Raw genomic sequence first — 54,453 nt, 5'->3', positions numbered from 1 at the left:
GATCGCCTTTATCGCCGGAACCGTGGCCGCGCGGATGGAACGCAAATCCGCCAAAGGCACGCAATACGCATTTGTCAGCCTGTCCGACCCGACCGGCCTTTACGAAGTCACGCTGTTTTCCGACCTGCTGAACGCCAGCCGCGACATGCTGGAACCGGGGCAAAACGTCGTGTTGCAGGTCAAGGTCGAACCATCGGGCGATCAGGTCAAAATGCTGGCCAACACCGTGGGGCTGCTGGATGACGTGATCGCGGATGCGGGCGCGGGGCAGTTGTCGGTGGAATTGCAACATCACGACACAATTGCCCGCGTGGCCGAGGTTCTGACCCGGATCAAAGATCAGGTCATCGTCCCCGAACGCAGCAAAGGCCCCATCGTCCTGCGCCTGCAACAAGATGATATGGTTATCGAAATACAGGTTGCCGACGACGCGCCGCTGACCACCGCCGTGCGTCAGGCCCTGCGCGCCGTCCCCGGCGTTCTGGACGTGACCGAGGAATAGGGCTTGGTTTTTGTTCGCGCTTTGTGCTAATGCTGCGAAAAAAGGGGGCAGCATGAAGGTTCTGGGCATTGATCCCGGTTTGCGCAATATGGGCTGGGGGGTCATCGCTGTGGATGGTCCCCGGCTGCATCATATCGCGAATGGCGTGATCCATTCCGACAGCGCGCAGGATCTGGGCGCGCGGTTGTCGGCGCTGTTTCGCGGGCTGTGCGCGGTCATTGCGACCCACGCCCCGGATGCGGCGGCGGTTGAACAAACCTTTGTCAACAAAGACGCAACCGGCACGCTGAAACTGGGTCAGGCGCGCGGGATTGCGCTGTTAGCCCCGGCCGAGGCGGGAATCCCCGTCGGCGAATACGCCCCCAATGCGGTGAAAAAAACCGTTGTCGGCGTGGGTCATGCGGCCAAGGAACAGGTGCAACATATGGTGCGGCTGCAACTGGCCGGGGTGCGGTTTGACAGCGCGGATGCGGCGGATGCATTGGCGATTGCGATCTGCCACGCCCGCCATTTGCAGGGCCGCAATCTGCGGATTTCGGGGGCGGCATGATCGGACGCATCGCGGGGGTGATTCTGCACCGGGCCAATGACCATGTTCTGATCGACGTGCGCGGCGTGGGCTATATCGTGCATGTCAGCGAACGCACGGCGGCGGCGCTGCCCCCCGCCGGGCAGGCGGTCGCGTTATACACCGAACTGGCCGTGCGCGAAGATTTGCTGCAACTGTTCGGCTTTCCCACCATGCTGGAAAAGGAATGGCACCGGCTGTTGACCAGCGTTCAGGGCGTAGGGGCCAAGGTGTCGCTGGCGATTCTGGGAACGCTGGGGCCCGAGGGTCTGGGCCGCGCGATTGCGCTGGGCGATTGGTCCACGGTGCGCAAGGCAAACGGCGTCGGCCCCAAACTGGCGCAACGTATCGTGCTGGAATTGAAGGATAAAGCGCCGTCCGTGATGGCGATTGGCGGCGCGCTGACCGTTGATGCCGGGCTGATCGACACGGGCGACGCCCCCACGCCGATCCCGGTGAGCCCGGCCCGCGCGCCCGACAACAACGCCATGGCCGACGCCCTGTCGGCGCTGTCGAATCTGGGCTATGGTCCGTCACAGGCGGCGTCCGCCGTGGCGCAGGCGCAGGCCACGGAACCCGATGCCCCCACGCCCGCGTTAATCCGCGCGGCGCTGCGGTTGCTTGCGCCAAAGGATTAAGGGGGCGTTTATGGGAAATACGCGGGTTTTTGTGTTAATGGCGGGGATGACCGCGCTGTTAATGGGGCTGGGCGCGATGCTGGGCGGCTCGGGCGGCGCGATGATGGCGTTGCTGATCGCGGGCGGCATGAATTTTTATACCTGGTGGAACAGCGATAAAATGATGCTGAATCAACAGGGTGCGGTCGAGTTGTCACCTCAGCAGGGGGGCGATCTCTATGCGATGACCGCAGAGCTGGCGCAGCGCGCGAACCTGCCGATGCCAAAGCTGTATCTGCTGCCGACCGAACAGCCCAATGCCTTTGCCACCGGGCGCAACCCCGAAAACGCTGCCGTCGCGGTGACCCAAGGGTTAATGCGCGGCCTGAACCGCGACGAAATCGCCGGCGTGATTGCGCATGAACTGGCCCATATCAAACACCGCGACACGTTAACCATGACCGTGACGGCGACGATGGCCGGGGCGATTTCGATGATGGGCAATATGCTGATGTTTTCGGGCAGCCGCGACAATCGCGGCGGGGGGATCGGCGCGATTGTCGCGATGATTCTGGCACCGCTGGCCGCGACGATGGTGCAAATGGCGATCTCGCGCGCGCGGGAATACGAAGCCGACGCGACCGGCGCCGAAATTTGCGGGCAGCCTCTGGCGCTTGCATCGGCGCTGAACCGCATTTCGCAACTGGCGGGGCGGACGGTGAATGTCCCGGCGGAAAAAAACCCGGCATCGGCGGCGATGTTCATCATTAACCCGCTGCACGCGATGCGGGTGGATCGGCTGTTCACCACCCACCCCCCGACCGAAGAACGCATCGCGCGCCTGCGCGCCATGGCGGGCCGATGACGCCAGACCCCACCCTGCGCGGCGCGCCCCTGCCGGATGAGACCGAAGACCGCGCCCTGCGCCCGCAGGCCCTGACCGAATTTGTCGGTCAGGCCGAAGCGCGCGCCAATCTGCGCGTCTTTATCGAAAGCGCGAAACTGCGCGGCAAGGCCATGGATCACACGCTGTTCTTTGGCCCTCCGGGTCTGGGCAAAACCACGCTGGCGCAGATTATGGCGCGCGAATTGGGCGTGAATTTCCGCATGACATCCGGCCCCGTGCTGGCCCGCGCCGGTGATCTGGCCGCGATCCTGACCAATCTGGAATCGCGCGACGTGCTGTTCATCGACGAAATTCACCGCATGAACCCCGCCGTCGAAGAAGTCCTGTATCCCGCGATGGAGGATTTCGAACTGGATCTGGTCATCGGCGAAGGTCCGGCGGCGCGCACGGTTCGCATTGAATTGCAACCCTTTACGCTGGTGGGGGCGACGACTCGGCTGGGATTGCTGACCACGCCGCTGCGCGACCGGTTCGGCATCCCCACGCGGTTGGAATTTTACACCGTGGACGAATTGGACCTGATCGTTCAGCGCGGCGCGCGGATGATGGGCGTGCCTGCGGATCCGGGCGGCACCCGCGAAATCGCCGCCCGCGCGCGCGGCACCCCCCGAATTGCCGGGCGCCTGCTGCGCCGCGTGGTCGATTTTGCCCTGGTCGAAGGCGACGGCCACCTGACCCGCGATCTGGCCGATGCGGCGCTGACGCGGCTGGGCGTCGATGATCTGGGGCTGGACGGGGCCGACCGGCGCTATCTGACGCTGATGGCGGACCATTACGGCGGCGGGCCGGTGGGGGTGGAAACCCTGTCCGCCGCCCTGTCCGAAAGCCGCGATGCGATTGAAGAGGTGATCGAACCCTATCTGTTGCAACAGGGCCTGATCGCGCGCACCCCGCGCGGGCGGATGCTGGCCCCCCGCGCGTGGCGGCATCTTGGGCTGGAAGCGCCGCGCGTGGATCAGACCGGCTTGTTCGACGGCTAGGGGCGAATCACGGCACCCGCGACCATAGCGCCGACCGCAAAGTTGGAATGAGTATTTTTGCACAGAAGAAACCGGGCCGTGTCGCCTGAATTGGGGCGGGGCGGGTGTTTCTTCTGTGTCTAAATACTCAAATAGCAACCGCGCCGCGGGGTAGGGCGGCGCGGATTCAGGGCTGGCAGAGGCCCGAGGTTATTCGGCTTCGTCATATACCTGACGACGCGCCACATCGGTCAGTTCCGCCATTTTCGCGCGGATGGTGCGTTCGTCCGCGCGGCCGTCCAGATCGGCGGCGACTTTGCGGTAAACGTCTTCTTCGCCGGGTTCTTCGAAATCGGCGCTGACCACCGACAGGGCATAGGCGCGCGCGTCTTCGCCGGTTTTGCCCAGCAGTTCGGCCGCCCATTCGCCCAACAGGCGGTTGCGGCGGGCCTCTGCCTTAAAGCGCAGATCGGCGTCATGGGCGAATTTCGCTTCGTAGGCGCGTTCGCGATCGTCAAAGGTGGACATGGTGACCTCCGGTTTTTCGGTTGCTATGGATATGCCGAAAGCGCGGCCATGTCGCAACCCTTATTGCCCATCGGGGGCATTTCGCGATATGCCGCAACATCAGCGACATGCGAAAGGATTCCGGCCATGGCTCCGCGCCGCAAGAAAATCTACGAAGGCAAAGCAAAAATCCTGTATGAAGGCACCGAGCCGGGAACCCTGATCCAGTATTTCAAAGACGACGCGACCGCCTTTAACGCCCAGAAAAAAGCCACCATCGAAGGCAAGGGCGTGCTGAACAACCGCCTGTCGGAATATTTCATGACCGGGCTGACGAATATTGGCGTGCCGAACCATTTCATTCGCCGCATCAATATGCGCGAACAGCTGATCCGTCAGGTGGAAATCGTCCCGCTTGAGGTGATCGTGCGCAATTTCGCCGCCGGGTCGCTGTCCAAGCGTCTGGGGCTGGAAGAAGGCACCCTGTTGCCGCGTCCCATCGTTGAATACAGCTTCAAAAACGACGAACTGGGCGATCCGATGGTGTCCGAAGAATACATCATCGCATTCGGCTGGGCCACGCAGCAGGATCTGGACGATATTGTGTCGTTGGCGCTGCGGGTGAATGATTTCCTGTCGGGCGTGTTCTATGGCGTGGGGATCAAGCTGATTGATTTCAAAATCGAAATCGGTCGCGTTTGGGATAATGATTTCATGCGTCTGATCGTGGCCGATGAAATCAGCCCCGATTCCTGCCGGTTGTGGGATGTCAAAACCGGGCAGAAACTGGACAAAGACGTGTTCCGCCGGGATCTGGGCAATCTGACCGACGCCTATACCGAAGTTGCGCGCCGTCTGGGCCTGATGCCCGCCAACACCACCAGCCTGAAACCCACCGCGATTAACTAAGGATTTGCCATGAAAGCCCGTGTTACCATCATGCTGAAAGACGGCGTTCTGGACCCGCAGGGCGAGGCGATCCGCCACGCGCTGTCCGGTCTGGGTCATCAGGGCGTCACCGGCGTTCGTCAGGGCAAGCTGATCGAACTGGATCTGGCCGCCACCGACGCCGACGCCGCCCGGGCCGAGGTCGCGCGCATGTGCGAAGGTCTGCTGGCCAATACCGTGATCGAAAAATATTCGATCGAAATCGAATGATTTTGGCCGGGGCGCGACATTTTTCGCGCCCTGCCACACTTCACCCGTTGCAAATCTTGCGCGATTATCGCCCAATGCGCGGATGATGAACCAGAACGCGCATACCCCCGACACCCCGGTGATTCAGATCACCGGACTGCACAAATCCTATGGCCAGCTTGAGGTGTTAAAGGGCGTGTCCCTGACCGCCCCGCGCGGCCATGTCATCAGCCTGATCGGGTCGTCGGGATCGGGCAAATCCACGCTGCTGCGCTGCTGCAACCTGTTGGAACACAGCCAACAGGGTGAGATTTTGTTTGACGGCGAACCCGTTCGCTGGCGGGGGCAGGGGCTGGCGCGCGTTCCGGCCGACCGGGCGCAGGTCACGCGTCTGCGCACCAATTTGTCGATGGTGTTTCAACAGTTTAACCTGTGGGCGCATATGACCATCCTGCAAAACGTGATGGAGGCGCCCGTCACCGTCTTGGGTCAAAAACCGGCCGAGGTCGAACCCCGCGCCCGCGCCTTGCTGGCTAAGGTCGGGATCGGGGACAAGGCCGATGCGTGGCCCGCGCAATTGTCGGGCGGTCAGCAACAGCGCGCCGCGATTGCGCGCGCCTTGTGTATGCAGCCGCGCGCCCTGCTGTTTGACGAACCCACCAGTGCTTTGGACCCCGAATTGCAACAAGAGGTGGTCAAGGTCATCAAAGACCTTGCCGCCGAACACCGCACCATGATTCTGGTGACGCATGACATGCGGCTGGCCGCTGATGTCAGCGATCATGTGGTGTTCCTGCATCAGGGCGTGATCTGCGAGGAAGGCCCCCCGGATCAGTTGTTTGGGAATCCGCAAACCGACCGTTTGCGCCAATTCCTCAGCGCCACAATGGCCATATGAACCAACAGGAGAAATGACGATGAAAAAACTGACGCTTGCCGCTTGCGCCTTGGCGCTGACCGCCGGTTTGGGCCACGCGCAGACCGTGCGGATCGGGACCGAGGGTGCTTATCCTCCGTATAACTTTATCAATGATGCGACGGGTGAGGTTGACGGGTTCGAAATCGAGCTGGGCAACGAATTGTGCAAACGCGCCGAACTGGATTGCGTGTGGGTGCGCAATGATTGGGATTCGATCATCCCGAACCTGGTTTCCGGCAACTATGACGCGATCATGGCCGGCATGTCGATGACCGAAGAACGCAAACAGGTGATCCAGTTCAGCGACGGTTACACCCATCCCGCGCCGTCGGCCTATGTCGCGCTGTCGGCGGATGTGGACGTGGAAGGCGGCGTTGTCGCCGCGCAGATCAACACGATTCAGGCGGCCTATGTCGCGGAAACCGGCGCCACGCTGCTGGAATTTGCCAATCTGGATCAAAGCGTTGCCGCCGTCCGCAATGGCGAAGCCGACGCCCTGTTCGTGGATAAAGAACCGATCATCCCTTATGTCAACGAATCCAACGGTCAGCTGGTGTTCGTGGACGGCAAGGATGAGGTCGCCGTCGGCGACGGCATGGGCATCGGCCTGCGCCAGTCCGACACCGAACTGCGCGACAAATTCAACGCCGCCTTGGCCAGCATGAAGGCCGATGGCAGCCTGAATGCTCTGCTGACCAAATGGGTCGAAAACGCCCAGTTGTTTGACTAATCCAAACGCCGCCGTGGGGGTGCCTGCGGCGGCATTCAGGAACGCCGATGTTTTCATATTGCGCAAACCCATCCACGCTTGAGGGGCTGGCGTGGTTGTCATGTTATCTGACCACACCCACGCATTTTATGTTCTATGCCAGCTTTGGCACGGTTCTGCTGGTCCTGGCGATCACGGCCCCGGCGGCGTTGCTGTTGGGCTATGGCGGGGCCATGGCCAGCCGGTCGCGCTTTGCGCCGCTGCGGTGGTTGGGCTGGGTGTATACCTCGATGGTGCGGGGTGTGCCGGATATTATTTTCTTTCTGTTCGTGCCGATTGCACTGGATCAGGGGCTGGAATGGGTGCGCCATCAGGTCCTGTGCGACAGCAGCCAGCCCGTGCGGCAGGGCAACGAATTCGTTGTGTGCGCCGCCGCAAAGCTGCCGCTGAACAGCGCCGCGCCGTGGGTGCATGACCTTTACGGCATTGCCATGGCGATCATCGCCTTTGCGATTGTGTTCGGGGCATTCGCCGCGAATGTGCTGGCGGGCGCGATGAACGCCGTGCCGCGCGCGCAATTGGAAACCGCCGAAGCCTATGGCATGTCGCCGCGTCAGGTCACGCGCCGCGTGCTGGTGCCGCAGATGTGGACCTATGCCCTGCCGGGGCTGTCGAATCTGTGGATGATCCTGATCAAAGCCACGCCGCTGCTGTTCATTCTGGGCGTCGAAGATGTCGTGTTCTGGGCGCGTGAATTGGGCGGGTCGAAAACCAGTGCCTTTGCCTATCCGCACCCGGATTGGCGGCTGTATTATTTCCTTGGGCTGTTGGTGTTTTATCTGCTGATGACGGCGCTGTCGGAACGAGTGTTAACGCGCCTGACCCGCCGCCTGTCGCGCGGCCAAGCCACCATGGGCGGCGAGGCCCTGCGCCGCGAGGTTCCGGCATGAGCTGTTTGCAAACCATCAGTGATTACGGCCTGCGGTCGTTGGGCTATGGCGAACGCCTGTTGCCTCGGTCGGGTTATGACCTGTGCCAGCAATTCACCCTGATCGGGTCGGGGCTGATCTGGAACCTGTATTTCGCGATTCTGGCGCTGTCCTTTGGGTTTGTGCTGGCCAATGCTTTGGCACTGGCCAAGGCCAGCCCGCGCGCCGTTTTGCGCAAACCGGCGGAATGGTTCATCTTTGTGTTCCGGGGCAGCCCGTTGTTTATTCAGTTCTTTATCGCCTATGAACTGCTGGTGCTGTTGCCGCGCGCGGGCGTTGATGTGTTTGGCATGACCATCCAGACCAGCTGGCTGACGCGGGCATGGGCCGGGGCGCTGATCGTGCTGATCCTGAACACCGCCGCCTATTCCGCGCAGATTTTCTATGGCGCGCTGATGTCGGTGCCAAAGGGCGAGGTCGAGGCCGCCGACGCCTATGGCATGACCGGCTGGACCCGGTTCCGCCGCGTGCTGTGGCCCACCATGATGCGGCTGGCCTGGCCGTCCTATACCAACGAAGCGATCTTTCTGTTCCACGCCACGACGCTGGTGTTCTTTTCCGGCTTTCCGGCGTTTCAGCAACGCGGCGACGCGCTGTATTACGCCAGCTTTTTCGCGGATCGGACGTTTAACCCCTTTGTCGCCTATCCGATTGCGGCGTTTTACTTTATCATGGCAACGCTGCTGTTGATCGGGCTGTTTGGTCTGGTGAACCGGCGGCTGAACAGGCACCTGCCGGGCGCGGTGCGCCGCCTGCGCTATCGCCCGCAATTAATGAGATGACCCATGGACTGGCTGAGAGAACACCCCGAGGTGAAAACCATCCGCGTCGCCGCCGCTGACCTGAACGGGGTTGCGCGCGGGAAACGGGTTCCGGCCCGGTTTGCGGATAAGGTCATCAGCGAAGGCACGAAATTCCCCTATTCCGTGCTGAATCTGGACATCTGGGGCGAAGATATCGAAGACAGCCCGCTGGTGTTCGAATCCGGCGACCCGGACGGGATGCTGCTGCCGACGGAACGTGGTTTCCTGCCGATGCCGTGGCTGGACGCGCCGACGGGTCTGTTGCCGCTGTGGATGTTCCACCCGGACGGGCGGCCGTATGAAGGCGATCCGCGGCAGGCATTGGCGCGCGTGGTTGAACGCTATGACGCGGCGGGGCTGGTGCCGGTGGTGGCCACCGAACTGGAATTTTTCCTGATCGACGATTCGGGCCGTCAGTTGCGCGTCCCCCCCAGCCCGCGTTCCGGCAAACGCCGCACCGGGGGCGAGGTGTTAAGCCTCAAGGCATTAGACGCGTTCGACCAGTTTTTCACGACGCTGTATGACGCATGCGAAAGCATGGACATCCCCGCCGACACCGCCATATCCGAGGCCGGTCCCGGCCAGTTTGAAATCAACCTGATGCACCAAGCCGACCCGTTAAAGGCCGCTGATGATGCGTGGTTTTTCAAGATGTTGGTGAAAGGCATCGCCCGCAATTCCGGCTTTGCCGCCAGTTTTATGGCCAAACCCTATGACGCTTGGTCGGGCAACGGGATGCATATGCATTTTTCGGTGCTGACCAAGGACGGCACGAACATCTTTGACAATGGCGGCGACGAAGGGTCGGATATGCTGCGCCACGCGGTCGCCGGGTGCCTGCGCGCTATGCCGGGGTCCACGCTGTTGTTCGCGCCGCATGAAAACAGCTATGACCGGCTGGTGCCGAACGCCCATGCGCCGACGGGGATCGGCTGGGCCTATGAAAACCGCACCGGCGCGATCCGTATTCCGTCATCCGGTCCCAAAGCGCGGCGCATTGAACACCGCGTTGCGGGGGGCGACGTGAACCCCTATCTGACGGTCGCTGCGATTTTGGGCGCGGCGCTCAACGGGATCGAAGATCGGTTAGAGGCGCCGGAGCCGTTCAACGGCAACGCCTATGACCAGAACCTTGCGCAACTGCCCGCCACATGGGCCGAGGCGATCGACGCGTTCGACCAATGCCCTGAAATCCGCCGCATCCTGCCGCCGCATCTGGTCGATAATTTCGTCATGACCAAACGGCAGGAACTGCAATATATGGCCGAATTGTCCGACGAAGAAACCGTCGAACTGTATCTGGACACTGTCTGACCGCAATGCATACCATTGCATACAACGCTTTTCTTTTCGCTGGTCTTGCGGTATAAGACCGCCAGCGAATCCAAAAACCCAAGGGGAAACCATGTCAAAGATCAAGGTAGAAAACCCCGTCGTCGAGCTTGACGGCGATGAAATGACCCGGATCATCTGGGACTTTATCAAGCAGAAACTGATCCTGCCCTATCTGGATATTGACCTGAAATATTACGATCTGGGCATCGAAGAACGCGACCGCACCGACGACCAGATCACCATCGACGCCGCAAACGCGATCAAACAATACGGCGTGGGCGTGAAATGCGCGACCATCACCCCGGACGAAGCCCGCGTCGAAGAATTCGGCCTGAAAAAAATGTGGCGCTCGCCCAACGGGACGATCCGCAACATTCTGGGCGGCGTGATTTTCCGCGAACCGATCATTTGCAGCAACGTACCGCGTCTGGTTCCGGGCTGGACCCAGCCGATCATCGTGGGCCGTCACGCATTCGGCGACCAGTATAAAGCGACCGATTTCCGCTTCCCCGGCAAAGGCAAGCTGACGATTAAATTCGTGGGCGAAGATGGCGAAACCATCGAACACGAAGTGTTCCAGGCTCCGTCCGCCGGTGTGGCCATGGCCATGTATAACCTGGACGATTCGATCCGCGATTTCGCGCGTGCGTCGATGAATTACGGGTTGTCGCGCGGATATCCGGTGTATCTGTCCACGAAAAACACCATCCTCAAGGCCTATGACGGCCGCTTCAAAGACCTGTTCCAAGAGGTTTACGAACAGGAATTCGAAGACAAATTCAAAAAAGCCGGCATCCATTATGAACACCGCCTGATCGACGACATGGTCGCATCGGCGATGAAATGGTCGGGCGGCTATGTCTGGGCCTGCAAAAACTATGACGGCGACGTGCAGTCGGATACCGTCGCGCAGGGCTTTGGCTCGCTGGGTCTGATGACCAGCGTTCTGATGACGCCGGACGGGAAGGTCGTGGAATCCGAGGCCGCGCACGGCACCGTGACCCGCCACTATCGCGAACACCAGAAAGGCAACGCGACCTCGACCAACTCGATCGCGTCGATCTTTGCCTGGACCGGCGGTTTGAAGCACCGCGCGAAACTGGACAACAACGAACAGCTGCTGAACTTTGCCCAGACGCTGGAAAAGGTCACCGTGCAGGCGGTCGAAGATGGCCACATGACCAAGGATTTGGCGCTGCTGGTCGGCCCGGATCAGAAATGGCTGACCACCATGGGTTATCTGGAAAAAGTCGACGAATACCTGAACAAAGCACTGGCTTAATTGCCAAACAGGGCCGGGGGAAACCCCGGCCTTTTTCGTTTAATTGCTCGTTTTTGCCCGAATGATTTTTGTTGATCTTTACATCATTCAGTGGCTCAATCTTAACATGGGTAGATGTCTGTTAATATGTGCGGACCAAGCCCGTGGTTTTTGTTTTTGGGGTAAGTTTATGATTAAAAACATCGCGTTAGGCGCCGTTGCGGCGCTGTTCGTGGCCGGTTCTGCGCAGGCGGCGGTTGTGCGCATGGCTGAAACCAACTTTAAACCCGAATCGGGGCTGATCACGTTCAGCGAACATCTGATCAACACGGCGAACCCGGTCTATACGCCGGCGCAATATGGTGGCGGGGCTGCGGCACCCTATGTCAGCTTTGGTGGCTGGTTCTTGGGGCAGGCGCTCAGTACGCAGGCCCATATCGACTGCCCGGGCGCGGCGGCGACGGCCTGTGTCGTCGGCACGCCCACGGCGTCCTTGTCGCTGGACCCCAATGCACCCCAGACCTATATCGCCAGCGACGGCGCGAACCCGACATCGCCGGTATTGTCGGGACGTCCGATGTTTAATGGGCCGATTGCGGTGCTGTTTGATCGTGATATGGTCGCCGTCGGTTTTGATGGCGGGTATTTCAACGCGGTTGCCTCGACCGGGATCACTGCCTTTGCGCGCGACGGGTCGCGGCTTGGCACAATCGCCAATGAACGCATCGGGATCGAGTTTCTGGGCCTGGTCAGTCAGGATGGTTCGCCGTCGATTGCGGGCGTGTTCCTTGATCTGGTCGGGGCCGAACCCGCGGGCTTTGCCATCGACAATCTGCGCTTTGGCGTGGCCGGTCAGGTGGTCCTGCCGCCCGAGGTTGCGCAACCCGCCCCCGTTCCGCTGCCCGCCGCCGCGCCTATGCTGCTGGCCGCGTTAGGCGCAATCGGCCTGCTGCGCCGCCGCCGCACGACCTGACCCAACAAAAAGAACCGGGGGCAACCAGCCTGCCCACCAAATCAGGCCCGCCCCCGCCCTTTCATCTTGGCGAAAATATCCCGGGGGTCCGGGGGCTGGCCCCCGGCGCTCGCGGGACGCAGATCAGGCCCGATGATAGGGCGTTCCCGCCAAAATCGTCGCCGCGCGATACAGCTGTTCGGCCAGCATCACCCGCACCAGCATGTGCGGCCAGACCATGCGGCCAAAGCTGATCGACCAATCGGCGCGGTCACGCAGGGACGGATCCAGCCCATCCGCGCCGCCGATGACGAAACACACATCCCGCGCGCCGTCGCGCCAGCCCGCCAGACGCGTGGCGAAATCGGGCGACAGAGGCTGGTCGCCGCGTTCGTCCAGCGTCACGACAAACGCCCCGGCAGGGATGGCGCGGGTCAGCAGTTCGGCCTCGGCCACCATGCCCAGACCGCGCTTATCCTCGACCTCGGACACAGACACGGGCGGCAGGCCCAGCCCGCGCCCGGTTTTGGCGAAGCGATCCAGATAATCGCGGATCAGGTCGGATTCCGCGCCTTTGCGCAGCCGCCCGACGGCGGCGATGTCAATGCGCATCAGTCCTGCGGCGACGGCGAAGTATCCCGCAAACGCGACAACGCATCCGCTGGCAGCCACATTTTTTCCAATTGGTAAAATTCGCGCACTTCGGGGCGGAACACATGGACGATCACGTCGTCAGTGTCGATCAGAACCCAATCGCCTGCGTCTTTGCCTTCGATCCGGGGGGTGCGGCCGGCGGCCTCTTTCACGCGTTCGGCCATTTTTTCCGCAATGGATGCCACCTGGCGGGCGCTGCGGCCGCTGGCGATGATCATGTGATCGGCCATAGATGACCGGCCGCGCAGGTCGATCTGAACCACGTCTTCGGCTTTGTCATCATCAAGCGAGGCCAGCACAAGCGCCAGCATCTGATCGCTGGTCAGTTCGGCACCCGGCGCAGGCGCGGGCAGGGGGTCGTGCGACAGGGTTCCATCCTCCGGTCAGCGCGCCGATCATCCCCGGCGCAGGGTTCCATCTGAATATAGCAGGAATTGCCGTGATCTCAACGCATCGCGCGCGGGGTTTTGCGGTTGCGGCAATTTTGCGCAACTGACGCTTGACGGCGCGCGGGCGGGGCCTAATCTGGCGGCATGATGCGTTATTTTGACATTCACGACCGCGCCCGCCTGCCGCAGCGGTTTTATGGGGAAATGCTGGGCGTGACCGCGCGGGGGTAACGCCCGCCGCCGCCCTTGAATTTCCCATTTTCCTGAAAGAACCAGCCATGACCGCACGCACGCTTTACGATAAAATCTGGGATGCGCATGTCGTTGATCGTTCCGACGACGGCACCTGTTTGCTGTATATTGACCGCCATCTGGTCCACGAAGTCACCAGCCCCCAAGCGTTCGAGGGGCTGCGCATGACCGGCCGCCGCGTCCGCGCGCCCGAACGCACGATTGCGGTTCCCGATCACAACGTCCCCACCACGCTGGACCGGCAAGACGGCATCGACAACGAAGAATCGCGGATTCAGGTCGATGCTCTGGACAAAAACGCCCGCGAATTTGGCGTGCATTATTACCCGGTGAACGACATCCGGCAGGGCATCGTTCACATTGTCGGCCCGGAACAGGGCTGGACGCTGCCCGGCATGACGGTGGTCTGCGGCGACAGCCACACCGCCACGCATGGCGCGTTCGGCGCGCTTGCCCACGGCATTGGCACGTCCGAGGTCGAACATGTTCTGGCCACGCAAACCCTGATTCAGAAAAAATCCAAGAATATGAAGGTCGAGGTCACGGGCCGCCTGTCCCCCGGTGTCACGGCCAAAGACGTGGTTCTGGCCATTATCGCGGAAACCGGCACGGCGGGCGGAACCGGCTATGTCATTGAATATACGGGCGACGTGATCCGCGATCTGTCGATGGAAGGTCGCATGACCATCTGCAACATGGCGATCGAAGGGGGCGCGCGTGCCGGGCTGATTGCGCCCGATCAGACCACCTTTGATTATGTGCAGGGCCGCCCCCACGCCCCCAAAGGCGCGCAATGGGACGCGGCGCTGAACTGGTGGAAGACGCTGTTCAGCGATGACGACGCGCATTTCGATAAGGTCGTGACCCTGCGCGGCGAAGACATTGCGCCCACCGTCACATGGGGCACCAGCCCCGAAGACGCGCTGCCCATCACCGCCTCGGTCCCCGCGCCCGATGATTTCACCGGGGGCAAGGTGGACGCCGCGCGCCGCTCGCTGGATTATATGGGGCTGGAGGCGGGAACGCCGCTGACCGATATTGCGATTGACGCGGTGTTCATCGGATCTTGCACCAATGGCCGGATCGAGGATTTGCGCGCCGCCGCCGATGTCCTGCGCGGGCGCAAGCTGGCGCCGGGTGTGCGCGGGATGGTGGTGCCGGGGTCCGGCCTTGTCCGCGCGCAGGCCGAGGATGAAGGGCTGGATCAGATTTTTATCGAGGCCGGTCTGGAATGGCGGTTGGCGGGCTGTTCGATGTGTCTGGGCATGAACCCCGACCAGTTGACCCCCGGCGAACGCTGCGCCGCGACCAGCAACCGCAATTTCGAAGGCCGTCAGGGATACAAAGGCCGCACGCATCTGATGTCGCCCGCCATGGCCGCCGCCGCCGGGGTGGCTGGTCATCTGGTCGATGTGCGCGATCTGTGACGGAGCGGGGGCGGTTAGCGCCGCCTCCGACGCAACATAAACGCGGCGTTCAGCGCAATCAGCGCCGCGCCGATCAGTTCCAGCATCCGATAATGCGTGTCGGTCATCGCCGCGCCGATGCTGCCATCCATGCGGTGAAACGCCGTGGCCCGCGCCACAACGAACGCGGCCAGCATCAAGAGCCCGATCAGCGCCGCCGCGTTTTGCGCCAGATGGCGGCGAACGCTGATCCCCGCCCAGACGGCGCCCAAGACCACGCCCGCGCAAAGCACTGTAATCACAGCCGTTTGCACGGCGCGGCGATGTTCATACCACCCCTGCGCCCGCGCCATGCAGCGTCCCGTCGCCGTCAGCACGGTTTGCAAATCCAGTTGTTTGTTCACCGCCAGAACGGCCGTGACGACCGCAATCGCAATCCAAAACCCGCGCGTGGCGGGCCGTGGCCACATCCGCAGAACCGCAATCGCCAGCACGGCACAGCCCGCCAGCAGCGCGACCGTCACCCACGCCATCAGGTCAGGATCACCGCCCCCCGGCCGCCACACGCCGCCAATACAGGTTAACAAGCCCACCTTACGCGCTGTTTCGCCTTAGACCTTATCGGCGGTTTTGGTGTCGAAATCGCCCGCGTCATGGCGTTCATGCAATTGCCGCGACGGGTCGCCGGTGGTGTTGTTCACCATCAACCCGCGCTGCACCGCCGGACGCGCGGCAATATCGCGCTGCCACCGATGCAGGTTGTCATAGGCCCCCGCATCCAAAAACCGCGCCGCATCGCCGTAAATCTCGCCCGTAATCAGGCGGCCATACCACGGGAAACAGGCAATATCGGCAATCGAATAATCATCCCCCGCCATATACGCATGCCGTCCCAGATGCGTGTTTAACAGGTCCAGTTGCCGTTTGGTCTCCATCGTGAAGCGGTCAATTGCATATTCGATTTTCTCGGGCGCATAATGGTAAAAATGACCAAAGCCCCCGCCGACATACGGCCCCGATCCCATTTGCCAAAACAGCCAGTTGATTGCCTCGGTCGGGTTGGACGACAAAAACGCGTTATATTTCTGCGCCAGATACAGCAGGATCGACCCCGATTCGAACACGCGCTGCGGCGGGTTGACCGAATGATCCATCAGCGCGGGGATTTTGGAATTGGGGTTAATCGCGGTAAATCCGCTGCTGAATTGATCGCTGTCGCCAATTTTAATCAGCCAGGCGTCATATTCGGCACCGTGACCGGCGGCCAGCAATTCCTCTAACATAATCGTGACCTTTTGCCCGTTCGGCGTGGCCAGCGAATAAAGTTGCAGAGGATGCGTCCCGACCGGCACATCGCGGTCATACCGCGCGCCCGCCGTGGGGCGATTCATGCCGCCAAAGGGGCCAGCTTTGTTCGGATCCCAATTCCAAACCGGGGGCGGGGTATAGGTCATGTTCGGTCCTGTCTGTTGCCTGCCGCCAAGATGGGGGCGCAAGCGGGCAACATCAAGCTTGCTTTTGTTCCGCAAATGTTCCATTCTGGAGCTATGTTACCGCCCCGCGATCCCGACCAGCGATTAAAGGCCCGTGGGGCTGACACCCAGCCCGCGGGCCGGTTCGATACCCTGCACCGCATCCGCGAAGATGACGGCTGGACGCCCGACGACCCCACGCTGCTGCGGACCGAGGTCACGACCGAAACCCCGCGCAGCATCATCACGCGCAACACGTCGCCCGATATTGCGTTTGACCGGTCGATCAACCCCTATCGCGGGTGCGAACATGGCTGCATTTACTGCTATGCCCGGCCCAGTCACAGCTATCTGGGGCTGTCGCCGGGGCTGGATTTCGAAACGAAAATCACCGCGAAACCCGACGCCGCGCGGCTGTTGGAACGGGAATTGGCGCGGCCATCCTATCGCGCGGCGCCGATTGCACTGGGGACGAACACCGACCCCTATCAGCCGGTCGAATCACGTCTGGCGATTATGCCGGGCATCCTGCGGGTGCTGCGCGACTGGAATCATCCGGTCACGCTGGTCACGCGCGGGCAAACCGTGCTGCGCGATCTGGACCTGTGGGCGGAACTGGCCGCGCGCGATCTGACCGCCATTGGCATCAGCATCACCACGCTGAACCCAACCCTTGCGCGGGGGATGGAGCCGCGCGCCCCCACCCCCGCCACGCGCCTGCGGATGATCCGCGAATTGGCGCGGGCGGGCGTGCCGGTGCGGGTGATGGTCGCGCCGGTCATTCCGGTGCTGACCGAACCTGAAATTGAATCCATCCTGACGGCGGCGCGCGACGCGGGCGCGACCACGGCCAGCATGATCCCCCTGCGCCTGCCACATGAGGTCGCGCCGCTGTTTCGCGACTGGCTGGACCGGCACCATCCGGGCATGGCCGCGCATATCATGAACCGGGTGCAGGCGATGCGCGGCGGGCGCGACAATGACCCGCGTTTCGGCCACCGGATGCAGGGTCATGGCCCGGAATTTGACCTGACGCGGCAACGGTTCCGGCTGGCGCGCAAGCGGCTGGGCTATCATGACGGGATGCCCGCATTGGATTGCAGCCGGTTTGGTCCGCCGCCCCGCGCGGGCGATCAGATGACGCTGTTCTAAAACGAAAAAAGCCGCGCCAGTGTCCCGGCGCGGCTGAATGGTGATGGGCGGACGATCAGGCGTCGTCGCCTTCGTCGTCGGAACCGGCAGCGCCGATGTCGTCAAACAGTTCAGCGATTTCGAATTCAGCTTCGGCGTCGGCCTCGGCGGCCAGATCCTGAATCGATTTACCCTGTGCTTGCAGTTCGGCCTCTTCGGTCGAACGGGCGATGTTCAGGGTGATGGTTGCTTCGACCTCGGGGTGCAGAACGACGGTGACGTCGTGCATACCCAGTTCTTTGATCGGAGCGCCCAGAACCACCTGTTTGCGGTCCACGGTGAACCCACCTTGGGTTGCCACTTCGGACGCATCGCGCGGCGTGACCGAGCCATACAGCGCGCCGGCGTCGGACGCCGAACGGATGATGACAAAGACCTGACCGTTCAGCGATTCGGCAACCTTTTCCGCCTCGGCTTTGGTTTCCGCGTTGCGGGCCTCAAGCTGAACTTTCTGGTTTTCAAACGCTTTGATGTTGGCGTCGGATGCGCGCAGCGCCTTGCCTTGCGGCAGCAGGAAGTTACGGGCGTAACCTTCCTTGACGTTCACGACTTCGCCCATTTGGCCCAGCTTGGCCACACGTTCCAGCAGGATGACTTGCATGTTCAGGTCTCCTTACTTCACGACATAGGGCAGCAGCGCCAGGAAACGCGCGCGCTTGATGGCACGGGCCAGCTCGCGCTGTTTCTTGGCCGAAACGGCAGTGATGCGCGACGGCACGATTTTGCCGCGTTCGCTGATATAGCGTTGCAGCAGACGGGTGTCTTTGTAATCAATCGCCGGTGCATTTTCACCCGAGAACGGGCAAACTTTGCGGCGGCGGAAAAACGGTTTATTCGCCATATGTCAGATCCTTAACTCAGTTCCGCTCGCGGCGTTCACGACGCTCGCCACGGTCGCCGCGATCCCCGCGGTCACCGCGTTCGCCACGCTCTTCGCGTTTTTGCATCTGGACGGACGGGCCTTCCTGATGTTCGTCAACGCGCACGGTCATGACGCGCATCACGTCGTCATGCAGGCGGGCCAGGCGTTCCATTTCCTGCACGGCAGCCGACGGCGCGTCGGTGCGCAGGAATGCGTAATGCGCCTTGCGGTTTTTGTTGATCTTATAGGCAAGGGTGCGGACACCCCAGTATTCATGTTCAACGACTTTGCCGCCGTTATCGGCCAGCACGGTCGAGAAATGTTCGATCAGCCCTTCGGCCTGCGTGTTCGACAGGTCCTGACGGGCGATCAGCACATGCTCATACAAGGGCATGGCGATCCTTTCCATTTTCGGGCGCATTTCATCGACGGGCGATCCCTGCCGCACCCGTCACGAGAGGCTGCGCCAGTTAAAATCTGGGCGGAGGGATGCAGCCTTATACCGGCAATTGCTGCGATTGCAAGATGATTCGAGAGGTTGCACCGGACGGCGCAAGTGGGGGGCTAGCCCCCCAATCGTGCAAGCACGATTTCCCCCCAGGATATTTTTTGCCAAGATGAAAGGGCGACACTCTTTCATCTTGGTCCAAATATCCCGGGGGTCTGGGGGCTGGCCCCCAGCCGTTTACTTCGCGATGTAGGCGGGTTCCGGCAGCGGCGTGTCGGCCGTGCGCAGCGGCAGTTCCGGCACCACGATTTCCGGGTGTTCGCCGGTCAGCGTGTGCAGAAAGGCGGTGATGTCATCGACCTGTTCAGCGGTCAGTTCGGTGCCGATTTGCGACGATGACATGACCTGAACCGCCTCTTTCAGATCCCAGACGATGCCCGAATGGAAATAGGGGGCGGTCAGCGCGATATTGCGCAGGGGGGCGGCGCGAAACACATATTCATCGCCGGCGGTCTGGGTCACCTCGAACCGGCCTTTGTCGCCGTCGGGCAGGATTTCCGCGCCCGGTTTGGCCACAACGCCGAACGGGAAATAGCCTTCGCCGCCGACATTCACGCCCGCATGGCAAGCCACGCAACCCGTGTCGATAAACGCCGCCAGCCCGCGTTTTTCCTGTTCATTCATGGCGGTGTCATCGCCGTTCAGGAATTGGTCAAAGGCGCTGTTGGGGGTAATCAGGGTCGCTTCGAACGCTTCGACCGCGTGAGCGAAGTTGTCGAAGGTGATCGGGTCGTTATTGCCGGGGAAGGCGGCCTGGAACATATCGACGTAACCCGGCATGGACGCAATGGTTTTCACCAGATGGTCGGGATCGTTCGACATTTCCACGCTGGCCTGCACCGGGCCTTTGGCTTGTTCGGCCAGATCGGCGGCGCGGCCGTCCCAGAATTGCGCGATATTGAACACGGCGTTCAGCATGGTGGGCGCGTTGCGCGGCCCTTTTTGCCAGCCATGGCCCACCGACACCGACAGCCCGTCGCCGCCGCCCAGCCCCATATTGTGGCAGGTATGGCAGGAAATCAGTTGCGACCGCGACATGCGGGGATCAAAAAACAGCGCCTTGCCCAGTTCGACCAGCTCATCGGTCAGCGCGTAGGTGGTGCCGTCCGGTTTGGTGATTTCGGTCAGTTCGTCGGGGATCGGCTGAAACAGCGCCGCGGCGGATTCGCGCAGCGCGGCGGTGTCGGTGTCGGCCATGGCGGGGATGCCCGCCGCGCCTAACACCGCCAAGATGGCCAGAAAAGATGCTTTCATCTCTTGCTCCTGTGGCTGGATGGATCGCACGCTCGGGCGCAGTGTTAACCGCGCTGAACCACCCTGCAACTGATGCAGATCAAAATGCGCATATTAATTCGTGTTGAATTTGGTCTGTATATCAGCCACTTACCAGTGTCAGAACGTCATCCAGATCAGCGCCAGCGTGATCAGCGACACCACGATGGACGCAACCGCGATTTTATCCGTCTGTTTCATCCTGTTAACCATGATCAATCCTTGAGTGGGGGCCGCAGCCGACTTATATTGAAGGAGTGCCAGCCCCGCCACGAACGGGACTGGCCCTTCAGATCACCAATGGTGGATGATGTTGACAAGCAACGCAACCGCCACGATGACCTGAAGGATAAAGGCAAGGGTTTGGATCTTCATTGCCTTTCTCTCCTTCGGCTTTGGGGGCGGACCATCCGCCCCCTTCGCGTCTCTGGGCGTAACACCATCTGGTTAGGATCGGGTTAACGCGGGCGGCTTGACCTGCGGGCGTGGCTGCGGCACATGCCGACCATGTTACCGCTTGACCGTCTGACCCAGATCACCCAGCGTTTCGAGTTTCTCGAGGCGCAGTTAAACGCGGGCGCTGACCCGGCGCAGATCGCGCGGATCAGCCGCGAATATGCCGAATTGCGCCCGGTGGTGGCGGAAATCGCCCGCTGGCGGGACGCGCAGGACGAATTGGATCAGGCGCGTGCGATGCTGGTTGATCCCGAAATGCGCGAACTGGCGCAGGATGAACTGGAACGGCTTCACGCCGAATTGCCGGAATTGGAACAGCGGTTGCGGGTGGCGTTGCTGCCGCGCGACGCGGCGGATGGGCGGCCTGCGATTTTGGAAATCCGCCCCGGCACCGGCGGGGACGAAGCCGCGCTGTTTGCCGGGGATTTGCTGTCGATGTATCGCCGCCACGCCGAATCGCAGGGCTGGGCGTTTCAGATGCTGGACCTGTCCGAGACCGAACTGGGCGGCGTCAAAGAGGCCGTGGCCCGGATCGAAGGCGACGGCGTGTTCGCGCGGCTCAAATACGAATCGGGCGTTCACCGGGTGCAGCGCGTGCCGGAAACCGAATCCGGCGGGCGGATTCACACCAGTGCCGCCACCGTCGCCGTCCTCCCCGAGGCCGAGGATGTGGACATCGACATCCCCGCAACCGACATCCGCATTGATACCATGCGCGCATCGGGGGCGGGGGGGCAGCATGTCAACACCACCGATTCGGCGGTGCGGATCACCCACCTGCCGACCGGAATTGTCGTGACCAGTTCGGAAAAATCGCAGCATCAGAACCGCGCCAATGCCATGGCTGTTCTGCGCGCGCGTTTGTATGACGCGGAACGTCAGCGGGCGGATGCGGAACGGGCGGCGGATCGGAAATCTCAGGTCGGGTCGGGGGATCGCAGCGAACGGATTCGCACCTATAATTTTCCGCAGGGGCGGATGACGGATCACCGGATTAACCTGACGCTCTATGCACTGGATCGGGTGATGGCGGGGGATTTGGGCGAAATCATCGACGCGCTGACCGCCCATGATCAGGCCGCGCGGCTGGCGGCGCAGGAATGAATGTGGCGCAGGCCCGCGCTTGGGCCACCGACCGGCTGACCGAGGCAAAGATTGACGGCGCGGCCCGCGACGCTGACCGCATCATCGCGGGGGTGCTGGGGGTGGAACCGGGGCGCCTGCGCGTGATGGAGCGCGACCTGACCGACGCCGAAATCGCCCTCCTGCATGACGGCATCGTCGCCCGCGCGGCGCGTCAGCCGGTGGCGCAGATCGTGGGATACCGTGATTTCTGGGCGCATCGGTTTCGGGTGACGCGCGACACACTGGACCCTCGGCCCGATACGGAAACGCTGGTCGCCGCTGCCTTGGACCTGCCATGGTGCAGCGTATTGGATATGGGGACGGGGACCGGCGCGATTGTCATTTCGCTGCTGGCCGAACGTCCCGGCGCGCGCGGGATGGCGACCGATATATCGGACGCCGCGCTGATGGTGGCGCAGGACAACGCCGCCCGCATCGGGGTAAGCGTCGATTTTCGCCGCGCCGATTGGTATGACGGCATCGACGGGCGCTTTGATCTGATCGTGTCGAACCCGCCCTATATCGCGCAGGATGACATGGCGGGGCTGGCCCCCGATGTGCGCGACTGGGAACCGCACAGCGCGCTGACCGATGGCGCGGATGGGCTGACCTGTTACCGCATCATCGCTGCCGGTGCGCGGGCGCATCTGACGCCGGGCGGGCATGTTGCGGTCGAAATCGGCTATACCCAAGGCGCGGCGGTCGCGGCGCTGTTTCATGCGGCGGGCGCGGAGACGCGGATCATTCCCGACCTGAACGGGCATGATCGCGTCGTTTTGGCGCGTTTTCCGCGATAAAATGGTTGAAACCGGTGCAAAACCACGATCACGGCGCGATTCCCGCTTGCCAGCCCGTGCTGCGCGTGCTTAGTCACAGATGTGACGGGGGCGTAACGCAACCGCATGGGTCAGCCTGACATGACTTGGTATGGTTCGCGCCTTGGCGTGGCGACCGGGGTAAGGTGGGGCTGAACGGTCTGGCACGATTTTGCCGCCGTTAGCCGTCCGACAATGCGGCCCCTGATTAACGGGCCACACAACCTGACAGACAGATAATGAGATCATCGAAATCCCGTTCGCGTAACAAGTCGAACCGCCAGCGTTCCTTAGGTAATGTCGTCAACCGTGTGTTCGACAGCTCCGGCCCCGAAGGGAAGGTCCGCGGCACTCCGCAACAAATTATTGAAAAATATCTGACCCTTGCGCGGGATGCGCAATTGTCGAATGACCGCGTGGCGGAACAAAGCTTTTTGCAACATGCCGAACATTATACCCGCATGTTGGGCGAGGCGCAGCGCGAAAATGCCGAACGTCAGGCGCAGTTCAACCAGAACCGTCAGAATGACGACGGCCAGACCCGTGATGACGGCGAAGACGCCCAGCCCCGCGCGCAGGATGACCGCCGCGATGATCGGCGTGACGATCGCCGCGACGAACGCCGTCAGGATCGCCGCGACGACCGCCGTGACGACCGCCGCCCGCGCGACGAAGCGGACGCGGCCGAGGCCGCCCCGGCGGGTCAGGATGACACTCTGCCCGACGCGATCGGCGCGGCTGACGATTCCGGTCCCATCGACACGCCCGAGGATCGCCCCGCCCCCAAACGCGCCCGCACCCCGCGCGTGCCGTCCACCCGCACCCGGCGCAAGCCTGTTGATGCGGATGGCGCAGCCGAACCCACCACAAACGGCGAAACGGCCTGACGACCGACGGCGCCCGAGTGGTGGATGCGCGATGTGTGGAACCAATCACGCGCCGCGTCTGACCGGCGCTGTCTGTTCAGCCCTTCAGACGCATCGCATCGTCCGGGATGCCGGGGATCAGGCTGTTTGTGCGTTGAATCTCGATCACATCGCGGCCTTCGACATCATCCGCGGCCTCACGCATGGCCAGCCGGTCAGCCCAAGCCTGAACCTCGCCGCAGGGCAGGTATGACACCGCTCTATCATGTCCCTGTCGCGCGGGGCGTGTGATCACATATGGAACGGGCGCGGCGCTGCTAAAGTCCGCCGGGCGATTGTGTCCTGCCTGACGCGTTGGGTTTTGGATCGCCCTGCTTCGACGCCACAATCAGCCCCAAAACCACGCCCGGGCAACGCCATTACGGCGCGCGGGCCAAGGCGCGCTTAGTGGTGGATATGACAGAAACTGACGGAATTGCGGCCCTGATTTTTGGCGGCATAGAGCTGGCTGTCGGCGCGCATCATCGTCGCATTGTGATCGGCATTTTCCGACAGCATGGTCGCGCCGACGCTGATCGTCAGGCGGATTGGCCGGTCCGGGTCACCAAAAACATGCGCTGCGGATTCGGCCACCAGCCGTCCGGCAATGCTGGTCAATTCGGTGCATTTGGTATCGGCAACCAAAATCGCAAATTCATCGCCGCCCAGACGTGACAGATGATCCCGGCGGCGCAGGCGGGTTTTCAAAAACTCGCCAAATTGTTGCAGCACCCGGTCGCCCGTCGCATGGCCCATCTGGTCGTTGATGTCTTTGAATTTATCAATATCAATCAACAGCAGGCCGTTTTGCCCCCCGTCGTCACAGATCGACGCCAGACATCCCAGAAACGCCCGCCGGTTCAAAAGCCCCGTCAGGTCGTCATGATGCGCCTGATGGGTGATTTCATCACGCTGGCGCATCTGTTCGGTGACGTTGCGGGTGATCCAGATGACCACGCGCCGCCCCTCGACCAGATAGGGCAGAGCGGACACTTTGCCTTCGAAATTTTGCGGACCCTTGGGGCCGATGCTGGGGTCCAGACCGGCCATATCGGCCGAGTCCAGAACATATTCGACCACCAGCGGCGACAGATCGCCCTTGGCGGCGCGCGCCAATGCGGCCTGAATATGGGTCATGACAAAGTCGTGGAATTCAGGCGGTGCCACATCGCGCAGATAATGCCCGCGCAATTTATCCCCGTTCAGATAGATCTGGCCGTCAGCGGCACCCAGACAATCAACATATTTCCCGTCTTCGTTCAGAATAAAGATCGGGTCGGGCAACTGTGCGAAAGCGACCCGGAGCAGGTCAAGCCCTAGTCCATCACTCATTAAGCCCTCACACAAAAACACGCGACTTACTGTGCCGTGAGTGGGCAGGATACTTTGCGCCAGATCAAATTGCAGCAGATAAATTCCGCGCCAAGGCGCAATAATCTGATAATGGCACATCTTCCGCACGATTTGTTGGCGGAATTTGCGCGCTTTGTAATAAGTTTTCAATATCAGGGTGCAGACCGCGCAAACTGGCGCGCAGCATTTTGCGCCGCTGACCGAATGCGGCGGCGGTGATTCGCGACAAAACCGCCGGGTCGGCGGGGTAACGCGGCTCCGGCAGCGCGGTCAGATGCACGACCGCCGAATGAACCTTTGGGGCGGGGACGAACGCCTCGGGGGGCAGGGTCATGACGATGCGCGCATCGGCCCGCCATTGTGCGAGCAGCGCCAGCCGGCCATAGGCTTTGCTGCCCGGTTGCGCCACGATGCGTTCGGCGACCTCTTTCTGGAACATCAGGGTCAGGGATTGCCAAAAGGGCGGCCAGTCGCGCGGCGTCAGCCAGCGGATCAGCAATTCCGTGCCGACATTATAGGGCAGATTCGCGGCAATGCGGATCGGCGGCGTCAGATGCGCCAAGGGGTCGATGGTCAGCGCGTCGCCATTAATCACCGTCAGCCGCCCCGGATAGGCGTCCGCGATTTCCGCCAAGGCGGGCAGGGCGCGGGCGTCCTTTTCGATGGCCAGCACATGACGTGCGCCTTCGGCCAGCAGGCCACGGGTCAGACCGCCGGGGCCGGGGCCGATTTCCAGCACGTCGCAGCCGGTCATATCCCCCGCCTGCCGCGCGATTTTCGCCGTCAGGTTCAGGTCCAGCAGAAAGTTCTGGCCCAGTTGTTTTTTCGCGCGCAAATCATGGCGGGCGATCACGTCGCGCAGGGGCGGCAATTGGTCAATGGCGGTCATAATGGATAGCAGCCGGGGGTTTCACACCCCCGGACCCCCGTGGGATATTTTTGCACAGAAGATATGGGATATTTGGACACAGAAGATCATGCGCGTTGCGCCGCCATATCCCGCGCCAGTGTCAGCGCGGCAATGGTGGATGCGGGATCGGCGCGGCCTTGCCCCGCAATGTCAAAGGCCGTGCCATGATCGGGCGAGGTTCGGATAAAGGGCAGGCCCAGCGTCACGTTGACTCCGCCCGCAAAGTCCAGCGTTTTAATGGGGATCAGGGCCTGGTCGTGATAGGCGCAGATCGCCGCGTCGTATCGGGCGCGGGCGGGGGCGTGGAACATCGTATCGGCGGGCAGCGGGCCGGTCAGGTTCAGTCCTTGGGCGCGCAGGCGGGTGATCAGGGGCGCGATATGGTCGCGTTCCTGGGTTCCCATCGTTCCGCCTTCGCCCGCATGGGGGTTCAGGCCCGCCACGGCGATGCGCGGCGCGGGGATGCCGAAATCGCGGATCAGGGCGGAGTGGGTGATGCGGATCGCGGATTCCAGCGTGTCAGCGGTCAGCGCGCCCGGCACCTGTTCCAGCGGGATATGGATCGTTGCCGGCACCACGCGGCAGGGCGGTTCCACCGTGGTTGAGGCCAGCATCATCACCACATCGACCCCGCCCGCCAGATGCGCCAGATATTCGGTATGCCCCGGAAAGCCAAAGCCCGCGCCCTGTTTCAGCGCCTGTTTGTTGATCGGCAGAGTGGTGATCGCGGATGCGGCACCCTGCATCACCAGATCAACCGCGCGGGCGATCACGTCGATCACGCCCTGCGCATTGGCGGGGTTCGCCTGACCGGGCGTGTTGGGCGCGGCAAAGTCGTGCCGCAGCACCGGCAGATGGCCCTGCGGCACCGGGTCGTTGGGCGTGGTGATTTCGGTATAGGGCGTTCCCGCTGGCAGGTGGCGCGGATCGCCGATCCATGAGAAATCGACGCCCGATTGCAGCGCCAGCGGGGCCAGTTCCGGGCCAATCCCCGCCGGTTCGCCACAGGTCAGCAGAATGCGCCCCGTCATCAGGGCCGCCGGATCACGGCATCGGCGCGCAGTTCCGCCAGCAGCCCATCCGCCGCAGCGGTGATTTTGCGGTTAAAGATCGCCTCGCGCACCTGTTCACGGTTGGGCAGGTCGGTGGAGGGCGTTTCCGCGACCGGGAAATCCGTTCCCTGCGGCGGCAGCGGGGCCAGTGCGGGCGCGCGCGAACACAGCATCACCACGTCAAAGCCGCCACCGGGGGCGGGGATCACGGCGGCTTCGTCCGGGTCCAATGATGCAAGCGCGGTGCCGGTCAGCGTCGGGATCGCGCCCGCGCTGACGGTCTGGCGCGTCACCTGCGGCGCCGCCGTTCCCGCCTGCACATACAGATCGTCGCAATAGCGCGTATTCGCCGCCAGACTGGCCGCTGACCCGGCATCCGCCACCCGCAGCGTCATATAATCAATCAGCTGGTCACGCGCGCCGGGGCGCAGGCGGCCCTGCTGATCGCGCAGGAAAAAGATCACAACCGCGCCGTCCACCGGCAGGGGTTGCGTGCTTTGGCCCGGTTGCAGCGCGGTGAGGATGGGAACCAGCGTCGGCGGCAGGTTGTCCAGTGCCACCCAATCCAGACGCCCCCCTGACGGGGCGCTGGGAACGGCGGAATACTGACGCGCAAAGCTGGCAAAATCCGATTCCGATGTGGTGCGCACGACGATGCTTTCGGCCAGCCGCAGCGCCTGTTGTTCCTGACCCGGCGGTGCGGGGATGATCAGTTCCGACAGCAGCACCCGGTTGATGATCGGCGTTTCGATCACGCGGCGCAGTTCCTGTTCCACCTCGGCATCGGTGACATTGACGCGGGGGGCGACGCGGGCGCGCACGACGCCGCGCCACAGGGTGCCTGCCTCGACAAAGTCACGAAACACCTGCGGTTCGATCCCGGCGCGGCCAAGCGCGGCGGTAAAGCTGGCCGCGTCCATGCCGCCGCGATTGGCGAATTCCTCCATCCCGGCCTCGATCCCGCCGGGGGTCAGTTCCACGCCCATCTGGCGCGCGGCGTGGCGGCGCAGGCGGTCGGCGATCAGCGCGTCTTCGGCGGCGCGCGCGGTCACGCCCTGACCGCCGATCACCTGCATGAACCGCATCCGCTGATCGACCTCATACCGGGTAATCGCCTGATCGTTGATGTAAACGACCGGCTGGAACAGGTTTTGCGCCATGACCGGGGCGGAAAACGCCACCAATGCCGATAAGGCGATACCCGAAAGAAAATGCCGCATCTGCTGCCCCTTAACTGATTTGCCCCAAGATTAGCGCATACAGCGCCGCCGCGCCACCGTTCCCGGACCGGGTTCGGACGCGCCAAAGCCCCCCAGCCGCACCGACAGATCAAAGCTGGTTTCCGGGCGCACACTGTCCGAACTGGTGAACCGGCGCGACACCGCGGATTCGACCGTGATACATTCGTTGCGATAGGCCAGCCCCAATTCAGCGCGTTGCGCGCGGTCGGCCACGGCGTCATAACGGGTGGCGGCGGTTCCCCACCATCCGGGCGCGACCTGCCAGCCCAGATTGGCGGAAAATTCGCTGAAATTGCGGTCGCGGCCTTCGCCGGCATCGCTGCGGATCCACAGATGGCCCGCCGACAGTTCCAGCCCCGGTCGCAGCCAGCCCAGCCGCAATTCGTTGCGCGAAATGTCGAAATGGTCGTCGATCAGGCTGCGGTTCGACACGGCCAGCCCGATGGGGCTGTCGTAATGCGCGGCCAGCAGCCAATCGGACCGCCGCCCGGCCAAGGGCGCGGAATCGGAAAAGCTGTCGGCCACGGCGCTGCGGAACACGCGCCCGCCGGTCAGCGCCAGCGACCAGCCGGTCGGGTCAATCCGCGTCCAGGATGCGCCGATATTGGCGCGGAACCCGGTTTCGCGCGCGTCCCATCCGGGCATCCGGTTGGCGGAAAACAGGTTGCCTTCGTCAAATTCGATCAGGCGGCTGTCTTCGTTCGGGATGTCGGTATCGGACCGGCGCGGAGAATACAGCACTTGGATCACAGGTTCGACCAGATGGGTGGCCCCCTGCGATGACCCGGCCAAGGGCCACCGGAGTTCCGCCCCGATCAGCGGATCAACCCGCCCGACCACGCGGTCATAGCGGCTGTCCTGCGCGATGCGATAGAGGTCGGCGTCCACCCCGGCAATGGCTGCGCCGACGACTCCGCCGGGCAGGATGTCCGACCGCCGCCAGTTCAGCCCCACCGATCCGCGCGCCACATCGCGCCCGATCTGATCGCGCGATGACGGGCGGCGATGCGCGTGAACCGACCATTCCAGCACGGCTTGGCCGCCAATAACGGGCGGGGTGATGCGGCGCATCCAGATGGCGTCGGCGACCTGCGCGGGGGATGTGTCGTTGTCTTCGTCATCGCGCAGCGAATGATAATTGCCGACGCGGCCCCAGAACATCTTATCCCGCCGCACCTGTTCCAGCGTCACCCCGGACCACAGCCGGTCAGCCGTGGTGATCCCGTAATCCAGAAGATAGGCGCGGTCGGACGCCGCCTGAACCTGCACCCCCAGCCGGTAATCGCGCGCCAGATCGAACCGCCCCACGCCAAAGACATAGCCGCGCGTTTTGCCGGGCTTCAGATCGTCGCGGCTGATCGCGGCGTTCCATTCGGTCGCGCCATGGGCAAAGGCGCGGCGGAAACGGGTTTCAACGGTGCGGGTGCCGCCGAACGACAGATAGGGGGTGATCGTCACATCCGCATGATCGCCCATGGTCTGAAACCACGGCAGCTTAACCCCGAACCCCAGCCCCGAGGTCGTGCGGATTTGCGGCCGCAGAAAGCCCGATTTGCGCGTCACGGTCGGGTCGGGTGCGGTCACGGTGGCGGGCCATGCCGCAACCGGCAGCCCGCGCACCCGCAATTGCGGATAGTCAAAGGTCAGCAGCCGCGTTTCCGCGTCATGCGTGATCCGGCGCGCGCGGATTTCCCACAGCGGAGTCGGATCGCTGGCGCAAATCTGGCACGAACTGGCCACGACCTGACGCAATTCGGTGACGCGCCCGCCGTCGGTGCGCTGCATTTCGTTTGCGGCCAGTTGCATTTCGCGGGCGATGACCAGACGCGCGCCGCGCAGGATGCCGTCCTGCATATCGCGGTCCAGTTGCGCGCTGTCGGCAATCAGGATCGTGTCGGTTTCAGGATCAGCGCCGGGGCGGGTCAGGTGGATGGGGCCGTCAATGGTCAGATCGCCGGTGCGCCCATCCACGCGCAGCCGGGACGCGATCAGCCGCGCGCCCTGATGCCAGATCACCACGCCGCCCGCCGCCAGCAGGGTGCGGTCGCCGCGCAATTCAATGTTGTCCGCCAGCACCGTGGCCGCCGTTCCGCCCGGATCGCTGCGCGCCCCGTCGCCAGGGATGGTCACGGAAGCGGTCGGGCTGGCGGTTCTGGGCGTGCTGCGCGTGGGGGTGCCGTCGCCCAACAGATCGCTGCCCAGTCGCGGCGCGGTCGGTGCCAAGGCCGGGCGCCCCGTCGCCCAGTCGGGCATCGGCGCGGTAAAGGGCGCGGCGGTGATGTCCAGCCGCTGCGTCTGTGCGCCCGCAGGGATCGCGGCCCAGCTGAGGGCCACAGCCCCGACAAACCCGATAAAGATGCGCGGCTGTGTCATCCGTCCTCTTTCCGCAAAATCACGCCAAGCGCCATCAGTGCCCCCACCAAGGGCGGCGTCCAGCCCGCCATTTCGGGCGTGATCTGGCCATTCTCACCCAGAACCTGCGCCATATTGCGCAGAAAGAACAGCCCGATCCCCGACCCAAAGGCCAACAAAACCGCCGTCCCCGTGCTGCGTCCGCGGATATGCTGCATGGTAAAGGCCGCGGCAATCAGGATCATCGCGCCCATCAGAAAGGGGCGGGCGATTTCGGTCTGGAACCAGACGCGGTGACGGTCGCCGGAAAAGCCCGCCCGTTCCAGCCCCGCGATAAAGGCCGGCAGTTGCCACACCGGCACCGCGTCGGGGCGGCCAAACCCGTCGCGGATGCGTTGCGCGGTCAGGTCCGATGGCAGGGACAGGCTGGCATGGCGGATCATCCCGGCCTGAGGGTTGGGGCTGTCCAGCGGGTAATCGCGCACATCGTCCAATTCCCATGCGCCGGGGGTGAGGCGGGCCTCGGTCGCCTCGATCCGGCGGATGGGACCGGTCTCGGGGGCAAAGATCAGAAAGCTGGCCTGATACAGCGTCGTGGCGTCCGGGCTGGCGCGCCCGGCGCGGATCACGACCTGCCCGGTGTCCACGCCGTTATCGGTCAGTCCCTGACGCAGCCACACCGCGTTGTCGCCCACGGACACGGTCTGGCCGCCCTGCCGGTTGATCTCGGCCACGGCGCGGTCCAGACGTTGGCCGGTGGTCGCCACCATCGGGTTAATCACCGCAACCGCCAGCCCGCCCAGCAGAACCGCCGTCAGCGCGGGCGCGGTTGCGACCTTTAACGCGGATCGGCCTGACGCGCGGATCGCCACCATTTCCGACGTGCGCGCCAGCCCCAGAAACAGCGCAATCCCCGACAGCACCGTCACCAGCGGCAGGATCGAATAAAAGCTGGACACGACATTTAACGATGCCAGCCGTGCGGCATGGGTCATCGAGATGTCACGATTGGCGTAACGGCGGATCATTTCCACAAATTCGATCAGAAACAGGATCAGCAGAAACACGCCTACCAGCATCAAAAAGCTGCGGACAAAGCGACCGGCGACGTAACGGGCCAGAATCATGATGCCCCCTTTATGCGCAATGGACGCCCCGCCAGCCACAACAGCGCCAGACACAGCGCGCCCCCGATCAGCAGCGGCGCATAGACCACGGGCCACATGGCCGGTTCGCGCGTCACCTGACTGGTCGCGGCATTTGACACGAATTGCACCACCAGCAGGCACAGCACCGCCCAGCCCACCTGACGCCAGACGCCGAACCGCGAAAAGCCCCCGATCATCAGCGTGGCAAAGCCGATCATCGCGGCAATGGGCGCCAAAAACGGCTGCGCGATGCGGTCATGGGCGGCGGCAATCGCGCGGTCTTGGGTCGCGCCCGTGGCCTGCAACAGCGCATCATCGGGCGACAGCAGGCGCAGGGTGCCGTAATCGCGCAGATCGCGCCCGCGTTCGCCGCCGCCCCCCATCATGCGCCCGATGTCATAGCTGAGTTCGGCAAACCGGGTCACCGACAGGCGCTGTTGGCCGTCACCGATGCGCATATTCTGCGTCATCCCATCCAGCAGCAACAGCGACGGGCCGGTGTCCAGACGAACCAGCAACGCCTCGGTCGCGGTATAGGTGACGCGGTTTTGGGCGTCGCGGTCGTCCTGAATGAACAGATCCAGCAGACGGCCATCGGCGGCAATGTCGCGGATAAACAGCGTCACATCGCGGGCCGGGTATTGAAACGCACCGGGGCGCAGGAATTGAGCGGTCACGCTTTCGGCGATTTCGGCGCGGCGTTCGGCCAGCCGGGAATAGGCCATCGGCACCAGCCCATGCACCAGCACCGCGACCATCAGCCCGACCAGCACCCCATACACCGCCACAGGCCGCGCCAGCCGCCAAGGCGACACCCCCGCCGCCTGCATCGCCACCAGTTCCGATTCCCCCGCCAGCCGGTTGGTGGCATAGGCGGCGGCGGCAAAGGCCGCCACTGGCAGCACAATGGCCATGACGATGGGCAGGGTCAGGGCGGTGAACTCTAACACAACCAAGGCTGTTTGCCCGTCATTCAGCAATTCATCGAACAGCCGCACCGCGCGGTTGATCCAATAGACCGACACCAGCACCAAGGCGAAAAAGCCAAACAACGTCAGCATCTGGATCAGAATATATCGGTCAAGCCGTGGCATTTTGGTTTTCGGGCCTTTTCGCGGTCTGGCGTTGTCATAGCGGTATGGGCGGCTCTGGAAAAGGGGCGGGGCTGGGGCTAAGATCACCATGACGTTTATCCGAAGGAACCATCATGACGCAGCCTGTCCCCCTTGCCTTTGCCGAAACCGATGCCAAGGAATTGGCCACCCATACCGGGCGCGTCGCGCTGATCGTGGATCAGGACGGCAAGCCGTGCAACAAACTGCCCCGTCCGGCACAGCAGGCGGCGGAACGGGCCTTGGCATCCGATGCCGGGCGCGCGCTGAAAAACGGCGCGGTGATGGAACTGGCCTTTCCCGCCGGGATGGCTGCGGATGCGCTGATGCTGGTGCGTCTGGACAGCAACGCCACCCAATCGGATGCGCGCAAGGCCGGGGCCGCCATTGGCGCGAAACTGGGCAAGGGGCATAGCCTGATCTGGGCCGGGACGCATAAACGCGCGGGTGATGTGGCACTGGGCGCGATGCTGCGGGCCTATGATTTTTCGATCTATCAGACGCAGCCGGTGGATGGGGACGTGGCCGGCGTCGCCGCGGACATCCCGCAAACCGTGGGCAAAGGCGGCAAAAAAGCCGCATTGGCCAATGCGGATGCCGACACCTCGGCCACGGCGCCCAATGCGCCGATTGGCAAAGACGCGCGCATCACCATGATGGTCAAAGACCCCGCCGCCTTGCGTGACGCGACCGAATCCGCGCAGGCCGTGGCGCAGGGCGTGTTTTTCACCCGCGATCTGGTCAACGAACCGGCCAATGTGCTGACCACGACCAATTTTGCCGACCGGCTGAAGGATATGGAAAGCCTCGGCCTTAAGGTCGAAGTGCTGGACGAGGCCGATCTGGAAAAACTGGGGATGCGCGCGCTGCTGGCCGTGGGGCAGGGCAGCGAAAGCCCGTCCAAGGTTGTGGTCATGCGCTGGAACGGCGGGAAAAAGGGCGACGCCCCGCTGGCCCTGGTCGGCAAAGGCGTGGTGTTCGACACCGGCGGCATCTCCATCAAACCCGCCGCCGGGATGGAGGAGATGACCATGGATATGGGCGGCGCGGGCGTTGTGGCGGGCGTGATGCGCACGCTGGCCCTGCGCAAAGCGCGCGCCAATGTCGTGGGTCTGGTTGGTCTGGTCGAAAACATGCCCGACGGGCGCGCGCAGCGTCCGGGCGACATTGTGCGGTCGATGAAGGGCGACACGATCGAGGTGATCAACACCGACGCCGAAGGGCGTTTGGTTCTGGCCGATGTGCTGTGGTATGCGCAGGACCGGTTCAACCCGTCCGCCGTTATTGATCTGGCGACGCTGACGGGCGCGGTGATCATCGCGCTGGGCCATGACAATGCGGGCATCATGTCAAATGACGACGCCTTGGCCGGTCAGATCATCGCCGCTGCCGGGGCTGAAGGCGAAGGCGCGTGGCGTCTGCCGCTGGGTCCGTCCTATGATTCGCTGATCAAATCGCGTCTGGCCGATATGAAAAACACCGGCGGGCGCGCGGCTGGCACCATCACCGCCGCGCAGTTCCTGCAACGGTTCATCAAGCCGGGGCAGGCTTGGGCGCATATCGACATCGCGGGCGTGGCGCTGCCGCCGTCTGGCACCGATCTGGCACCGAAAGGCGCGTCGGGTTGGGGCGTCATGACGCTGGACCGTCTGATCCGCGACCAGTTCGAAACACAGCCCAAGTGAGCTGTGACCAGACCGCGCGCCCTGCATCGGGCGCGCGTCATTGCAACGCGGCGGGGGCAGCGCATGGGTAATGCGATGTTTTACCATCTGACCCGCTCGCCCGCCGAACGGCTGTTGCCCGCGCTGATTTCACGCGCGCGGGGGCAGGGCTGGCGGATCGAGCTGCGCGGCAGTGATGCGGCGCGGATGCAGGCTTTGGATGCGCAGCTATGGGTGGGGGACGGTTTTGTGCCGCATGGTCTGGCCGGTGGCCCCCATGACGCGCGCCAGCCGGTGTTGCTGACCGTGGCGGGGCAGGCTGCGGGCAATGGCGCGAATTGTCTGATGACGCTGGACGGGGCCGATGTGTCGGCGGATGAAATGCCCGCGTTGCACCGCGCCTGCATCATCTTTGACGGCGGCCATACCCCCGCCGTCAACCGCGCCCGCGACCAATGGCGCGCCCTGACAACGGCGGGCATCGCCGCCGAATACTGGTCCGAAGAATCAGGTCGCTGGGAACGCAAGCGGTAGTGGGGCCACCTGGGCCCGAACCGCCGATATGGGTCAGTCCGTTTGCGCCCTATCCCGTGCCATAGGTGTTCATATGGAACTCGCCTGCCGCAGGGATCAGTTTTCATACGTCCTTGGGTTTTGTTTCGAAATGCAGTGCGCGTTTCTTACATGAAGCCATTCAGATGCAGATCGGTGCAGGATACCCCCGCGCCGCAGGATGTGTTTCACACGCCCCCTATAACGACAGCATGGACCAGATCATCCGATCTGTGCGGCTTTATGAACGCAGCAAAAAGCCGGGCGTTCTGCGAACATGCGTCGGACAACGACAGTGTTCTTGCATGTGATCGCTGTGGCGCAGCTTATTCATTGGATGGCGGTCTGACCCGACCGGCGCATGAGGATGACAAGGCCAAGATTCGCCGCGATCTTCGGCGAAGATACCGCGAAAGAATGGCCTTGCCGCCGTAAACTCAGGGCGCTGATGCCGCAGTCACCTTCCCCGCGCGCATCCGATCAGCCCTTGCCGCCACGCATCAGCACATAGCCGTTGCCCAGTTTCGGGCGGGGGCGCAGGACGCGTTCGACAACGTGGTTGTCGGCCAGCAGTTTTGCGGGCGGTTCCGGGCGCAGGCCCGCGACCGTGCCGCAATTGGGGTGAAAGGCCATGGTTTTCAGCGTGATGTCAGCGGTCAGGCCGGACAGGGCGGCTTTGGCGTCGGGGTCATTGCGGATCAGCAGGCGGTCGGCCTCGATCCGGCAGGGAATGCCGCGCTGCCCCAGCACAAAGGCCAGACGCGCCAGATGGCCGCGCAATTCAATCACCTGTTCGGCCGCCGCGCGCACCACGATGCGGCGGCCGTCGGACAATTCAAACGCATCGCCATCACAAAGCCGCGCCATCTGCGGCAGATCCACCACGAAATCGCCCGTATCACAGGCCAGATGCTGATGCCGGATCAGCCGCGCGTCAAAGTCCAGAAACACCTGCCCGTCAAAGGGCGCAGGCGCGTTGCGGATAATATCCGTTGCGGTAGCAGTCATGGTTTCCCCCCTTGAAAATCGTGTAAGGAACGAGTCCCAAGCAGGCGGCCAAGTTCCGCCGATATCCTTAAGTCTAACCTTTATCAGCCAGCAACCGCGCGCAGCAGGCGGCGGCGCGCGGGGGGGATCGCGCGGATCTCGACCCCGGTGAAAACATGCATCGTACGCAGCGCCGGGTCGACAACGGCATGATCGCTGACCCAGCCGCCCATGGCCAGATAACTGCGCAGCAGCGGCGGCATCGCGGCCATGGCGGCTTTGGGGTCGGGTTTGCGCAAACGCAGCGCGCGGGCAAATCGGAACACGCGCGGCGCCTTGACCCGAGGCCACCAGCGGCGGGGCGCAAGGTGGCGTTCCTTCAGCATCGCAAACGCATCCGCATGGGTTTCGGGGTCAATCCCGGTAAAGCTGGAACAGCCGAACAGCATTTCAATCCCCGCTTCGTCCACATAGCGGGTCATCGCGGCCCAAGCGATGCGGACAATATCGGGGTCGCGTGATTCGGGATGGATGCAGAACCGACCCATTTCGACCATCGGCCCGTCGAATGTTTCCAACCGGGCCAGATTGTAAAACTGCGCCGAATAGCTGCGGGCGATCTCCGACCCGCCCGACAGCGACAGGAACCGGAAACAGCAGACCAGTTGCCCGGTGGTTTCGTCCGAAATCAGGACGTGGTGACATTCGCGGTCCAGTTCGTCCTGATCGACCGCATCGCCATCATCGGCCACGCCATTGCGCCCGATAAAGCACAGCCACCGCAACCGCTGCGCCGCGCGTATATCATCCTGCGTCTGGCCAAGACGCGCGACATAACGGCCCTTACGAAACGGCTGCATCCGGTGGCATCCCTGTTACCTGACCGTCAGAATATCGCAGACATATGACGGCAAAACGACGTTTTCGTGACCTATTTGTTATGGGGTTCCAGACGGTCGCCCAAGGCGTCTTCGATATAGATGCGGCGGATCAGCACCATCAGCACCACCAGCATTGGCGTGGCCAGAACAATGCCGCCAAATCCGAACATGCTGCCGAACCCGATAATCGCAAACACAGTCAGCGCCGGGGGCAGGCTGACGGCATAGCGTTGGATCAGGGGCATCAGCACCTCGCCCTCGAACAGCTGGATGGCCAGGAACATGACGGCGACATACATGGCCAGCTCGAACCCTTGGGTCAGGGCGAACAGCACCGCGATTGCGCCGGAAAAGAACGGGCCGATGATGGGAATGATGTTGGTCATCGCCGCGATGATCCCCAGAACCAAGGCCAGAGGCACCCCCATCAGCCACAGCCCGATCCCGGCCAGAATGCCCACAGCCATCATGTCAAGCGCCTGACCGCCCATCCAGCGGGCCAGATTGTTGCCCAATTCGTCCATGATTTCCGCCCCGCGCCCGCGATGTTTCAGCGGCACCAGATGCAGCAGACCCTGACGGTATTTGGGGGCCTCCATCGCCAGATACAGCGCGGCAATCAGCATCAGGAACAGTTTTGACAGGCTGTTGACGATGTTGTTCACAACCACGCCAAAGGTGCCGAAAATATCGGGCAGGCGCTGAATGACCTGCGATGCACCGGCGCCGAAATCCACGCTGCCGATCTGATCTTCGACCTGAGATTGCAGCATCTCACCGGCGGAGCTGCCCGACAGCCAGTCGTTCAGCCGGTTCCATGATTCGGGCAGGGCGGCCAGCAATTCGCGGAACTGCCCGGCCACGGCGGGACCGGCGAAATGGATCACGCCGTAAATCACCCCAAGCGCGGTCAGCAGCACCAACAGCGCGCCGATTTTTTCGTTCAGACCCAGCCGGTTTTTCAACGCAACCGCGCCCGCGCGCAGGGCAACCGCGATCAGGATCGAGGCAAAGGCCAGCAGGAACACCTCGGACCAGGTCCAGGCGATCAGGACGATGGCCACGATAATCAGGGCTGAAATAATAGTGCCGGTGGATACGGCGCGGCGGGGCGTGTCGGTCATGGGGGGCCTTTGGGGTTGGGGTCACAGATCACAAACCCGTGGGGCGGTCGGCGGTTCCGTGCGGGGCGCGCTTTTGCCCGCGCCCTTGCTGGCAACCGCCAAGCCTGCTAACCGGGCGCGGATTTCACCGCGGGCCTGCCCGCAACCAAAAAGGTAATGTCCCATGGCAACCGAACGCACCCTGTCGATCATCAAACCCGACGCCACCCGCCGCAACCTGACCGGCAAAATCAACGCCAAATTCGAAGATGCGGGCCTGCGCATCGTCGCGCAAAAGCGCATCAAGCTGTCGGCGGAACAGGCGGGCAAATTCTACGAAGTCCACAAAGATCGTCCCTTCTATGGCGAACTGGTGGAATTCATGGCGTCCGAACCCGTCGTCGTGCAGGTTCTGGAAGGTGAAGGCGCAATCGCCAAAAACCGCGAAGTGATGGGCGCCACCAACCCGGCCGACGCCGCAGACGGCACCATCCGCAAAGAATTCGCCCTGTCGGTTGGCGAAAACAGCGTTCACGGTTCCGACGCCGCGGAAACCGCTGCGCAGGAAATCGCGTTCTTTTTCAGCGGTCTGGAACTGGTCGGCTGATCGGTTCGCAGATGGCGATGAAAGGGGCCTGACGGCCCCTTTTTTCATGGCTGTGTTGCGGGCGGGGGGCAGGCGCGCTATCCCTTGGGGCAAGAACCGTTTTTACGCAGGGGGCCATGATGCGGGCATTCGTCTTTCCGGGACAAGGGGCGCAGACCATCGGCATGGGGCGCGATCTGGCAACAGCCTATCCCGCCGCGCGCGATGTTTTCGATGAAGTGGATGACGCACTGGGCGAAAAGCTGTCATCGCTGATCTGGGACGGGGACGCCGATACCCTGACCCTGACCCAAAACGCGCAGCCCGCGCTGATGGCGACATCCGTGGCGGCGTTCCGCGCCATGGAAACCGAAGGCATCAACATTCTGGATGCAAACTTCGTCGCCGGTCATTCGTTGGGCGAATATTCCGCGCTGTGCGTGGCTGGCGCGCTGACGCTGGCCGATACCGCGCGTCTGCTGCGTTTGCGCGGGCAAGCCATGCAAGAGGCGGTTCCTGTGGGCCAAGGTGCTATGGCCGCGATTCTGGGGCTGGATTTTGACACCGTGGACCGTATCGCGCGCGACGTGGCGGGCGATGAGGTGGTTCAGGCCGCCAATGACAACGACCCCGGACAGGTGGTGATTTCGGGCCATAAAGACGCCGTGGAACGCGCCGCCGCCGCGATGAAAGACGCAGGCGCGAAACGCGCGCTGATGCTGCCGGTATCCGCGCCGTTCCATTCGGTTCTGATGCAACCCGCTGCGCGGGTGATGGCGGATGCCTTGGCGGGCGTCGATATTCAGGCCCCTGCCGTGCCTCTGATCGCCAATGTCCGCGCCGAGGCCGTCATTGAACCCGGCGCGATTCGCCGTTTGCTGGTGGAACAGGTCACCGGAACCGTCCGCTGGCGCGAATCGGTCGCCAATATGGCCGCCGCCGGCGTCACCGATTTCTGGGAAATCGGCGCAGGTAAGGCCCTGTCCGGGATGATCAAGCGCATCGCCAAGGACGCGACGGTGCGCAATATCGGCCTGCCCGCCGATGTGGCGGCGCTGAAGGGGTGAGGGTGTTTTTGGGGGAGAGGCCGGGGGCCAGCCCCCGGGCCCCCGGGATATTTGGGCCAAGATGAAAGCTGGCCGGTTTTGAAGTGGATAAGAAAGGATCGCCTATGTTCGATCTGACGGGAAAAACGGCGCTGGTGACGGGCGCTTCGGGTGGGATTGGCGGCGCGATTGCTGTTGCGCTGCATCAGGCGGGCGCGACGGTTGCGCTGCATGGCACGCGCGAGGCGCCCTTGCGCGAATTGGCGGAACAACTGGGCGATCGGGCGCATGTCGTCATCGCGAATCTGTCCGACCCGGATTCGGTGGCGCAGCTGCCCAAAGACGCGGCGGAGGCCATGGGCGGCGTCGATATTCTGGTCAACAATGCCGGAATCACCCGCGATAACCTGTTTATGCGCATGTCCGACGACGAATGGCAGCAGGTTCTGGACGTCAACCTGACCAGCGTGTTCAAGTTGTCGCGCGCGGTTCTGCGCCCGATGATGAAGGCCCGCTGGGGCCGCATCGTCAACATCACCAGCGTGGTCGGCACTACCGGCAACCCGGGTCAGGGCAACTATGCCGCGGCCAAAGCGGGACTGGTTGGCATGTCGAAATCGCTGGCCTATGAGGTTGCCAGCCGGGGAATCACCGTCAACTGCGTGGCCCCCGGTTTCATCGCCACAGCGATGACCGACAAGCTGACCGACGACCAAAAGGGCAAAATCCTGACCCAGATTCCCGCCGGTCAGATGGGCAGCCCCGACGACATCGCCGCCGCCGTCCTGTATCTGTCCAGCCCCGCCGCTGGATATGTCACCGGGGCCACATTGCACGTCAATGGCGGCATGGCGATGGTGTAATTTGGTGTCCCCCACGGCCTTGCGCGCATGAAAACGTGCGAAATCGGTTGCATGGGGGGGCATCAGTGCTATATCCGGCGTCAGCAGCAGGGGAACCGCCCTGCGCCAGTCGGGTTTATGACTTGGCTTTGATTGGGCGGATGCCCGCGAGAATGAGGATATGACATGAGCGATATCGCTGATCGCGTGAAAAAGATCGTGGTTGAGCATCTGGGCGTGGAAGAGGACAAAGTGGTGGAATCCGCTTCGTTCATCGACGATCTGGGCGCAGACAGCCTCGACACCGTGGAACTGGTGATGGCTTTCGAAGAAGAATTCGGGATCGAAATCCCGGATGACGCAGCCGAAACCATCCAAACCGTCGGTGACGCGGTTAACTTTATCAAAGGCGCGGTCTGATCCAGCCTTTGCCAATGACGGCACAAACATACGGCGCCCCCGAAAGGGAGCGCCGTTTTATTTTGCCCTGATGTCGGGCGCGAGGGCGGGCGCGATTACGCGCCCAGACGTGCGTGAACCTCGTCCAGATCAACCGGACCCAGCGGCATTTTGTTATCCGGGTTGTCGAAATCGTAACGGAACAGTTCGAAATCGTCGCGATAGATTTCCCAGATCAGGTGCCGCGACAGATCGTCAAAATAGTCGCTGACCTTATGCGCGCGCTTGGGGCCGTGGCCTTCGGATTCGTTGAAGCGCGGCACGGTGGTCAGATCGACCTCGACCGGGGTTTCGGTGGCGTTCAGCACCTGCTGCATCCCGTCATTCAGCGATTCGGTCGCGAAAATCTGGTCATAGGTGCCGCCATTCACGATAAAGGTCGCGATATGGCCCGACATGGCCGACCAGTGAATGTCCGGGTCCATCGGCTTGCGAAACCGGATGGTGTCGCGCGCGAACAGCAAAAACCGGCGAAAGCTGGCGATCTGGTCAAATTCAAACCCGTTTTCCGCGCTGCCCACGTCGATGCCGTATTCCTGAATCAGCTGCGGCACCAGATTGTGCCGATACCGGCGGCCATTGCGCTGAATCCCGGCGATCTTGTCGAAAAACGACGACAGGATGCGGGTATAGGGGTTGCGCACGCAGGTAAAGGCCAAGGCCTCGTGTCCCTGAACGGCGCGGGCGATGGGGTCGTGGCTGCGATCCTGCGCCCATTTGTGGATGCCATCCTGTGCGTCATGGATGTCACCATCAAAGAAACGGCCATGATCCGAATAGAACATGATCTGGCCGATGGTCGAACAGGCGCATTTGGGAACAACACGATACATCATGCTGTTGCTTTCAGTCATCCAAACGCCGGGAAAGCCCATTTTCAAAACCTTACTTGGGAAATCGTCTGCTGCGGATAGTGTAAAACATTTCTTTAAGTCAACGCAAAATCATGTCAACAGTGCCGCCGCAGATGGAGTGAACGGCAGTCCTATGGCGAATATCGCGTTTCTTTTGCTGACCCACAAAGACCCCGACGGCGTGATCGCGCAGGTCGGGCAGCTGACCGCTGCGGGCGATTTTGCCGTGGTGCATTACGATCGCCGCGCGCCTGCGGCCGATTATCAGCGTCTGGTTGACGGATTGGCGGGCAATCCCTCTGCTGTGGTGCTGAACCGGCGGCTGAAATGTGGCTGGGGCGAATGGTCGCTGGTGGATGCCAGCCTGCGGATGCTGCGCCGCGCCGAAGAGGCATTCCCGCAGGCGACGCATTTCTATCTGATGTCGGGCGATTGCCGGCCCATCAAAACCGCCGAATACGCCAAGGGGTTTCTGGACGCCAATGACTGCGACCAGATCGAATCCTTTGACTTCTTTAACAGCGGCTGGATCAAAACCGGCCTGCGCGAAGAGCGGCTGATCTACCGCTATTGGTTCAACGAACGCACGCAGGCGCGGCTGTTTTATGCCAGTTTGGCCGTGCAGCAGCGGCTGGGCCTGACACGGGCGGTGCCGGACAATCTGGCCGTCATGATCGGGTCGCAATGGTGGTGTCTGCGCCGCCAGACCGTTGAATCGGTGCTGGAGCTGATTGATTCCCGGCCCGAGATTCTGGCTTTCTTCCGCACCACCTGGATCCCGGATGAGACGTTTTTTCAAACGCTGGTCGCGCATGTTGTGCCATCCGATCAGATCATGCGGCGCAGCCCGACATTCCTGATGTTCACCGATTACGGGATGCCGGTGAATTTCTATGACGATCATCTGGATTTGCTGATGCGGCAAAGCCATCTGTTCGCCCGCAAAATCAGCCCCGAGGCCAAGCGCCTGCACGCCACCTTAGGAAAAATCTGGCCGGAAACGGGGCAGAGCTTTAGCGTCACCGATGACGGCGTGCGGATGTTTCATTACCTGACCGGGCGGGGGCGGGTCGGGGGCCGTTACGCTCCGCGCATCTGGCAGGCGGGAACCAGTGCGGGCCGCAACCGCGTGGTGCATCTGATCGTGGCAAAAAAATGGCATGTCGCCAAACGCCTGACTGCGGCAATTCGCCAGCATACCGATATTCCGGCACTGGATTACATCTTTAACGAAGATCACGCGGGCCTGCCCGATCTGGGCGGCATCGGATCCAGCGTGGTGAAACGCGAACGCCATCGTAAGGCGCTGTTGGGGCTGTTGTTTGAACATTACGACCGGCGGCATCTGGTGCTGTGCGTGGATCCTTCGGCGTTGTCTCTGATCCGGGATTTTGTCGATGACCGGTCAGAGACGCGGATTTTGTTCGTCGATACGCCGTTCACCGACGACTATATTCTGGGCCATATGCAGCGTATTGGCCTGATCGCGGATGCCACGCCCGATAATGTGGTGCAGAGCCTGCTGCCCGTCATGCGCGCGCAATTGCAGGCCGAGGCTGAATCGCTGCACGATCAGGGCTTTCAGCATTTCGCCACCCTTGGCGACGATAACCACGGCGCAAATCAGCGCGCGATTGCGCAGTTTCTGGATGTATCCGACGAACAGGCGGGCCATATTGCGAACACGCCGCATCTGTTTGCCGATTAAAAGGAACCGACCATGCCCCTGACCTATGACGACAGCAACATCTTTGCCCGCATCCTGCGCGGCGAAATTCCCTGCGACCGGGTGGCGGAAAACGATCACGCCCTGGCGTTTCGCGACATCGCGCCCAAACGCCCGGTGCATGTGCTGGTGATCCCCAAGGGCGCTTATGTCAGCTTTGACGATTTCGCGGCCAATGCGTCTGCGGATGAGGTGACGGGGTTCATGCGTCTGTGCGCGCAGGTCTGCGCGGAAACGGGCGTCGGTCTGGCGGATGGCGGGCAGGGGTTCCGCGCGATCACCAATGCTGGCGAACATGGCGTGCAAGAGGTGCCGCATTTCCACCTGCATATCTTGGGCGGGCAGGTCGTGGGGCCGATGCTGTCGCGGTAACGGGGTTTTCGGCGGGAAAAAGGTCCACTGGACCTTTTTCTGAACCGCCTCACCCCGGGATATTTATGCACAGAAGATAAAGCGTGCGCTTAGCGCCGGGTCAGTTCGACGAACACGTCCTCTAGGTCCGGTTGTTCGCTGGCCACGTCCAGCATCGGCACATTCCCGCCCCGCAGCGCGTCGATGATCTGGTCGGCCCGGATGCGCGACGGGGGATAGCTGACGGCCAGCCGCCCATCCGCGCGCCAATCTGCTGTGACTCCGCTGGGCAGGACGGGCAGATCGCAGCGTCCGCCCGTATCCACCACCAGCGTTTTGCCATCGGTCCGGTGCAGCAGCGATTCGGTCGTGTCGCGCACCAAGAGGTTGCCCCGGTCGATAATCGCGATTTCGTCGCACATATCCTGAGCTTCTTCCAGATAATGCGTGGTCAGAATGATGGTCATGCCCTGTTCATTCAGCCGCCGCACATTCGCCCACAGCATGTTGCGCAGCGTAATATCGACCCCCGCCGTCGGTTCGTCCAGCACCAGAATCTGCGGGCGATGCACCAAGGCTTTGGCCAACAGCAGCCGCCGCTTCATCCCGCCCGACAGGCTGCGGGCATAGGCATTGGCCTGTTCGGTCAGGCCGACCAGCTCCAGCAACTCATCCGTCCAGCGTTCGGGCTTTGGCACGCCATACAGCCCTGCCTGCACATTCAAACTGGCCCGCGGGGTAAAGAACGGGTCCATGTTCAGTTCCTGCGGCATCACCCCGATGGCCGCGCGCGATTGGCGCGGGTTCACATCCTGATCAAAGCCCCAGATCGTCACCCGCCCGGCGGTTTTGTTCACCAACCCGGCCAGAATATTGATCATCGTCGATTTGCCCGCGCCATTCGGCCCCAGCAGCCCGAAAATGCTGCCCGCGGGGATGGTCAGATCGACGCCCTTCAGCGCCTCTTTCGCGGGGGCGTTGCCTTGGGCGGCATAGGTTTTGCGCAGACCTGATATTTCAATGGCGTTTGGCATGGCGGCGGTCCTGAAATGCTTGCAAGCGCGGGCGGCGCTGCGTTATTGGAGTTAGACCAGATGATGCCAGCCGCCACAAGAAGGCCCGCCATGACGCAAATGACCCCTACCGCCCCCGCGACGCAAACCGTGACCAGCTGGCGCGTGGCCTGTGATGGCGACGACGTGGCCGGCATGGGCCATCCGCGCGTCTGGCTGTCGCTGTCGCGCGACAGTGGACAGGTGGAATGTGGCTATTGCGGCAAACGATTCGTGATCGACCGCGACCACGCGCACGACGATCACTGATCCGGGCGCTGATTCGCCTCTGACCCTCCGTCGCCCTTTCATCTTGGCCCAAATATCCCGGGGGTGAGGCGCGGAACGCGCCGAGGGGGCTGGCCCCCTCACCCGCTCACCGACGCGGCAAAACGCCCTTGCGGTGCGCCATGCGTGATTGCTAACACAGATCATCCATCACGAACCAAGGCCGCACCATGATCTGGGACACCATCATACAGATGCCAAACGCGCATTTGCTGGCCTTTATCACCGGCGGGCTGGTGTTGAACTTTGCCCCCGGTCAGGATGTGTTTTTCGCCAGTGCCTGCGGGATTCAGGGCGGCGTGCGGGCGGGGGCCTTGGCGGGCTTGGGCGTCGGTCTGGGGGTGTTGCTGCATGTGGCACTGGCGACGGCGGGCTTGGGGGCCTTGGTCGCCGCGCATCCCGGCGCGATGACGGTGATCAAATATATCGGCGCGGGCTATCTGTTGTTTCTGGCGTGGAAGTCTTGGACCGCTGGCCCCGTTGATCCGCAGGCGCGGGGCAGCGTGCGGACATGGAACATCCTGCGCCGTGGGTTTTTGTCCAATGCCCTGAACCCCAAGCCCGTTCTGTTTTTTCTGGCGTTTTTGCCGACATTCACCAATCCTGACTGGGGGCCGGTCTGGCAACAGGTGCTGTCGCTGGGCTTGATCTTTGCCTTGACCGGAACGCTGGTGACGATGGGTTATGGCGTTGTGGCCGGATTGGCGGGGCAGGTCATCGGCCCGCGTCTGGGGCTGGTCAACAAAATCGCCGCCGTCATGTTCGCCGGTCTGGCCATCCGTCTGGTGGCGCGGTGAGCGGGTTTGTCTATACCCCCCCGTCCGACGCGCCGGATGTGATCCACGCCGATGATCAGGTGCTGGTCGTGAACAAACAATCCGGCCTGTTGTCCGTGCCGGGGCGGGGGGATGACCGCGCCGATTGCCTGATCGCGCGGCTGCGGGGGGCCTTTCCCACGGTGCTGCTGGTGCATCGGCTGGATTTGGACACCTCGGGGGTGATGGTGTTCGCGCTGACCCCTCATGCGCAGCGCCACCTGTCCCGCCAGTTCGAGGAACGCCAGACCAAAAAGGTGTATATCGCGCGCGTCGCGGGCCGGATGGAACCAGAAACGGGTCGGGTGGATTTGCCGCTGATCGTGGACTGGCCCAACCGGCCCCGGCAAAAGGTGTGCCACGACACGGGCCGTCCGGCGCAAACCGATTGGCGGGTGATGCGCGCCAATGATGACGAAAGCCGCGTGCGCCTGATGCCGATTACCGGGCGCAGCCATCAGTTGCGGGTGCATATGGCGCAAAGCGGGCATCCGATTTTGGGCGATCCGCTGTATGCGACCGGCGCGGCGGCGGATCATCCGCGCCTGATGCTGCACGCCGAAAGCCTGCGTTTCCGCCACCCCGACAGCGGGGTGACGCAGACCTATTCCGCGCCGGTGCCGTTTTAATCGGCCGCGATTCCGTCAGGCCGACCCACCAGAACAAAGCGCAGCTTGCCCGCATCCAGCAGGCGGGCCGCCACGCGGGCCACGTCATCGGCGGTCACGGCCATCACCTGATCGTTGCGGGTGTTGACGTAATCGGCGGGCAGGCCGATCATCTGCATCCCCGACAAAATCCCCGCGATCCGGCGGTTGCCGTCGAACCGCAGCGCGTAATCGCCGGTCAGATAGGTTTGCGCATCGGCCCGTTCCTGTTCAGAGATGCCGTCCGCCATCCGGTCCCATTCGGCGCGGATCAGGTCAACGACCTGCGCGGCGGTCTCGTTTGCGGTCGCTGTGTTGCCCTGCCACATCTGGCCATATTGCGCGTTCGACAGCCCCGTGCCGATGCCATAGGTCAGGCCGCGTTTTTCCCGCACCTCATCCATCAGGCGGGAACTGAAGCCGCCGCCGCCCAGCACATGATCCGCGATCATGGCGGGGAAATAATCGGGGTCCAGAATTGGCAGACCTGCCCCGGCAAAGGAAATCAGCGTTTGCGGGCTGTCCCAGTCGATCACAGTAACGCCGCCGGTCAGGGCCAGCTCGGCCTGTTCGGGCAGGGGCGCGCCGGTTTCGGGCAAATCGCCCAGGATGCGGTCGATCAGCCGGCCCAGATCGTCCGCGTTAATATCGCCCGCCGCACCGATATAGATCCGGTCGCGGGCCAGAACGCGGTCTTTGGCGGTGCGCAGATCATCGACGGTCAGCGCGGCCACGGATTCCGCCGTGCCGTTAATGGATGTGGCATAGGGGTGGTCGCCCCAAGCCTGCCGGGCCATCTCGCGCGCGCCAATGGCGCGGGGGTTGGTCGCGTCGGACCGGATCGCGGCCTGAACCTGCGCGCGCACACGTTCCACGGCGTCGTCATCGAACCGGGGTTCGGTCAGCGCCTGCGCCAGCAAATCGGCGGATGCGTCACGATGTTCGGTCAGGGCGCGAAACCCCACCGACACGGAATCCGCGCCTGCGTCAAAGGTGATCTGCGCGCCCAGATCCTGCATTGCGGTTGCGAATTGGGTGGCGTCGCGGTCGGCGGCGCCTTCGTCCAGCAGCGCGGTCATCAGGGTGATCGCCCCGCGCGCATCCGGGGCGTCCAGACTGGCCCCGCCCGCGAATTGAATATTCACCGCGACAAAGGGGATGCTGTCATCCTGCACCAGCCACGCCCGGATGCCGCCCGGCGACGTGACCTGTTGAATATCAATCGCCCAAACCGGGGCCGCGATCAGCGTGGCGATCAGGGTAAATGTTGCGCGGATCATGGTTGCACCTGTTCGGTTGGGGCGGGCAGCAGCCAGCCGGTGACATGGCCCGTCTGGCCCAGCACATCGCGCGCCGCCGTCATCACATCATCGGCGGTCACATCCGCCAAAATCTGCGGCCAGTCGGCCACGTCCTGCACGGACAGCCCCGTGGTCAGGCCCTGCCCGTAATCATAGGCCCGCCCCCGCGCCGAATCGCGTTCATAGATTTGCGCGGCGCGGATGCGGGTTTTGATCCGTTCCAGATCATCGGCACTGGGACCGGTTTTCAGAAAATCCGCGATCACCTGATCCATGGCGGATTCGGCCTGTTCGGGCGTCACGCCATCAGCAGGGGCCAGCCCCAGCACAAAGGTGGTCGGGTCCAGCGACAGCCCGTCATAGCTGGCCCCCGCGAACAGCGTCGTTCCCGCCAGCGTCAGCCTCTGCCCAAAAACGGATGTCTGCGACGACCCGCCCAGCAATTCCGCCAGCACCGTCAGCGCGGCGGCGGTTTTCTGATCGCCCGCGCGGCGTTCGGGCGCGTGATAGGTGCGCGTCATTTGCGGCTGCGGAACGCGGGGGTCGGTCATCTCCATCCGGCGCGGGCTGCGCTGCGGCGGCTCTTGGGGGCGCAGGCGCGGGGCGGTCTCCGCCGCCGGGATCGGGCCGTAATATTCGGTCGCCAGTTCCCGCGCGCGTTCCGGCGTCACATCGCCCGCAATCACCAGAACGGCGTTGTTCGGGGCATAATGCGCGTCATACCATGCCAAGGCATCATCCCGCGTCAGCGCCGCGATTTCGTCGCGCCAGCCGATGATCGGGCGACCATAGGGGTGGTTGTAATAGGTGGCGGCGTTGCGTTCTTCGGCAAAGAGCGCGCGGGGGTCGCTGTCGATGCGCTGCGCCCGTTCCTCTAACACGACCTGACGTTCGGCCTGCCAATCATCGTCGGAAATGCGCAGATTGGCCATACGGTCCGATTCCATGCGCATGATCAGCGGCAGGCGATCCGATGCAATCCGTTGAAAATAGGCGGTGTAATCCCAACTGGTGAACGCATTATCGCTGCCGCCATTGGCGGTCACGACGCGGGACAATTCGCCGGGGGCCATGTCATCGGTGCCTTTGAACATCAGATGTTCCAGATAATGCGCAATGCCGGATTTACCCGGTGCTTCATCGGCGGCACCGATGCGATACCAGACCATTTGCACCACGACCGGGGCGCGGTGATCGGAAATCACCACGGTTTCCAATCCGTTGGGCAGGGTGAAATGCGTGATGTCATCGGGCAGATCGGCCCAAACCGGCAGGGCGGTCAGCGCGATTGCGGCGGTCAGAAACGGGCGCATGGGGTTCTCCTTTGGGCGGGAAACTGGCCTGCCCGGCGTCCGGGTGCAAGCCACGGTGCCGTTACCGCACGATCAGCCGGGTTCCCGGGGCGGCGCGGGCGGCGATCCAGATCAGATGCGGGCGGGCAAAGGCGATGCAGCCTTCGGTTCCGAAACGCGGGCGGCGCCATTGGTGCAAGAATATCGCGCTGCCCCACCCCGGCACGGCATCGGGCCAGTTCCAGTCGGTCGTCAGGATCACGTCATATAACGGATCGGCGCGGCGCAGGCGTTCATGGCTGGCCGTCATCGGCGCGCGGGCATGGAGGTTATAGGCCGGATGCCCCGGATCGTCGCACCACAGATCCCCCGGCCCGATGGCCCGCGCCCAAGGTGCAGGCGCGGCCAGCCGGTCCGCGCGATACCACAGCCCGGTGATGATATGAGTGCCTGAGGGGGTGGCGTGGTCGCCTTCGCGTTTCGTGGCGGTCACACCGGCCTTGCCGATGCTGCACGGAAAAACGCGGCCCTGAAACCGGACGCCCTGCGGAGTCAGCACCAGATCGCGCGGCGTCACAGCAGATGCCCCGATTTCGCGGCCTTGGTGTCCAGATAGCCCGTATTATGCGGGTTACGCGCCGTCACCAGCGGCACCCGTTCGGTCACAGCGATGCCGTGGCTGGCCAGCATCGCGACCTTACGCGGGTTGTTGGTCATCAGCCGCGCCGCGTCAAAGCCCAGCCGCCGCAGCAGCCCCGCGCCGATGCGGAAATCGCGTTCGTCGTCTTCGAAGCCCAGCCGGTGATTGGCCTCGACCGTGTCAAAGCCCTGATTTTGCAGGTCATAGGCCCGCATTTTATTGGCCAGCCCGATGCCGCGCCCCTCTTGGTTCAGATATAGCAGCACTCCGGCCCCGGCCTGCCCCATGGCGTTCAACGCGGCGTGCAGTTGCGGGCCGCAATCGCATTTCAGGCTGCCCAGAACGTCGCCGGTAAAGCAGGCCGAATGAAGCCGCGCCAGAACGGGGGCGTCGCGTGGGGGGGCTCCGATCTCAACTGCGTAATGTTCCGCGCCGCCATCATCAGGGCGAAAAATGTGCAGCCGCGACCGTTCGGCGGCCGCCAGAGGCAACCGCGCCGCCGCGACCGGGACCAGTGCCGCCGTGGTGGCCAGTTGTGCCAGAACCGGGCCGGGCTCCAGCCGCGTCAGCCCCGGCGCATCACCCGCCACCATCAGCACCGCAGGCAGCAATTGCGCCGATTTCGCCAAGGCAACCGCCGCCCGATGCGCGGTCGTATTGCCGCCCCGCAGTGTTGCCAGCGGTCCTTTCATCGGGGTCATCAGATCACCCGCCGGGTCCGACAACGCCCGCAGCGCCGCCAGATCCGCGTCGTCGGACACCGCGACCCGCGCCAGATCGCCGTCATAGGCGCGCGCCTTTAACGTTTCCGCCCGGCGCGCGGTCAGGACCAGCACCGGCGTCCCCATGGCGCGCATCGCCGCCAGCCGATCCGGCGTCAGCGTTTCAACCGCCGCCGCGATCGAACCGCCGATCACCACCGGCAGACCCATGCGCATATCCCCCCGCGCGCGGGCAATTGTTTCAGCAAGCGTCGGAATCAGGGTCATTTTCGCGCCTTTTTGAAACAATCTGAAACATATCGCCCCGTTCTGACAACTGCGCGTGAGAATGGGCCTAACCCGCTGGCGTCGCCGCCGCAACTGCGCCAGTTTTCCGCCAAGACATAAAGGAGAGCAACATGCCCGGACTGAAAAAAATCCTGCTGGTCGATGACGAAGACGACCTGCGCGAGGCTTTGGCCGAACAACTGGTTGCGACCGATGATTTCGACGTGACCGAGGCCGGCAGCGGCGCCGCCACGGTCGAGGCGGTGAAGAACACTCTGTTCGATCTGGTGATTCTGGATGTGGGCCTGCCCGACACCGACGGGCGCGAATTGTGCAAAAAGCTGCGCAAGCTGAACGTCAAATGCCCCATCGTGATGCTGACCGGCCATGACACCGACGCCGACACCATTCTGGGTCTGGATGCGGGCGCGAATGATTACATCACCAAACCGTTCAAATTCCCGGTTCTGCTGGCCCGCCTGCGCGCTCAGTTCCGCGCGCATGAACAATCCGAGGATGCGATTTTCCAATTGGGGCCGTATACGTTCAAACCCGCGATGAAGCTGCTGGTGGACGCCAAGGACCGCAAAATCCGCCTGACGGAAAAGGAAACCAACATCCTGAAATTCCTGTATCGCGCGCAAGATGGCGTCGTCGCCCGCGATGTGCTGCTGCACGAGGTTTGGGGGTATAACGCCGGTGTCACCACGCACACGCTGGAAACCCACATCTATCGCCTGCGCCAGAAAATCGAACCCGATCCCAGCAATGCCCGCCTGCTGGTGACGGAATCGGGCGGCTATCGTCTGGTTGCGTAACGAAACGGCCCGCCTTTGGCGGGCTGTTTTCGTTTTGGGTCGGGTGTAGGCGGCGTCTGGCGGGCGCAGGCGGTATGTGCTAAGCTCATGAACATGTTAGAGCAAATCGGGCAAAATATCAGGGTGGGATAAGGCGGCGGAATGAATTGGTTTGGTCAGATTTTGTTCGTGGTGATCGGCTATCTGGTGGTCGGATCGCTGATGCAGTGGATCTTTGGCGGGCAATGGTTTCCGCCGTTGTCGCCTTGGAATGAATGAAACAGTGCGTCGCCGGGTAACTTTCCCCGGCCTGTGCGTCACCCCGGACGGCTGAAACGCTGCTGGGTGGCTCAGGACGATTGGTGGCGTCGATCCGGTCCGCCGCGCCCAGCCCGCCAGATCGCACCCCGCCCGCAATGCGGCAACGGCCCAAGGCTGGTATGATTGGGGGTCATTTATCAGATCGCATGACGACCGGCACCATCTTGGCGGGGTCTGCCCCCCGCTGAGCCGAGTGGTTTCGCCGATGTGGCAGGGCTGTTCGCGCGCGGTCTGTTGCGCTTGGCGTAACAAACGCGCCCCCGCCCGCCACACGCAACCCGTGCCATATCCCCCAAACCCCCTTGCCCCGTTGTCGACAATCCGCGACAGAACCCGGCAGAGCGTTCGGGGGGCGATATGGATCTGACGATGGTGGCGGCTTTTTGGGTGGTGTCGCTGGCCTTGGCGATGACGCCGGGGGCGGATTGGGCCTATACCATCAGCGCGGGGTTGCGGGATCGTGCGATTGCGCCGGCGCTGACGGGGATGATGCTGGGCTATACCGTCATCACGCTGGTTGTGGCGGCGGGGGTGGGGGCGGTTGTCGTGCGTCATCCGGCGATTTTGGGCGCGATGACGGTGCTGGGTGCGGGCTATCTGGTGTGGCTGGGTGTGGGCGTGCTGCGCCATCCGCCGCAGGTGCAGGCCGCAGGCGACGCGGGGTCGCCCCGCCAATGGCTGCTGAGGGGCATCTTTATCAGCGGCCTGAATCCCAAAGCGCTGCTGTTGTTTCTGGCTCTGCTGCCGCAATTCACCAATCTGGCGGCGGGCTGGCCGGTGGGGGCGCAAATCGCGGGCCTTGGCGCGTTGCATATGCTGAATTGCACGCTGGTGTATCTGGCCGTGGGGATCAGCGCGCGCGCGGTCCTGCGCAGCCGCCCCATTGCTGCGCGCCGCGTCAGTCAGGCGTCGGGCATCGCGATGATCGTGATTGCGGGGGTGGTGCTGGCCGATCTGGTGATGTGATGTTCGGCGGCGTGATTTTTTTCACCGTCCCCGGAACCACCCCGCCGCGCCCGCGTTAACCATCCGAAGCCCAGTGGTCGGTGGACGCGGCCACATCCCTCCCTCCTCTCTGATAGCCCCCGGCGTTTTCCCGCGCCGGGGGTTTTCCGTTCAGCCCCGGCCCGTTACCCCCGCCCGTGGGGTTCGGACCAGTCCAGCACCGGGCCGATTGGCACGATGCGATGCGGGTTCACCGTGTCGTGGCTGTAATAATAATGCCGGGTGATGTGGGACCAGTGGATCGTGTCGGCGACGCCGGGCGTCTGATACACATCCCGCGCCCATGCCCACAGATTCGGGTAATCCACGATCCGCGCGCGGTTGCATTTGAAATGCGTGTGATACACTGCGTCAAAGCGCAAAATCGTGGTGAACAGGCGAATATCGGCCTCGGTCAGCTGATCGCCGGTCAGGTAACGGTGGCGGGACAGGATCCCCTCGATCCAGTCCAGACTGTCGAACAGCGGATGTATGGCCTTATCATAGGCCGCCTGAGTCGTCGCAAAGCCTGCTTTATACACGCCGTTATTTACGGTGTCATAAATGCGGTCGTTCAGCGCGTTGATCGCATCGCGCAGCGGTTCGGGGTAAAAATCCCGGTCATTTCCGGTCAGCCCGTCAAAGGCCGAATTGAACATGCGGATAATGTCGGCGCTTTCGTTTGATACGATGGTGTCGCGGGTTTTGTCCCACAGGATCGGCACCGTCACGCGCCCCGACGCATCGGGTTTGGCCCGCAGATAGACCTGACGCAGAAAATCATAGCCGAACAGATCATCCCCCGTCGCGCCGTCATCATCGCGTTTGAACGTCCAGCCATCGTCCAGCATGTCGGGATGCACGGCGGACATGGTGATGTGGTCGGTCAACCCCTTGAGCGCGCGAAAGATCAGCGTGCGATGCGCCCAAGGGCAGGCATGGCTGACATACAGATGGTAACGCCCGCTTTCGGCGGGAAAACCGTCATCGCCGGATGGTCCCGCCGCGCCGTCCGGCGTCACCCAATTGCGGAATTTCGACGTGTCGCGGACAAATTCGCCATCCGCCGCGTCGGTGTCATACCATTCATTGCGCCATTCGCCGTTGACCAATTGACCCATGTTTTCCGTCCTTTGATGGTTTTTCTGACCCTAACCTGATCTTAGGCGCGGCACGCTCACGAATCCGTGATTGAATAAAAGTTAAGCCCCTGCGTAGCCCCAATACGATCAGCAAGATCGTGACAAAGGGGAATGAACATGCTTAAGACACTGGGAATTGCCGCTGTGATGGCAATGGTGGCGGGCGGCGCTATGGCGCAGTCGGCTGAAAAACAAATCCGGTCGCAACTGCGCGATCAGGGGTTCCGCAACGTCCAGATCGACCGCGATGACGGCAAGATCAAGGTCGAGGCACGTCGCGGCAACCAGCGGGTTGAGCTGTCCTTTGACGCCAAAACCGGGCGTCTGGTGGATCAGCGCAGCACGAACGACCGCCGCAGCCGGTCGGATTCGAACAGCTCATCGAACTCCAGCTCGAACAGTTCGTCGAACAGCTCGTCGAACTCCAGCACCAACAGTGAGTACTTCTGCTCTTCGAACTCCAGCTCGCACAGCTCGACGAACAGCTCATCGCA

60 protein-coding genes (1 of these 60 only partly in view) are annotated in these 54,453 nt (G+C 62.8%); 33 read left to right on the top strand and 27 right to left on the bottom strand.

Going from position 1 to position 54,453, the window contains the following annotated elements; translation table 11 throughout:
• The 5 genes in view from dnaE to ruvB are tightly spaced (at most 52 nt apart) and all read left to right on the top strand, a layout consistent with a single transcriptional unit that may run on beyond the window.
• Nucleotides 1-502: the 3' end of a DNA polymerase III subunit alpha gene (gene dnaE / locus Q4G20_RS12195; RefSeq protein ID WP_303343733.1), read on the top strand. The gene continues 2,963 nt to the left of window position 1, outside the view; only the last 502 of its 3,465 coding nucleotides appear in the window; the start codon falls outside the window, past its left edge; the stop codon is at nt 500-502.
• 52 nt (nt 503-554) lie between these two features.
• Nucleotides 555-1,052 carry a crossover junction endodeoxyribonuclease RuvC gene (ruvC, locus tag Q4G20_RS12190; RefSeq protein WP_303343732.1) on the top strand — a complete coding sequence of 166 codons (498 nt, stop codon included), beginning with the start codon at nt 555-557 and terminating at the stop codon, nt 1,050-1,052.
• Nucleotides 1,049-1,708, top strand: a complete 660-nt coding sequence (gene ruvA / locus Q4G20_RS12185) for a Holliday junction branch migration protein RuvA (protein ID WP_303343731.1) — start codon at nt 1,049-1,051, stop codon at nt 1,706-1,708. The genes ruvC and ruvA overlap by 4 nt, the downstream gene beginning before the upstream one ends.
• A 10-nt stretch (nt 1,709-1,718) precedes the next feature.
• Nucleotides 1,719-2,552 (top strand): zinc metalloprotease HtpX, encoded by an 834-nt coding sequence (htpX, locus tag Q4G20_RS12180; RefSeq protein WP_303343730.1) that lies wholly within the window; start codon nt 1,719-1,721, stop codon nt 2,550-2,552.
• On the top strand, nt 2,549-3,574 hold the full coding sequence (gene ruvB, locus Q4G20_RS12175; protein WP_303343729.1) for a Holliday junction branch migration DNA helicase RuvB: 1,026 nt from the start codon (nt 2,549-2,551) through the stop codon (nt 3,572-3,574). Before htpX ends, ruvB begins: the two co-directional genes overlap by 4 nt.
• A 189-nt stretch (nt 3,575-3,763) precedes the next feature.
• On the opposite strand, the gene Q4G20_RS12170 is transcribed toward ruvB, so the two are convergent.
• The gene (locus Q4G20_RS12170) at nt 3,764-4,081 is read right to left on the bottom strand and encodes a DUF1476 domain-containing protein (RefSeq protein WP_303343728.1); all 318 of its coding nucleotides are present in this window, start codon (nt 4,079-4,081) and stop codon (nt 3,764-3,766) included.
• Between the two features lie 126 nt (nt 4,082-4,207).
• Here Q4G20_RS12170 and purC point away from each other — a divergent pair, with 126 nt between their 5' ends.
• From purC to Q4G20_RS12125, 9 genes are all read left to right on the top strand, one after another.
• A complete protein-coding gene (gene purC / locus Q4G20_RS12165) occupies nt 4,208-4,969 on the top strand; it encodes a phosphoribosylaminoimidazolesuccinocarboxamide synthase (RefSeq protein ID WP_303343727.1) in 762 nt (253 codons plus the stop codon).
• A 9-nt stretch (nt 4,970-4,978) separates the two neighbouring features.
• The gene (purS, locus tag Q4G20_RS12160; RefSeq protein ID WP_303343726.1) at nt 4,979-5,218 is read left to right on the top strand and encodes a phosphoribosylformylglycinamidine synthase subunit PurS; all 240 of its coding nucleotides are present in this window, start codon (nt 4,979-4,981) and stop codon (nt 5,216-5,218) included.
• Between the two features lie 82 nt (nt 5,219-5,300).
• The gene (locus Q4G20_RS12155; RefSeq protein WP_303343725.1) at nt 5,301-6,095 is read left to right on the top strand and encodes an ABC transporter ATP-binding protein; all 795 of its coding nucleotides are present in this window, start codon (nt 5,301-5,303) and stop codon (nt 6,093-6,095) included.
• Between the two features lie 19 nt (nt 6,096-6,114).
• Entirely contained in the window at nt 6,115-6,846 is a 732-nt protein-coding gene (locus Q4G20_RS12150; protein WP_303343724.1) for a transporter substrate-binding domain-containing protein, read from the top strand.
• 47 nt (nt 6,847-6,893) lie between these two features.
• Nucleotides 6,894-7,775 (top strand): ABC transporter permease, encoded by an 882-nt coding sequence (locus Q4G20_RS12145; protein ID WP_303343723.1) that lies wholly within the window; start codon nt 6,894-6,896, stop codon nt 7,773-7,775.
• The gene (locus Q4G20_RS12140) at nt 7,772-8,596 is read left to right on the top strand and encodes an ABC transporter permease (protein WP_303343722.1); all 825 of its coding nucleotides are present in this window, start codon (nt 7,772-7,774) and stop codon (nt 8,594-8,596) included. Before Q4G20_RS12145 ends, Q4G20_RS12140 begins: the two co-directional genes overlap by 4 nt.
• Nucleotides 8,597-8,599: 3 nt before the next feature.
• Nucleotides 8,600-9,931: a glutamine synthetase family protein gene (locus Q4G20_RS12135; RefSeq protein ID WP_303343721.1), complete on the top strand. Its 1,332-nt coding sequence runs from the start codon at nt 8,600-8,602 to the stop codon at nt 9,929-9,931.
• Between the two features lie 91 nt (nt 9,932-10,022).
• Nucleotides 10,023-11,234 (top strand): NADP-dependent isocitrate dehydrogenase, encoded by a 1,212-nt coding sequence (locus Q4G20_RS12130; protein ID WP_303343720.1) that lies wholly within the window; start codon nt 10,023-10,025, stop codon nt 11,232-11,234.
• Nucleotides 11,235-11,403: 169 nt separating this feature from the next.
• Nucleotides 11,404-12,186 (top strand): VPLPA-CTERM sorting domain-containing protein, encoded by a 783-nt coding sequence (locus tag Q4G20_RS12125; protein ID WP_303343719.1) that lies wholly within the window; start codon nt 11,404-11,406, stop codon nt 12,184-12,186.
• A gap of 123 nt (nt 12,187-12,309) precedes the next feature.
• Here the strand turns inward: Q4G20_RS12125 and rlmH are convergent, their stop codons facing one another.
• Entirely contained in the window at nt 12,310-12,777 is a 468-nt protein-coding gene (gene rlmH / locus Q4G20_RS12120) for a 23S rRNA (pseudouridine(1915)-N(3))-methyltransferase RlmH (RefSeq protein ID WP_303343718.1), read from the bottom strand.
• Entirely contained in the window at nt 12,777-13,130 is a 354-nt protein-coding gene (rsfS, locus tag Q4G20_RS12115; protein ID WP_303343717.1) for a ribosome silencing factor, read from the bottom strand. The genes rlmH and rsfS overlap by 1 nt, the downstream gene beginning before the upstream one ends.
• Nucleotides 13,131-13,486: 356 nt before the next feature.
• On the opposite strand from rsfS, the gene leuC reads away from it, so the two are divergent.
• Nucleotides 13,487-14,887 carry a 3-isopropylmalate dehydratase large subunit gene (gene leuC / locus Q4G20_RS12110; protein WP_303343716.1) on the top strand — a complete coding sequence of 467 codons (1,401 nt, stop codon included), beginning with the start codon at nt 13,487-13,489 and terminating at the stop codon, nt 14,885-14,887.
• 14 nt (nt 14,888-14,901) lie between these two features.
• On the opposite strand, the gene Q4G20_RS12105 is transcribed toward leuC, so the two are convergent.
• Nucleotides 14,902-15,453, bottom strand: a complete 552-nt coding sequence (locus Q4G20_RS12105) for a hypothetical protein (protein ID WP_303343715.1) — start codon at nt 15,451-15,453, stop codon at nt 14,902-14,904.
• Between the two features lie 24 nt (nt 15,454-15,477).
• Nucleotides 15,478-16,320 carry a glutathione-dependent disulfide-bond oxidoreductase gene (yghU, locus tag Q4G20_RS12100; RefSeq protein ID WP_303343714.1) on the bottom strand — a complete coding sequence of 281 codons (843 nt, stop codon included), beginning with the start codon at nt 16,318-16,320 and terminating at the stop codon, nt 15,478-15,480.
• A 93-nt stretch (nt 16,321-16,413) separates the two neighbouring features.
• Between yghU and Q4G20_RS12095 the strand changes: the two genes are divergently transcribed.
• A complete protein-coding gene (locus tag Q4G20_RS12095) occupies nt 16,414-17,490 on the top strand; it encodes a PA0069 family radical SAM protein (RefSeq protein WP_303343713.1) in 1,077 nt (358 codons plus the stop codon).
• Nucleotides 17,491-17,545: 55 nt separating this feature from the next.
• Here Q4G20_RS12095 and rplI read toward each other — a convergent pair whose 3' ends face one another.
• The 4 genes from rplI to Q4G20_RS12075 form a co-directional block, all read right to left on the bottom strand.
• Nucleotides 17,546-18,130 (bottom strand): 50S ribosomal protein L9, encoded by a 585-nt coding sequence (gene rplI / locus Q4G20_RS12090; RefSeq protein ID WP_303343712.1) that lies wholly within the window; start codon nt 18,128-18,130, stop codon nt 17,546-17,548.
• Between the two features lie 12 nt (nt 18,131-18,142).
• Nucleotides 18,143-18,370 carry a 30S ribosomal protein S18 gene (rpsR, locus tag Q4G20_RS12085; protein ID WP_103173059.1) on the bottom strand — a complete coding sequence of 76 codons (228 nt, stop codon included), beginning with the start codon at nt 18,368-18,370 and terminating at the stop codon, nt 18,143-18,145.
• 16 nt (nt 18,371-18,386) lie between these two features.
• Entirely contained in the window at nt 18,387-18,785 is a 399-nt protein-coding gene (gene rpsF / locus Q4G20_RS12080; protein WP_303343711.1) for a 30S ribosomal protein S6, read from the bottom strand.
• 291 nt (nt 18,786-19,076) lie between these two features.
• On the bottom strand, nt 19,077-20,153 hold the full coding sequence (locus tag Q4G20_RS12075; protein ID WP_303343710.1) for a cytochrome-c peroxidase: 1,077 nt from the start codon (nt 20,151-20,153) through the stop codon (nt 19,077-19,079).
• 525 nt (nt 20,154-20,678) lie between these two features.
• Here Q4G20_RS12075 and prfA point away from each other — a divergent pair.
• From prfA to Q4G20_RS12060, 3 genes are all read left to right on the top strand, one after another.
• Nucleotides 20,679-21,731, top strand: a complete 1,053-nt coding sequence (gene prfA / locus Q4G20_RS12070) for a peptide chain release factor 1 (protein WP_303343709.1) — start codon at nt 20,679-20,681, stop codon at nt 21,729-21,731.
• A complete protein-coding gene (prmC, locus tag Q4G20_RS12065; RefSeq protein WP_303343708.1) occupies nt 21,728-22,549 on the top strand; it encodes a peptide chain release factor N(5)-glutamine methyltransferase in 822 nt (273 codons plus the stop codon). The genes prfA and prmC overlap by 4 nt, the downstream gene beginning before the upstream one ends.
• Nucleotides 22,550-22,806: 257 nt before the next feature.
• The gene (locus Q4G20_RS12060; protein WP_303343707.1) at nt 22,807-23,454 is read left to right on the top strand and encodes a DUF4167 domain-containing protein; all 648 of its coding nucleotides are present in this window, start codon (nt 22,807-22,809) and stop codon (nt 23,452-23,454) included.
• 76 nt (nt 23,455-23,530) lie between these two features.
• Here Q4G20_RS12060 and Q4G20_RS12055 read toward each other — a convergent pair whose 3' ends face one another.
• From Q4G20_RS12055 to lptF, 8 genes are all read right to left on the bottom strand, one after another.
• Entirely contained in the window at nt 23,531-23,689 is a 159-nt protein-coding gene (locus Q4G20_RS12055) for a hypothetical protein (RefSeq protein ID WP_303343706.1), read from the bottom strand.
• A gap of 188 nt (nt 23,690-23,877) precedes the next feature.
• Entirely contained in the window at nt 23,878-24,804 is a 927-nt protein-coding gene (locus tag Q4G20_RS12050; protein WP_303343705.1) for a sensor domain-containing diguanylate cyclase, read from the bottom strand.
• Nucleotides 24,805-24,868: 64 nt separating this feature from the next.
• Nucleotides 24,869-25,714, bottom strand: a complete 846-nt coding sequence (rsmA, locus tag Q4G20_RS12045; protein WP_303343704.1) for a 16S rRNA (adenine(1518)-N(6)/adenine(1519)-N(6))-dimethyltransferase RsmA — start codon at nt 25,712-25,714, stop codon at nt 24,869-24,871.
• A gap of 86 nt (nt 25,715-25,800) precedes the next feature.
• On the bottom strand, nt 25,801-26,766 hold the full coding sequence (gene pdxA, locus Q4G20_RS12040) for a 4-hydroxythreonine-4-phosphate dehydrogenase PdxA (protein ID WP_303343703.1): 966 nt from the start codon (nt 26,764-26,766) through the stop codon (nt 25,801-25,803).
• Nucleotides 26,766-28,007 (bottom strand): peptidylprolyl isomerase, encoded by a 1,242-nt coding sequence (locus tag Q4G20_RS12035; RefSeq protein ID WP_303343702.1) that lies wholly within the window; start codon nt 28,005-28,007, stop codon nt 26,766-26,768. The genes pdxA and Q4G20_RS12035 overlap by 1 nt, the downstream gene beginning before the upstream one ends.
• 30 nt (nt 28,008-28,037) lie before the next feature.
• Nucleotides 28,038-30,401 carry an LPS-assembly protein LptD gene (locus Q4G20_RS12030; protein ID WP_303343701.1) on the bottom strand — a complete coding sequence of 788 codons (2,364 nt, stop codon included), beginning with the start codon at nt 30,399-30,401 and terminating at the stop codon, nt 28,038-28,040.
• The gene (gene lptG, locus Q4G20_RS12025; RefSeq protein ID WP_303343700.1) at nt 30,398-31,507 is read right to left on the bottom strand and encodes an LPS export ABC transporter permease LptG; all 1,110 of its coding nucleotides are present in this window, start codon (nt 31,505-31,507) and stop codon (nt 30,398-30,400) included. The genes Q4G20_RS12030 and lptG overlap by 4 nt, the downstream gene beginning before the upstream one ends.
• Entirely contained in the window at nt 31,504-32,622 is a 1,119-nt protein-coding gene (lptF, locus tag Q4G20_RS12020) for an LPS export ABC transporter permease LptF (protein WP_303343699.1), read from the bottom strand. The genes lptG and lptF overlap by 4 nt, the downstream gene beginning before the upstream one ends.
• Nucleotides 32,623-32,735: 113 nt before the next feature.
• Here lptF and Q4G20_RS12015 point away from each other — a divergent pair, with 113 nt between their 5' ends.
• Entirely contained in the window at nt 32,736-34,325 is a 1,590-nt protein-coding gene (locus tag Q4G20_RS12015; protein ID WP_303343698.1) for a leucyl aminopeptidase, read from the top strand.
• A 63-nt stretch (nt 34,326-34,388) separates the two neighbouring features.
• Nucleotides 34,389-34,838: a DNA polymerase III subunit chi gene (locus Q4G20_RS12010; RefSeq protein ID WP_303343697.1), complete on the top strand. Its 450-nt coding sequence runs from the start codon at nt 34,389-34,391 to the stop codon at nt 34,836-34,838.
• A 498-nt stretch (nt 34,839-35,336) separates the two neighbouring features.
• On the opposite strand, the gene Q4G20_RS12005 is transcribed toward Q4G20_RS12010, so the two are convergent.
• From Q4G20_RS12005 to Q4G20_RS11995, 3 genes are all read right to left on the bottom strand, one after another.
• A complete protein-coding gene (locus Q4G20_RS12005) occupies nt 35,337-35,864 on the bottom strand; it encodes an urease accessory protein UreE (protein ID WP_303343696.1) in 528 nt (175 codons plus the stop codon).
• A gap of 83 nt (nt 35,865-35,947) precedes the next feature.
• Entirely contained in the window at nt 35,948-36,703 is a 756-nt protein-coding gene (locus Q4G20_RS12000) for a GNAT family N-acetyltransferase (protein ID WP_303343695.1), read from the bottom strand.
• A 71-nt stretch (nt 36,704-36,774) separates the two neighbouring features.
• The gene (locus Q4G20_RS11995) at nt 36,775-37,848 is read right to left on the bottom strand and encodes an AI-2E family transporter (protein ID WP_303343694.1); all 1,074 of its coding nucleotides are present in this window, start codon (nt 37,846-37,848) and stop codon (nt 36,775-36,777) included.
• Between the two features lie 163 nt (nt 37,849-38,011).
• Between Q4G20_RS11995 and ndk the strand changes: the two genes are divergently transcribed.
• From ndk to Q4G20_RS11975, 4 genes are all read left to right on the top strand, one after another.
• Entirely contained in the window at nt 38,012-38,434 is a 423-nt protein-coding gene (gene ndk / locus Q4G20_RS11990) for a nucleoside-diphosphate kinase (protein ID WP_303343693.1), read from the top strand.
• Between the two features lie 116 nt (nt 38,435-38,550).
• On the top strand, nt 38,551-39,480 hold the full coding sequence (gene fabD, locus Q4G20_RS11985; protein ID WP_303343692.1) for an ACP S-malonyltransferase: 930 nt from the start codon (nt 38,551-38,553) through the stop codon (nt 39,478-39,480).
• Between the two features lie 104 nt (nt 39,481-39,584).
• Entirely contained in the window at nt 39,585-40,322 is a 738-nt protein-coding gene (fabG, locus tag Q4G20_RS11980; protein ID WP_303343691.1) for a 3-oxoacyl-ACP reductase FabG, read from the top strand.
• A 165-nt stretch (nt 40,323-40,487) separates the two neighbouring features.
• On the top strand, nt 40,488-40,721 hold the full coding sequence (locus tag Q4G20_RS11975; RefSeq protein ID WP_292951885.1) for an acyl carrier protein: 234 nt from the start codon (nt 40,488-40,490) through the stop codon (nt 40,719-40,721).
• A 95-nt stretch (nt 40,722-40,816) separates the two neighbouring features.
• Here Q4G20_RS11975 and Q4G20_RS11970 read toward each other — a convergent pair whose 3' ends face one another.
• Nucleotides 40,817-41,635 carry a sulfotransferase family protein gene (locus Q4G20_RS11970; protein WP_303343690.1) on the bottom strand — a complete coding sequence of 273 codons (819 nt, stop codon included), beginning with the start codon at nt 41,633-41,635 and terminating at the stop codon, nt 40,817-40,819.
• Nucleotides 41,636-41,747: 112 nt separating this feature from the next.
• Here Q4G20_RS11970 and Q4G20_RS11965 point away from each other — a divergent pair, with 112 nt between their 5' ends.
• Nucleotides 41,748-43,322, top strand: coding sequence for a DUF5928 domain-containing protein (locus tag Q4G20_RS11965; protein WP_303343689.1), 1,575 nt, complete (start codon nt 41,748-41,750; stop codon nt 43,320-43,322).
• A 12-nt stretch (nt 43,323-43,334) separates the two neighbouring features.
• The gene (locus Q4G20_RS11960; RefSeq protein WP_303343688.1) at nt 43,335-43,712 is read left to right on the top strand and encodes an HIT domain-containing protein; all 378 of its coding nucleotides are present in this window, start codon (nt 43,335-43,337) and stop codon (nt 43,710-43,712) included.
• 89 nt (nt 43,713-43,801) lie between these two features.
• Here the strand turns inward: Q4G20_RS11960 and Q4G20_RS11955 are convergent, their stop codons facing one another.
• Entirely contained in the window at nt 43,802-44,725 is a 924-nt protein-coding gene (locus tag Q4G20_RS11955; protein ID WP_303343687.1) for an ABC transporter ATP-binding protein, read from the bottom strand.
• Nucleotides 44,726-44,824: 99 nt separating this feature from the next.
• Between Q4G20_RS11955 and Q4G20_RS11950 the strand changes: the two genes are divergently transcribed.
• From Q4G20_RS11950 to Q4G20_RS11940, 3 genes are all read left to right on the top strand, one after another.
• Entirely contained in the window at nt 44,825-45,013 is a 189-nt protein-coding gene (locus Q4G20_RS11950; RefSeq protein ID WP_303343742.1) for a zinc-finger domain-containing protein, read from the top strand.
• Nucleotides 45,014-45,201: 188 nt separating this feature from the next.
• The gene (locus tag Q4G20_RS11945) at nt 45,202-45,828 is read left to right on the top strand and encodes a LysE family translocator (RefSeq protein ID WP_303343686.1); all 627 of its coding nucleotides are present in this window, start codon (nt 45,202-45,204) and stop codon (nt 45,826-45,828) included.
• On the top strand, nt 45,825-46,475 hold the full coding sequence (locus Q4G20_RS11940) for a pseudouridine synthase (RefSeq protein ID WP_303343685.1): 651 nt from the start codon (nt 45,825-45,827) through the stop codon (nt 46,473-46,475). Before Q4G20_RS11945 ends, Q4G20_RS11940 begins: the two co-directional genes overlap by 4 nt.
• On the opposite strand, the gene Q4G20_RS11935 is transcribed toward Q4G20_RS11940, so the two are convergent.
• The 4 genes from Q4G20_RS11935 to ribA form a co-directional block, all read right to left on the bottom strand.
• The gene (locus Q4G20_RS11935; protein ID WP_303343684.1) at nt 46,472-47,773 is read right to left on the bottom strand and encodes a pitrilysin family protein; all 1,302 of its coding nucleotides are present in this window, start codon (nt 47,771-47,773) and stop codon (nt 46,472-46,474) included. The genes Q4G20_RS11940 and Q4G20_RS11935 overlap by 4 nt on opposite strands.
• The gene (locus Q4G20_RS11930; RefSeq protein WP_303343683.1) at nt 47,770-49,107 is read right to left on the bottom strand and encodes a pitrilysin family protein; all 1,338 of its coding nucleotides are present in this window, start codon (nt 49,105-49,107) and stop codon (nt 47,770-47,772) included. The genes Q4G20_RS11935 and Q4G20_RS11930 overlap by 4 nt, the downstream gene beginning before the upstream one ends.
• Nucleotides 49,108-49,168: 61 nt before the next feature.
• Entirely contained in the window at nt 49,169-49,663 is a 495-nt protein-coding gene (locus Q4G20_RS11925; RefSeq protein WP_303343682.1) for a L,D-transpeptidase, read from the bottom strand.
• Complete coding sequence (ribA, locus tag Q4G20_RS11920; RefSeq protein ID WP_303343681.1) at nt 49,660-50,715, bottom strand: GTP cyclohydrolase II; 1,056 nt, start codon at nt 50,713-50,715, stop codon at nt 49,660-49,662. The genes Q4G20_RS11925 and ribA overlap by 4 nt, the downstream gene beginning before the upstream one ends.
• A gap of 131 nt (nt 50,716-50,846) precedes the next feature.
• On the opposite strand from ribA, the gene Q4G20_RS11915 reads away from it, so the two are divergent.
• Both Q4G20_RS11915 and Q4G20_RS11910 read left to right on the top strand, forming a co-directional pair.
• Nucleotides 50,847-51,533, top strand: a complete 687-nt coding sequence (locus Q4G20_RS11915) for a response regulator transcription factor (RefSeq protein WP_303343680.1) — start codon at nt 50,847-50,849, stop codon at nt 51,531-51,533.
• 657 nt (nt 51,534-52,190) lie between these two features.
• The gene (locus Q4G20_RS11910) at nt 52,191-52,799 is read left to right on the top strand and encodes a LysE family translocator (protein ID WP_303343679.1); all 609 of its coding nucleotides are present in this window, start codon (nt 52,191-52,193) and stop codon (nt 52,797-52,799) included.
• 164 nt (nt 52,800-52,963) lie between these two features.
• Here the strand turns inward: Q4G20_RS11910 and Q4G20_RS11905 are convergent, their stop codons facing one another.
• Nucleotides 52,964-53,938, bottom strand: a complete 975-nt coding sequence (locus Q4G20_RS11905) for a glutathione S-transferase family protein (RefSeq protein WP_303343678.1) — start codon at nt 53,936-53,938, stop codon at nt 52,964-52,966.
• A 138-nt stretch (nt 53,939-54,076) separates the two neighbouring features.
• Between Q4G20_RS11905 and Q4G20_RS11900 the strand changes: the two genes are divergently transcribed.
• A partial coding sequence (locus tag Q4G20_RS11900) for a PepSY domain-containing protein (protein WP_303343677.1) occupies nt 54,077-54,453 on the top strand: 377 nt, incomplete at its 3' end.

Origin of the sequence: Paracoccus sp. (in: a-proteobacteria) (assembly GCF_030538495.1) — a bacterium.
Taxonomy (GTDB): Bacteria; Pseudomonadota; Alphaproteobacteria; order Rhodobacterales; family Rhodobacteraceae; genus Paracoccus.
The sequence above is the reverse complement of the archived record's forward strand: the minus strand, read 5'-3'. Positions and strand labels throughout refer to the sequence as shown.

What these genes read in the sequence shown, in the direction of transcription:
- ruvC (WP_303343732.1), top strand. Translation starts at nt 555, where the DNA reads ATGAAGGTTCTGGGCATTGATCCCGGTTTGCGCAATATGGGCTGGGGG.
- ruvA (WP_303343731.1), top strand. Translation starts at nt 1,049, where the DNA reads ATGATCGGACGCATCGCGGGGGTGATTCTGCACCGGGCCAATGACCAT.
- htpX (WP_303343730.1), top strand. Translation starts at nt 1,719, where the DNA reads ATGGGAAATACGCGGGTTTTTGTGTTAATGGCGGGGATGACCGCGCTG.
- ruvB (WP_303343729.1), top strand. Translation starts at nt 2,549, where the DNA reads ATGACGCCAGACCCCACCCTGCGCGGCGCGCCCCTGCCGGATGAGACC.
- Q4G20_RS12170 (WP_303343728.1), bottom strand. Translation starts at nt 4,081, where the DNA reads ATGTCCACCTTTGACGATCGCGAACGCGCCTACGAAGCGAAATTCGCC.
- purC (WP_303343727.1), top strand. Translation starts at nt 4,208, where the DNA reads ATGGCTCCGCGCCGCAAGAAAATCTACGAAGGCAAAGCAAAAATCCTG.
- purS (WP_303343726.1), top strand. Translation starts at nt 4,979, where the DNA reads ATGAAAGCCCGTGTTACCATCATGCTGAAAGACGGCGTTCTGGACCCG.
- Q4G20_RS12155 (WP_303343725.1), top strand. Translation starts at nt 5,301, where the DNA reads ATGATGAACCAGAACGCGCATACCCCCGACACCCCGGTGATTCAGATC.
- Q4G20_RS12150 (WP_303343724.1), top strand. Translation starts at nt 6,115, where the DNA reads ATGAAAAAACTGACGCTTGCCGCTTGCGCCTTGGCGCTGACCGCCGGT.
- Q4G20_RS12145 (WP_303343723.1), top strand. Translation starts at nt 6,894, where the DNA reads ATGTTTTCATATTGCGCAAACCCATCCACGCTTGAGGGGCTGGCGTGG.
- Q4G20_RS12140 (WP_303343722.1), top strand. Translation starts at nt 7,772, where the DNA reads ATGAGCTGTTTGCAAACCATCAGTGATTACGGCCTGCGGTCGTTGGGC.
- Q4G20_RS12135 (WP_303343721.1), top strand. Translation starts at nt 8,600, where the DNA reads ATGGACTGGCTGAGAGAACACCCCGAGGTGAAAACCATCCGCGTCGCC.
- Q4G20_RS12130 (WP_303343720.1), top strand. Translation starts at nt 10,023, where the DNA reads ATGTCAAAGATCAAGGTAGAAAACCCCGTCGTCGAGCTTGACGGCGAT.
- Q4G20_RS12125 (WP_303343719.1), top strand. Translation starts at nt 11,404, where the DNA reads ATGATTAAAAACATCGCGTTAGGCGCCGTTGCGGCGCTGTTCGTGGCC.
- rlmH (WP_303343718.1), bottom strand. Translation starts at nt 12,777, where the DNA reads ATGCGCATTGACATCGCCGCCGTCGGGCGGCTGCGCAAAGGCGCGGAA.
- rsfS (WP_303343717.1), bottom strand. Translation starts at nt 13,130, where the DNA reads ATGCTGGCGCTTGTGCTGGCCTCGCTTGATGATGACAAAGCCGAAGAC.
- leuC (WP_303343716.1), top strand. Translation starts at nt 13,487, where the DNA reads ATGACCGCACGCACGCTTTACGATAAAATCTGGGATGCGCATGTCGTT.
- yghU (WP_303343714.1), bottom strand. Translation starts at nt 16,320, where the DNA reads ATGACCTATACCCCGCCCCCGGTTTGGAATTGGGATCCGAACAAAGCT.
- Q4G20_RS12095 (WP_303343713.1), top strand. Translation starts at nt 16,414, where the DNA reads ATGTTACCGCCCCGCGATCCCGACCAGCGATTAAAGGCCCGTGGGGCT.
- rplI (WP_303343712.1), bottom strand. Translation starts at nt 18,130, where the DNA reads ATGCAAGTCATCCTGCTGGAACGTGTGGCCAAGCTGGGCCAAATGGGC.
- rpsR (WP_103173059.1), bottom strand. Translation starts at nt 18,370, where the DNA reads ATGGCGAATAAACCGTTTTTCCGCCGCCGCAAAGTTTGCCCGTTCTCG.
- rpsF (WP_303343711.1), bottom strand. Translation starts at nt 18,785, where the DNA reads ATGCCCTTGTATGAGCATGTGCTGATCGCCCGTCAGGACCTGTCGAAC.
- Q4G20_RS12075 (WP_303343710.1), bottom strand. Translation starts at nt 20,153, where the DNA reads ATGAAAGCATCTTTTCTGGCCATCTTGGCGGTGTTAGGCGCGGCGGGC.
- prfA (WP_303343709.1), top strand. Translation starts at nt 20,679, where the DNA reads ATGTTACCGCTTGACCGTCTGACCCAGATCACCCAGCGTTTCGAGTTT.
- prmC (WP_303343708.1), top strand. Translation starts at nt 21,728, where the DNA reads ATGAATGTGGCGCAGGCCCGCGCTTGGGCCACCGACCGGCTGACCGAG.
- Q4G20_RS12060 (WP_303343707.1), top strand. Translation starts at nt 22,807, where the DNA reads ATGAGATCATCGAAATCCCGTTCGCGTAACAAGTCGAACCGCCAGCGT.
- Q4G20_RS12050 (WP_303343705.1), bottom strand. Translation starts at nt 24,804, where the DNA reads ATGAGTGATGGACTAGGGCTTGACCTGCTCCGGGTCGCTTTCGCACAG.
- rsmA (WP_303343704.1), bottom strand. Translation starts at nt 25,714, where the DNA reads ATGACCGCCATTGACCAATTGCCGCCCCTGCGCGACGTGATCGCCCGC.
- pdxA (WP_303343703.1), bottom strand. Translation starts at nt 26,766, where the DNA reads ATGACGGGGCGCATTCTGCTGACCTGTGGCGAACCGGCGGGGATTGGC.
- Q4G20_RS12035 (WP_303343702.1), bottom strand. Translation starts at nt 28,007, where the DNA reads ATGCGGCATTTTCTTTCGGGTATCGCCTTATCGGCATTGGTGGCGTTT.
- Q4G20_RS12030 (WP_303343701.1), bottom strand. Translation starts at nt 30,401, where the DNA reads ATGACACAGCCGCGCATCTTTATCGGGTTTGTCGGGGCTGTGGCCCTC.
- lptG (WP_303343700.1), bottom strand. Translation starts at nt 31,507, where the DNA reads ATGATTCTGGCCCGTTACGTCGCCGGTCGCTTTGTCCGCAGCTTTTTG.
- lptF (WP_303343699.1), bottom strand. Translation starts at nt 32,622, where the DNA reads ATGCCACGGCTTGACCGATATATTCTGATCCAGATGCTGACGTTGTTT.
- Q4G20_RS12015 (WP_303343698.1), top strand. Translation starts at nt 32,736, where the DNA reads ATGACGCAGCCTGTCCCCCTTGCCTTTGCCGAAACCGATGCCAAGGAA.
- Q4G20_RS12010 (WP_303343697.1), top strand. Translation starts at nt 34,389, where the DNA reads ATGGGTAATGCGATGTTTTACCATCTGACCCGCTCGCCCGCCGAACGG.
- Q4G20_RS12005 (WP_303343696.1), bottom strand. Translation starts at nt 35,864, where the DNA reads ATGACTGCTACCGCAACGGATATTATCCGCAACGCGCCTGCGCCCTTT.
- Q4G20_RS12000 (WP_303343695.1), bottom strand. Translation starts at nt 36,703, where the DNA reads ATGCAGCCGTTTCGTAAGGGCCGTTATGTCGCGCGTCTTGGCCAGACG.
- Q4G20_RS11995 (WP_303343694.1), bottom strand. Translation starts at nt 37,848, where the DNA reads ATGACCGACACGCCCCGCCGCGCCGTATCCACCGGCACTATTATTTCA.
- ndk (WP_303343693.1), top strand. Translation starts at nt 38,012, where the DNA reads ATGGCAACCGAACGCACCCTGTCGATCATCAAACCCGACGCCACCCGC.
- fabD (WP_303343692.1), top strand. Translation starts at nt 38,551, where the DNA reads ATGATGCGGGCATTCGTCTTTCCGGGACAAGGGGCGCAGACCATCGGC.
- fabG (WP_303343691.1), top strand. Translation starts at nt 39,585, where the DNA reads ATGTTCGATCTGACGGGAAAAACGGCGCTGGTGACGGGCGCTTCGGGT.
- Q4G20_RS11975 (WP_292951885.1), top strand. Translation starts at nt 40,488, where the DNA reads ATGAGCGATATCGCTGATCGCGTGAAAAAGATCGTGGTTGAGCATCTG.
- Q4G20_RS11970 (WP_303343690.1), bottom strand. Translation starts at nt 41,635, where the DNA reads ATGGGCTTTCCCGGCGTTTGGATGACTGAAAGCAACAGCATGATGTAT.
- Q4G20_RS11965 (WP_303343689.1), top strand. Translation starts at nt 41,748, where the DNA reads ATGGCGAATATCGCGTTTCTTTTGCTGACCCACAAAGACCCCGACGGC.
- Q4G20_RS11960 (WP_303343688.1), top strand. Translation starts at nt 43,335, where the DNA reads ATGCCCCTGACCTATGACGACAGCAACATCTTTGCCCGCATCCTGCGC.
- Q4G20_RS11955 (WP_303343687.1), bottom strand. Translation starts at nt 44,725, where the DNA reads ATGCCAAACGCCATTGAAATATCAGGTCTGCGCAAAACCTATGCCGCC.
- Q4G20_RS11950 (WP_303343742.1), top strand. Translation starts at nt 44,825, where the DNA reads ATGACCCCTACCGCCCCCGCGACGCAAACCGTGACCAGCTGGCGCGTG.
- Q4G20_RS11945 (WP_303343686.1), top strand. Translation starts at nt 45,202, where the DNA reads ATGATCTGGGACACCATCATACAGATGCCAAACGCGCATTTGCTGGCC.
- Q4G20_RS11935 (WP_303343684.1), bottom strand. Translation starts at nt 47,773, where the DNA reads ATGATCCGCGCAACATTTACCCTGATCGCCACGCTGATCGCGGCCCCG.
- Q4G20_RS11930 (WP_303343683.1), bottom strand. Translation starts at nt 49,107, where the DNA reads ATGCGCCCGTTTCTGACCGCCGCAATCGCGCTGACCGCCCTGCCGGTT.
- ribA (WP_303343681.1), bottom strand. Translation starts at nt 50,715, where the DNA reads ATGACCCTGATTCCGACGCTTGCTGAAACAATTGCCCGCGCGCGGGGG.
- Q4G20_RS11915 (WP_303343680.1), top strand. Translation starts at nt 50,847, where the DNA reads ATGCCCGGACTGAAAAAAATCCTGCTGGTCGATGACGAAGACGACCTG.
- Q4G20_RS11910 (WP_303343679.1), top strand. Translation starts at nt 52,191, where the DNA reads ATGGATCTGACGATGGTGGCGGCTTTTTGGGTGGTGTCGCTGGCCTTG.
- Q4G20_RS11905 (WP_303343678.1), bottom strand. Translation starts at nt 53,938, where the DNA reads ATGGGTCAATTGGTCAACGGCGAATGGCGCAATGAATGGTATGACACC.